The organism is Enterobacter chuandaensis (genome assembly GCF_003594915.1).
GTDB classification, from domain to species: domain Bacteria; phylum Pseudomonadota; class Gammaproteobacteria; order Enterobacterales; family Enterobacteriaceae; genus Enterobacter; species Enterobacter chuandaensis.
Genome location: NZ_QZCS01000008.1, coordinates 1 through 57,671 on the forward strand (window position 1 = coordinate 1; position 57,671 = coordinate 57,671).

36 protein-coding genes and 1 pseudogene (1 of these 37 running past the window's edge) are annotated in these 57,671 nt (G+C 56.6%); 25 read left to right on the forward strand and 12 right to left on the reverse strand.

The features are described 5' to 3' along the window. Window positions 1-110 precede the first annotated feature (110 nt). Both murB and birA read left to right on the forward strand, forming a co-directional pair. Window positions 111-1,139, forward strand: a complete 1,029-nt coding sequence (gene murB, locus D5066_RS13770; RefSeq protein ID WP_119916278.1) for a UDP-N-acetylmuramate dehydrogenase — start codon at window positions 111-113, stop codon at window positions 1,137-1,139. Further along, window positions 1,136-2,098: a bifunctional biotin--[acetyl-CoA-carboxylase] ligase/biotin operon repressor BirA gene (birA, locus tag D5066_RS13775; protein ID WP_080329122.1), complete on the forward strand. Its 963-nt coding sequence runs from the start codon at window positions 1,136-1,138 to the stop codon at window positions 2,096-2,098. The genes murB and birA overlap by 4 nt, the downstream gene beginning before the upstream one ends. A 114-nt stretch (window positions 2,099-2,212) precedes the next feature. On the opposite strand, the gene bcsG is transcribed toward birA, so the two are convergent. The 3 genes and pseudogenes from bcsG to bcsE all read right to left on the reverse strand — a co-directional run bounded on the left by bcsG (window position 2,213) and on the right by bcsE (window position 5,638). Next, window positions 2,213-3,892, reverse strand: a complete 1,680-nt coding sequence (gene bcsG / locus D5066_RS13780) for a cellulose biosynthesis protein BcsG (protein WP_080329121.1) — start codon at window positions 3,890-3,892, stop codon at window positions 2,213-2,215. Next, on the reverse strand, window positions 3,885-4,079 hold the full coding sequence (bcsF, locus tag D5066_RS13785) for a cellulose biosynthesis protein BcsF (RefSeq protein ID WP_080329120.1): 195 nt from the start codon (window positions 4,077-4,079) through the stop codon (window positions 3,885-3,887). The genes bcsG and bcsF overlap by 8 nt, the downstream gene beginning before the upstream one ends. Then, window positions 4,076-5,638: pseudogene (gene bcsE, locus D5066_RS13790) on the reverse strand (cellulose biosynthesis c-di-GMP-binding protein BcsE). Before bcsE ends, bcsF begins: the two are co-directional and overlap by 4 nt. A gap of 174 nt (window positions 5,639-5,812) precedes the next feature. Between bcsE and bcsR the strand changes: the two are divergent. The 10 genes from bcsR to D5066_RS13835 all read left to right on the forward strand — a co-directional run bounded on the left by bcsR (window position 5,813) and on the right by D5066_RS13835 (window position 21,678). Next, complete coding sequence (gene bcsR, locus D5066_RS13795; protein ID WP_008503237.1) at window positions 5,813-6,001, forward strand: cellulose biosynthesis protein BcsR; 189 nt, start codon at window positions 5,813-5,815, stop codon at window positions 5,999-6,001. 11 nt (window positions 6,002-6,012) lie between these two features. Beyond that, window positions 6,013-6,105 (forward strand): cellulose synthase operon protein YhjQ/BcsQ, encoded by a 93-nt coding sequence (locus D5066_RS23395; protein ID WP_503487654.1) that lies wholly within the window; start codon window positions 6,013-6,015, stop codon window positions 6,103-6,105. After that, the gene (gene bcsQ, locus D5066_RS13800) at window positions 6,062-6,766 is read left to right on the forward strand and encodes a cellulose biosynthesis protein BcsQ (protein WP_503487655.1); all 705 of its coding nucleotides are present in this window, start codon (window positions 6,062-6,064) and stop codon (window positions 6,764-6,766) included. The genes D5066_RS23395 and bcsQ overlap by 44 nt, the downstream gene beginning before the upstream one ends. Then, window positions 6,763-9,378, forward strand: coding sequence for a UDP-forming cellulose synthase catalytic subunit (bcsA, locus tag D5066_RS13805; RefSeq protein WP_080329117.1), 2,616 nt, complete (start codon window positions 6,763-6,765; stop codon window positions 9,376-9,378). Before bcsQ ends, bcsA begins: the two co-directional genes overlap by 4 nt. Window positions 9,379-9,388: 10 nt before the next feature. Further along, window positions 9,389-11,809, forward strand: coding sequence for a cellulose biosynthesis cyclic di-GMP-binding regulatory protein BcsB (gene bcsB, locus D5066_RS13810; RefSeq protein WP_119916279.1), 2,421 nt, complete (start codon window positions 9,389-9,391; stop codon window positions 11,807-11,809). 6 nt (window positions 11,810-11,815) lie between these two features. Continuing rightward, on the forward strand, window positions 11,816-12,922 hold the full coding sequence (gene bcsZ / locus D5066_RS13815) for a cellulose synthase complex periplasmic endoglucanase BcsZ (RefSeq protein WP_119916366.1): 1,107 nt from the start codon (window positions 11,816-11,818) through the stop codon (window positions 12,920-12,922). After that, complete coding sequence (gene bcsC, locus D5066_RS13820; protein ID WP_119916280.1) at window positions 12,904-16,386, forward strand: cellulose synthase complex outer membrane protein BcsC; 3,483 nt, start codon at window positions 12,904-12,906, stop codon at window positions 16,384-16,386. The genes bcsZ and bcsC overlap by 19 nt, the downstream gene beginning before the upstream one ends. 119 nt (window positions 16,387-16,505) lie before the next feature. Beyond that, complete coding sequence (gene hmsP, locus D5066_RS13825; protein WP_119916281.1) at window positions 16,506-18,512, forward strand: biofilm formation regulator HmsP; 2,007 nt, start codon at window positions 16,506-16,508, stop codon at window positions 18,510-18,512. A gap of 159 nt (window positions 18,513-18,671) precedes the next feature. After that, on the forward strand, window positions 18,672-19,958 hold the full coding sequence (locus D5066_RS13830; RefSeq protein ID WP_119916282.1) for a dicarboxylate/amino acid:cation symporter: 1,287 nt from the start codon (window positions 18,672-18,674) through the stop codon (window positions 19,956-19,958). Between the two features lie 226 nt (window positions 19,959-20,184). Beyond that, window positions 20,185-21,678 (forward strand): M16 family metallopeptidase, encoded by a 1,494-nt coding sequence (locus D5066_RS13835; RefSeq protein ID WP_119916283.1) that lies wholly within the window; start codon window positions 20,185-20,187, stop codon window positions 21,676-21,678. Window positions 21,679-21,741: 63 nt separating this feature from the next. Here the strand turns inward: D5066_RS13835 and kdgK are convergent, their stop codons facing one another. After that, entirely contained in the window at window positions 21,742-22,671 is a 930-nt protein-coding gene (gene kdgK / locus D5066_RS13840) for a 2-dehydro-3-deoxygluconokinase (protein WP_119916284.1), read from the reverse strand. A 229-nt stretch (window positions 22,672-22,900) separates the two neighbouring features. Between kdgK and pdeH the strand changes: the two genes are divergently transcribed. Beyond that, complete coding sequence (gene pdeH, locus D5066_RS13845; RefSeq protein WP_080329110.1) at window positions 22,901-23,674, forward strand: cyclic-guanylate-specific phosphodiesterase; 774 nt, start codon at window positions 22,901-22,903, stop codon at window positions 23,672-23,674. 65 nt (window positions 23,675-23,739) lie between these two features. Continuing rightward, the gene (locus tag D5066_RS13850; protein ID WP_119916285.1) at window positions 23,740-25,782 is read left to right on the forward strand and encodes an AsmA family protein; all 2,043 of its coding nucleotides are present in this window, start codon (window positions 23,740-23,742) and stop codon (window positions 25,780-25,782) included. Between the two features lie 60 nt (window positions 25,783-25,842). Here D5066_RS13850 and D5066_RS13855 read toward each other — a convergent pair whose 3' ends face one another. The 3 genes from D5066_RS13855 to D5066_RS13865 all read right to left on the reverse strand — a co-directional run bounded on the left by D5066_RS13855 (window position 25,843) and on the right by D5066_RS13865 (window position 29,402). Continuing rightward, window positions 25,843-27,165 (reverse strand): MFS transporter, encoded by a 1,323-nt coding sequence (locus D5066_RS13855; RefSeq protein WP_050861820.1) that lies wholly within the window; start codon window positions 27,163-27,165, stop codon window positions 25,843-25,845. Between the two features lie 261 nt (window positions 27,166-27,426). Next, window positions 27,427-28,452: an inner membrane protein YhjD gene (gene yhjD / locus D5066_RS13860; protein ID WP_119916286.1), complete on the reverse strand. Its 1,026-nt coding sequence runs from the start codon at window positions 28,450-28,452 to the stop codon at window positions 27,427-27,429. 50 nt (window positions 28,453-28,502) lie between these two features. After that, a complete protein-coding gene (locus D5066_RS13865) occupies window positions 28,503-29,402 on the reverse strand; it encodes a LysR family transcriptional regulator (protein ID WP_119916287.1) in 900 nt (299 codons plus the stop codon). A gap of 119 nt (window positions 29,403-29,521) precedes the next feature. On the opposite strand from D5066_RS13865, the gene D5066_RS13870 reads away from it, so the two are divergent. Continuing rightward, on the forward strand, window positions 29,522-30,280 hold the full coding sequence (locus D5066_RS13870; RefSeq protein ID WP_119916288.1) for an SDR family NAD(P)-dependent oxidoreductase: 759 nt from the start codon (window positions 29,522-29,524) through the stop codon (window positions 30,278-30,280). 173 nt (window positions 30,281-30,453) lie between these two features. Then, window positions 30,454-31,056, forward strand: coding sequence for a response regulator transcription factor (locus D5066_RS13875; protein WP_119916289.1), 603 nt, complete (start codon window positions 30,454-30,456; stop codon window positions 31,054-31,056). Here the strand turns inward: D5066_RS13875 and D5066_RS13880 are convergent. Both D5066_RS13880 and D5066_RS13885 read right to left on the reverse strand, forming a co-directional pair. Beyond that, window positions 31,035-31,373 (reverse strand): lysozyme, encoded by a 339-nt coding sequence (locus D5066_RS13880; RefSeq protein WP_080329104.1) that lies wholly within the window; start codon window positions 31,371-31,373, stop codon window positions 31,035-31,037. The two genes, D5066_RS13875 and D5066_RS13880, sit on opposite strands and share 22 nt — an antisense overlap. Before the next feature lie 71 nt (window positions 31,374-31,444). Further along, a complete protein-coding gene (locus D5066_RS13885; RefSeq protein WP_119916290.1) occupies window positions 31,445-31,984 on the reverse strand; it encodes a GNAT family N-acetyltransferase in 540 nt (179 codons plus the stop codon). A gap of 148 nt (window positions 31,985-32,132) precedes the next feature. On the opposite strand from D5066_RS13885, the gene D5066_RS13890 reads away from it, so the two are divergent. Beyond that, window positions 32,133-33,725, forward strand: coding sequence for an STY4199 family HEPN domain-containing protein (locus D5066_RS13890; protein ID WP_119916291.1), 1,593 nt, complete (start codon window positions 32,133-32,135; stop codon window positions 33,723-33,725). Window positions 33,726-33,798: 73 nt separating this feature from the next. Here D5066_RS13890 and D5066_RS13895 read toward each other — a convergent pair whose 3' ends face one another. Next, entirely contained in the window at window positions 33,799-35,448 is a 1,650-nt protein-coding gene (locus tag D5066_RS13895; RefSeq protein ID WP_080329101.1) for an alpha,alpha-trehalase, read from the reverse strand. 185 nt (window positions 35,449-35,633) lie between these two features. Further along, window positions 35,634-36,257 carry a response regulator transcription factor gene (locus D5066_RS13900; protein ID WP_119916292.1) on the reverse strand — a complete coding sequence of 208 codons (624 nt, stop codon included), beginning with the start codon at window positions 36,255-36,257 and terminating at the stop codon, window positions 35,634-35,636. A 276-nt stretch (window positions 36,258-36,533) separates the two neighbouring features. Here D5066_RS13900 and D5066_RS13905 point away from each other — a divergent pair, with 276 nt between their 5' ends. From D5066_RS13905 to D5066_RS13935, 7 genes are all read left to right on the forward strand, one after another. Further along, window positions 36,534-41,153 (forward strand): Ig-like domain-containing protein, encoded by a 4,620-nt coding sequence (locus D5066_RS13905; RefSeq protein ID WP_119916293.1) that lies wholly within the window; start codon window positions 36,534-36,536, stop codon window positions 41,151-41,153. 86 nt (window positions 41,154-41,239) lie between these two features. Beyond that, complete coding sequence (locus D5066_RS13910; protein ID WP_119916294.1) at window positions 41,240-46,546, forward strand: Ig-like domain-containing protein; 5,307 nt, start codon at window positions 41,240-41,242, stop codon at window positions 46,544-46,546. A 46-nt stretch (window positions 46,547-46,592) separates the two neighbouring features. Then, on the forward strand, window positions 46,593-47,501 hold the full coding sequence (locus D5066_RS13915; protein WP_119916295.1) for an OmpA family protein: 909 nt from the start codon (window positions 46,593-46,595) through the stop codon (window positions 47,499-47,501). 214 nt (window positions 47,502-47,715) lie between these two features. Beyond that, entirely contained in the window at window positions 47,716-49,962 is a 2,247-nt protein-coding gene (locus D5066_RS13920) for a type I secretion system permease/ATPase (protein ID WP_244288143.1), read from the forward strand. Beyond that, window positions 49,959-51,197 (forward strand): HlyD family type I secretion periplasmic adaptor subunit, encoded by a 1,239-nt coding sequence (locus D5066_RS13925; protein WP_119916297.1) that lies wholly within the window; start codon window positions 49,959-49,961, stop codon window positions 51,195-51,197. Before D5066_RS13920 ends, D5066_RS13925 begins: the two co-directional genes overlap by 4 nt. Before the next feature lies 1 nt (window position 51,198). Then, window positions 51,199-52,674: a TolC family protein gene (locus D5066_RS13930; RefSeq protein WP_119916298.1), complete on the forward strand. Its 1,476-nt coding sequence runs from the start codon at window positions 51,199-51,201 to the stop codon at window positions 52,672-52,674. Window positions 52,675-52,780: 106 nt separating this feature from the next. Then, on the forward strand, window positions 52,781-53,410 hold the full coding sequence (locus D5066_RS13935) for a response regulator transcription factor (protein WP_244288144.1): 630 nt from the start codon (window positions 52,781-52,783) through the stop codon (window positions 53,408-53,410). 20 nt (window positions 53,411-53,430) lie between these two features. Here D5066_RS13935 and D5066_RS13940 read toward each other — a convergent pair whose 3' ends face one another. Further along, window positions 53,431-56,301 carry a transporter substrate-binding domain-containing protein gene (locus D5066_RS13940; RefSeq protein WP_244288145.1) on the reverse strand — a complete coding sequence of 957 codons (2,871 nt, stop codon included), beginning with the start codon at window positions 56,299-56,301 and terminating at the stop codon, window positions 53,431-53,433. A gap of 402 nt (window positions 56,302-56,703) precedes the next feature. Here D5066_RS13940 and D5066_RS13945 point away from each other — a divergent pair, with 402 nt between their 5' ends. Further along, on the forward strand, window positions 56,704-57,671 hold the 5' portion of the coding sequence (locus D5066_RS13945) for a tetratricopeptide repeat protein (protein WP_419179117.1). It continues 304 nt past the right edge of the window; only the first 968 of its 1,272 coding nucleotides appear in the window; it begins with the start codon at window positions 56,704-56,706; the stop codon falls past the right edge of the window.

Consider the following 57,671-nt stretch of genomic DNA (forward strand, 5'->3'; position numbering starts at 1 on the left):
AAGGCCATCCGAAAGGATGGCCTTTTTGCGTTTCTGCGCTGCACAAACTAATCCCCCAACGCCCTGCTTATACGGTAAACTACCTGCGTTTTTGCATCAGGATAGCGTCTATGAACCACTCCCTTAAGCCCTGGAATACCTTTGGCATTCAACGTAATGCTAATCAAATTGTACGTGCCAATACCGCACAGCAACTGCTGGATGCATGGCAAAGCGCAACCGAAAATAACGAACCCGTACTGATTCTGGGCGAGGGAAGCAATGTCCTGTTTCTCGACGATTTTGCGGGAACAGTGATCGTTAACCGCATCATGGGCATTGATGTGGAAGAGCGTGCCGATAGCTGGCATTTGCACGTGGGGGCCGGAGAAAACTGGCATCAGCTGGTGCAATTTACCCTCGAAAAAGGGATGCCGGGTCTGGAAAACCTTGCGCTGATCCCAGGCTGCGCCGGATCGTCACCCATTCAAAACATCGGTGCCTACGGTATCGAACTGAAGCATGTCTGTGAATATGTCGACTGCATCGAACTGGCGACCGGAACGGCTAAGCGTTTAACGGCAGAACAGTGCCGATTTGGCTATCGTGACAGTATTTTCAAGCATGAATATCAGGATCGCTACGTGATTGTCGCCGTGGGCCTGCGTCTGTCGAAGAACTGGCAGCCGGTGCTGACCTATGGCGATTTAACGCGTCTCGATCCGGCAACCGTCACTCCCCGTGACGTGTTTGACTCAGTTTGCCATATGCGAATGACCAAACTTCCCGATCCGAAAGTTAACGGAAATGCAGGAAGCTTCTTCAAAAACCCGGTTATCAGCAGCGAAAATGCAAAAGCCTTCCTTGAAGGATGGCCCACTGCGCCGCATTATCCTCAGGCAGATGGCAGCGTGAAGCTGGCCGCAGGCTGGCTTATCGATCAATGCCAGCTAAAAGGCACGTCAGTGGGGGGGGCTGCCGTTCACCAGCAGCAGGCTCTGGTACTGATTAATCAATGTGACGCGACCAGCGATGATGTTGTACAGCTGGCTCATTATGTTCGTCAGCGTGTGGGCGAAAAGTTTAACGTCTGGCTGGAGCCAGAAGTCCGCTTTATGGGCCGCACAGGTGAAGTGAATGCCGTGGAGACCATCGCGTGAAGGACAATACCATCCCGTTAACCCTGATTAGCATCCTTGCTGACGGGGAGTTTCATTCTGGCGAGCAGCTGGGTGAACAGCTGGGCATGAGTCGTGCCGGCATTAACAAGCATATCCAGACGCTTCGCGACTGGGGCGTTGATGTGTTCACGGTGCCCGGAAAAGGCTACAGCCTGCCGGAGCCTATTCAATTACTGAATGAAGAGACGATCCGCAGCCAGATTGGATACGGCAATGTTGCGGTGCTGCCGGTGATTGATTCGACGAACCAGTATCTTATGGATCGGCTGAGCGAACTCTCCTCCGGTGATGCCTGTGTTGCCGAGTATCAGCAGGCTGGTCGCGGCCGTCGCGGTCGCAAATGGTTCTCGCCATTTGGCGCCAATCTCTATCTGTCCATGTACTGGCGCCTGGAGCAGGGCCCGGCCGCTGCCATCGGACTGAGTCTGGTCATTGGTATCGTCATGGCGGAAGTGCTGCACGATCTGGGTGCCGATCGAGTGCGCGTTAAGTGGCCAAACGATCTTTACCTTAACGATCGTAAACTTGCCGGTATTCTGGTTGAACTGACGGGAAAAACCGGTGATGCCGCGCAAATTGTCATTGGCGCGGGGCTCAATATGGTGATGCGCAATGTCCAAAATGACGTGGTCAATCAGGCCTGGACCAACCTCCAGGAGGCGGGGATCGTCATCGATCGTAACACCCTTGCCGTGCGTATGATTAAAGAGTTACGTAGCTCACTCACGCTTTTTGAACAGGAAGGTCTGGCACCGTTCCTGTCTCGTTGGGAAAAGCTGGATAACTTCATCAACCGACCGGTGAAGCTGCTGATTGGTGATAAAGAGATCTACGGGGTTTCCCGCGGTATTGACGCACAGGGCGCGCTGCTTCTGGAGCAGGACGGCGCGATCAAGCCCTGGGTGGGCGGTGAGATTTCCCTGCGAAGCGCCGAATAACCGGATGGAGTGAACGATGCGAAAATCCGTCTGCGCTACCTGCTGGTGCGGATTTCAGCGCAATAATAACGCACTGACTATCCCCTCTCCCCTGGGGGGAGAGGGTTAAATCAGTTACTGCGGATACGGTACCCAGTCCCCGCCGTTCAGACGAACGTACGGCTTGTTCTGATACTGAATCACCACCGCGTTGGCGTTCTCGGAAACTTCTGCCGTTTGCGGCAGATTACTGGTGAGCTGATCCCAGTTCACGCTATCTTCCACAAACAGCTTACCGTCAACGGCGCGGGCCACCAGTTCTGAGATCGCCAGATAGCTGCCTGGCTGGGTAATCTCAATTGGCGCGCCCTGGTGCGGAGCCTTCATGCCAAAGAATTTAATACCGGCTGGCACGTTGGTGATGGACGGGCTTGGGATATCGCGCAGGCCGGATACCTGCATTCGGTCGCCTTTCAGCGCGCCACCGTGTTCAGGCACCACAACCACCATTACTTTACGTCCGGATTTTTCCAGCTCCGTGAAGAACGCATCCAGCTCGTCGAAGAATTTCTGCGCCCGAACTTTGTAATCCGCCGTTTTGCTCACGCCCGGGAAGTGATTACCGTCGTGAAGCGGCAGGGTGTTATAGAACGTCGCACTGCGCGGATTGCTGTCTTTTTCGATGGTCTGCAGCCAGCGCTGCAGCACGGCGGTATCGTCATAAACCGGCGAGCCATCGAAGCCCAACAGCGTAACGGGAAGACCGGTTTGATCCATCAGCGGTGCCTGCATGCCACCCTGTTCACGTACCTCTTTCAGGAAGTTACCGAACTGGCCGTTATGCCCCAGCATCAGATGCTGCGTAAAGCCCAGCTTCGCGAGATTATCGAACAGATAACACTGGTTACCGGCGGGCTGATACAGGTTTTTATGCGACGTCTGGCCGCAGCTTGCTCGCAGCAGGCGGATTGCCGCCGGGCCGCTGTACGAGGTGGCAGAGTTAAAGTCTTTAAACTGGATGTCAAAGTGGGACCACAGCGGGTGAGACATTAACCCGGCGGCATCCACGTCGGCCCAGGAGAGGGAGCAGATGTTAATCACCAGCAACTCAAACGGCTGCGCATCGGCTGGCAGCGCATCCGGGAATTTCGTCTGTCGCTTATCTTCAGCGGTATAAAAGCTGGAGAGCCACGCATTGAGATTGGTAGAGGTTGGCGGCGCGGTCTGCGTTGGAATATCGCCCACCACCGGCGTATCGCCTGCCGTTGTCACGGTTGCCGCTGCGCTTCCACCCGTCGTTGTCACCGTTGTCGTCGGCTGGCCGGCAGGCCACAGGGAAAAGCCTGGCCCCGCCAGCGTCAGCACGTTAAGCCAGATCATAATGGCGACGACAAACACCGTGACGCGGATCCACTGGGACAGGAAAAGCCAGGCAACCAGCAGGATAAAGACGGCGCCAATCATCTGCCAGTTAATAAAGCGCTCAACCAGGTCAAGCACATAGTCTGCGCTGAAGCCCGCAACCTGCGATCCCTGGCTCATAATGCTTTCCGGGCCAGGCAGCCAGGTATCGTGCCAGAACAGCGCAAAGCCGATAGGGATAGCCACCCAGTGACGTAAACGATGCAGCCTGATATTCGGCAGCGGCATCAGCAGGAATGCCATAAACACCAGGTTAAGCAGAGGATGGAAATTCAGATAGCCTGCCCACAGCAGACCAAACTTCACCAGAAAGTAGAAGTTCCAGCCGGAAAGGCCACGCCAGTATTGCCAGAGCGGCGAGGGTGACGAAGCGGTATAGGTAGAATTAGTCATGTTTTCGGTCTGCCTTGACGTGTGATGCCCGTGTCAGTGTTCCGGCTGGTTTTACATAGCGAGGTTTTACAAACATCACTCTGGCCGTATCACGGATACGACGTATGGAATGGCGCGCATAGTAGCCAAGCGGGAAAAAGATCAGCGCACAGACTATAACCAGTTGCAGGATATCGCTGATATTCATGATGGTGCGTTCTCCGCATTGTCTGTTAATAAGCGAAGGGGCTCCGGAACCCGGCGCCAGACGTGTCCATCATGTCTGGCATTGAGGATCGGCTTCACATCGCTCGTGATCGCAAGGGGTTTAGCCCATTGTTCAGGCTGAAGCGCGCGCATCTGCACCAGCTCCGCGCTGATAGCATTATCTTCGAACCAAATCATACGGTTTGAGAAAATATCCCCGGTAGGCAGGGGGAAGATGTGGTTAAGCGCGGTATCGAGATCGTTCACCCGGCAGAAGGACAAAAACAGCACCAGGCGATTGTCGCCAATGGTCATGATGTCCCCTGTGCGGTTCGGGCGGCATAAGGTGAGCGCCTGCTCAACGCGAATGCCCGGTACAGGTCGCAGGGCAACCATAACCCCTTTACCGTCCGCAGGCAGCAACGTGTTGTTCATCATGTTGCCGACGGCATCGCAGAACGTGTCCCATTTCTGGTATCCGCGCAGCTTCATCGGCTGCGTCATGGAGAGCAGCGTGGAAATATCTTCCGGTACATGACGGCTGAACTGCTGGCCCTGAACGCTCTCAATAAGCGTCAGGCAGCGTGACAGTGGCGCATTCTAGGGGATAACCATATTGGCCCCGCAGCCAAGCAGCAAACGCTCATCGGTGGCGCGCAGGCTGGTATTGTTTTCGCGCACGATAATTTTTAACGCGCTTCCGCGCTGGCGGCGCAAGGTATGAATTTGTCTCGCCAGCGTCTCAATCTGGTTATTTTGCATCAACGAGAAAACGAGGGTAGCCGCCTGGGTGGTACGGGCTTCATGAAAAAGCGCTTCGTTAGATTCAAACAGCGACCAGTTTTCCGACAGTGCAGGCGCGCCTTCTAAAACGGCAATATGGCTCAGAATGCGCTTTTCATCGCTGCGCGGCTGCACTACCGTTTCTTCCTGCTGTGCCAGATGCCATTTCCTCTCGCGATGACTAAGGGTGAGCTGTTGCCTGGCGCTCACGCCTTTTTCGTTACACCAGAAGGCAATATCGTAGAGATAGCTGCCCGCCTGGTCACGCAGGCTTGCCAGTCCGAACAGGGAACGATATTCGCCCATTAAAAGTGAGAACAGCTTGTCATTATTACTGCCGGGGTTGACGACCAATAGCGTGCAATTTTGAAACTTTGCCCATTTATTGATTTTTTCCAGCCACGGCAGCAGTTTTTCAGCAGGAATATTTTGCAGTACGTTATTTGCACATTTCAGAATCACTAAATAGTGATCCGGATCAATAGAGCACTGAACGTCGCGGGACAAAAAGTATAGACTATCCGCTTCCGCTGACATGGAAAACAAACGTATTTTCTGGGGGCCGCTGTCACTTTCCAGCGTAATAATTTTCTTCGGCTCTTCGCCCATACTAATGACGGCCACGCGGGAATCCTTATCCTGAGCGGCAATTGTCTGGTTTACCAGACTGATAGCATCTTCATTACGATCCGTATTAATCCACCAGACTCCACCGACTGGCATGTGGCTCAATTCGTCCCATAATGACTGGATGCCAATAGAAAATATGGAGTCCACGGTGTCCCTCTTTTCGTCTAATTTATCTGTATCTCAGTTTACTAGCGAAAGCGTAGAAATAAACCTAACATTGAAATTAAAGAACATCAGATTTAGCATGTAAATGAAATTTGTCAGGGCAGGATGCCCCGCGACTTCTGAGCGTGCGATTTTCCTCAAAGGGATGGAAAAAGAATGGATAATAACGAACCCGGAACCCCAGTCGACTCGACCCTGGGTTACACTTTCCAGAACGATTTTCTGGCGCTGACGCAGGCCTTTTCATTACCCGAAATAGATTACACCGATATTTCCCAGCGGGAACAGTTGGCCGCGGCTATTAAACGCTGGCCGTTATTAGCTGAATTTGCCCATCAACAATAAGGGAGCCATTGATGGCCATACTCGGATTACAGGGCGTCCGTGGCGGTGTGGGTACCACATCTGTTACCGCGGCGCTGGCGTGGTCATTACAGCTTTTTAGGTGAATCGGTGCTGGTGATTGATGCCTGCGCCGATAATTTGCTGCGTATGTCGTTCAACGTCGATTTCACGCGCGAAGAGGGCTGGGCCCGCGCGCTGCTTGATGACAAAGACTGGCGGGACGCAGGTCTGCGTTACACCTCCCAGCTGGATTTGCTGCCTTTTGGTCAACTGACCACCACGGAGCGCGAAAATGAAGCCGCCTATCAGCGTCTGTTTTCGCAGTTCACGCTTGCGCTGCAGAGTCTGAAAGAGAAGGGAGATTACCAGTGGATCCTTCTGGATCTGCCGCACGGCGCCGGGACGCTGACCCGGCAGCTTATCGCCCAGTGCGACCATGTGCTTTCCATCGTGAACGTGGATGCGAACTGCCATATTCGCCTGCATCAGCAGGGACTGCCTCAGAATGCGCATCTCCTGATTAACGATTTACGCATTGGCAGCCAGATTCAGGACGATCTCTACCAGGTCTGGCTGCAAAGCCAGCGACGCCTGCTGCCCATTGTGATTCATCGGGATGAGGGGATGGCAGAATGCCTCGCCTCCAAGCAGCCGCTCGGTGAGTATCGCAGCGACTCGCTCGCAGCAGAAGAGATCCTGACGCTGGCTAACTGGTGTCTGCTGAACTTCGCCAGCAAGGCGGAGCCCGCAGGGAGTTCGGTATGAGTCGACTCGCCAGCTGGCTTCTTATCCCGCCGGTCAGTTCGCGTTTGAGCGACCATTACCGGCATTTTCGCCGGCATGGCGCCTCGGCATTCAGCGCCGCGCTCGGCTGTTTCTGGATGATCCTGGCCTGGACGTTCATTCCACTCGAACACCCGCGCTGGCAGCGCATACGTGCGCGCCACGCTGAATTATATCCCCACATTAATCCCGATCGGCCACGGCCTTTGGATCCGGCGCGCTACCTCATTCAGGCCATCTGGCTGGTGGCGACGTCTCCCCGGTCAGAAAATAAAGTTCCGCACTGGCGCAGCTACTCCCGCGTACAGCAGCTACGCGAACGCTATCACCAGTGGCTGGATAAACTGCCCGATAGCGTCAGCGATAAGACCAGCCATCTGGATAACCATAAAGAGCTCGGGCATCTCCACCCGGGCTTGCGGCGTTTTATCCTTGGCGTGATTGTCGTGTTCTCGCTCATTCTGGCGCTGGTCTGTATCACGCAACCCTTCAATCCCCTGGCGCAGTTCACCTTCCTGATCCTGCTGTGGGGCGTGGCGTTGCTGGTTCGCCGTATTCCGGGCCGCTTCTCGGCGCTGATGCTGATTGTGCTGTCGCTGACGGTTTCCTGTCGGTATATCTGGTGGCGTTACACCTCAACGCTGAACTGGGACGATCCGGTCAGCCTGGTGTGCGGTCTGGTGCTGCTGTTTGCTGAAACCTACGCGTGGATTGTGCTGGTGCTGGGCTATTTTCAGGTGATCTGGCCGCTCAACCGCCAGCCGGTTCCGCTGCCGAAAGACACCACGCAGTGGCCGACCGTCGATCTCTTCGTCCCGACCTACAACGAAGACCTGAGCGTGGTGAAAAACACCATCTATGCCGCGCTGGGCATCGACTGGCCGAAAGATAAGCTCAAAGTCTGGATCCTGGATGACGGCAACCGTCCGGCGTTTCGCCAGTTTGCCGAAGAGGTCGGCGTTGAGTATATCGCCCGTCCGACTCACGAACACGCGAAGGCCGGGAACATCAACAACGCCCTGAAGTATGCCACCGGGGAGTTCGTCTCGATCTTTGACTGTGACCACGTGCCGACGCGCTCGTTCCTGCAGATGACCATGGGCTGGTTCCTGAAAGAGAAAGAGCTGGCAATGATGCAGACGCCGCACCACTTCTTCTCGCCGGACCCGTTTGAACGTAACCTTGGCCGCTTCCGTAAAACCCCGAACGAAGGCACACTGTTCTATGGCCTCGTACAGGACGGGAACGACATGTGGGATGCCACCTTCTTCTGCGGCTCCTGTGCGGTTATCCGCCGTAAGCCGCTGGATGAAATTGGCGGTATTGCCGTTGAGACGGTGACCGAAGATGCGCACACCTCTCTGCGCCTGCACCGTCGGGGCTATACCTCTGCCTACATGCGTATTCCTCAGGCTGCCGGTCTGGCGACGGAATCACTCTCGGCGCACATTGGCCAGCGTATTCGCTGGGCGCGCGGCATGGTGCAGATTTTCCGCCTTGATAACCCGCTGATAGGTAAAGGGCTTAAGCTTGCGCAGCGTCTCTGCTACGTCAACGCCATGTTCCACTTCTTATCCGGTATACCGCGTCTGATCTTCCTGACCGCGCCCCTGGCGTTCCTGCTGCTTCACGCCTATATCATCTACGCCCCCGCGCTGATGATTGCGCTGTTCGTTTTGCCGCACATGATCCACGCGAGCCTGACGAACTCGAAGATTCAGGGTAAATACCGCCATTCGTTCTGGAGTGAAATCTACGAAACGGTGCTGGCGTGGTACATCGCGCCGCCGACGATGGTCGCGCTGATTAACCCGCACAAAGGGAAGTTTAACGTCACCGCGAAGGGCGGCCTGGTAGAAGAGGAGTACGTCGACTGGGTGATCTCCCGCCCGTATATCTTCCTCGTGCTGCTGAATATTGTCGGCGTGATCGCCGGTATCTGGCGCTACTTCTACGGCCCGGAAAACGAAATCCTCACCGTCTTTGTGAGTATGGCCTGGGTGTTCTACAACCTGATTATCCTCGGCGGCGCGGTGGCGGTGTCGGTGGAGAGTAAACAGGTTCGTCGCGCGCATCGCGTTGAAATCTGCATGCCTGCGGCGATTGCCCGTGAAGATGGTCACCTCTTCTCCTGTACGGTGCACGACTTCTCTGACGGTGGTCTGGGGATCAAAATCAACGGCCAGGCGAAAGTGCTGGAAGGGCAGAAAGTTAACCTGCTGCTTAAACGCGGCCAGCAGGAGTACGTCTTCCCGACGCAGGTTGTGCGTGTGGCAGGCAGTGAGGTGGGTCTGCAGCTGATGCCGCTGACCAAAAAGCAACACATTGATTTTGTGCAGTGTACGTTTGCCCGTGCGGATACATGGGCTCTCTGGCAGGACAGCTTCCCGGAAGATAAACCTCTGGAAAGCCTGCTGGATATTCTGAAGCTGGGGTTCCGTGGCTATCGTCACCTTGCAGAATTTGCCCCGTCGTCGGTGAAATTAATTTTCCGGTCACTTACTTCGCTGGTTTCCTGGGTCGTGTCGTTCATTCCTCGTCGTCCTGAGCGGGATGAGGCGAAGCAGGCGGACCCGGTTATGGCTCAACAATGATGATAACGCGATGAAAACAAAACTTTCCTGGTTATGTGCAGTGGCAATGGGAGTGAGTGCACTCCCCGCAACAATGGCTAACGCAGCACCTGGTAACGCAGCGGCTACGCCTGCGCCAACGGTGCCCGTGGTCGCGCAGGCAACCGATCCGGTTGTTACGGCGGCACCCGGTCAAACAGAAAACGTCATTCCGAACCAGCCAACGGAGGGGAACACCCTGCCGGCAGACAGCCAGGTCATCGGGCAGGTGATGCCGGGCGTGCGGGGAGCTAACGCGCCCGTCGTCGCGGATAATGTGCCGTCGCGGGACGTGAAGCTGACCTTCGCACAAATCGCGCCGCCGCCGGGCAGCATGGTGCTGCGCGGCGTCAACCCTAATGGCAGCATTGAATTCGGTATGCGCAGCGATGAGGTTGTCTCGAATGCGGTACTGAACCTTGAATACACGCCGTCGCCCTCCCTGCTGCCGACGCAGTCTCAGCTGAAGGTCTATCTCAACGATGAGCTGATGGACGTTCTGCCGGTGACCAAAGAGCAGCTGGGCAAGAAAACCCAGGCGCAGGTACCGATCAACCCGCTGTTCATTACCGACTTTAACCGTATCCGCCTGGAGTTTGTTGGTCACTACCGCGATGTCTGCGAAAACCCGGCCAGCAACACGCTGTGGCTGGACGTCGGGCGTAACTCCTCGCTGCAGATGACTTACCAGCCGCTGGCGCTGAAAAACGATCTGTCGGCGTTCCCGGTTCCGTTCTTCGACCCGCGTGATAACCGTCCGCTTACGCTGCCGATGGTGTTTGCCTCATCCCCTGACGTGACCGAGCAGCTGGCGGCGACCATTGTGGCCTCCTGGTTTGGTTCCCGCTCCGGCTGGCGCGGTCAGAACTTCCCGGTGATGTATGACAAAATGCCGGACAGAAACGCGATTGTCTTTGCAACCAACGCGAAGCGTCCGGGCTTCCTGCGCGACCACCCGGAAGTCAAAGCGCCAACCATTGAGATGGTAAGCCACCCGGATAACCCGTACGTGAAGCTGCTGGTGGTCTTTGGTCGTGATGATAAAGATCTGGTCCAGGCCGCGAAGGCGATTGCTCAGGGCAACGTTCTTTTCCGCGGCAACAGCGTGGTGGTGGACGACGTTAAGCCGCTGCTGGCGCGTAAACCTTATGACGCACCAAACTGGGTACGTACCGACCGCGCCGTAACGTTTGGCGAGCTGAAAACCTATGAAGAGCAGCTGCAGGCGTCCGGCCTGGAGCCATCGCCGATTAGCCTGTCGCTGAACCTGCCGCCGGATCTGTACCTGCTGCGCACCAACGGCATTGATATCAATCTCAACTACCGCTATACCGCGCCGGCAACGAAAGACAGTTCGCGCATGGATATCAGCCTGAACAACCAGTTCCTGCAATCGTTCAGCCTGCAAAGCACGCAGGACACTAACCGTCTGATGCTCCGTCTGCCGGTGTTGCAGGGGCTGCTGGACGGTAAAACGGACGTCTCTATTCCGGCACTGAAGCTTGGCGCGATCAACCAGCTGCGTTTTGATTTCCAGTACATGAACCCGATGCCTGGCGGCTCGGTGGATAACTGTATCACCTTCCAGCCGGTGCAGAACCACGTGGTGATTGGCGATGAGTCGACCATCGACTTCTCGAAGTACTATCACTTCCTGGCGATGCCGGATCTGCGTGCCTTTGCGAACGCGGGCTTCCCGTTCAGCCGCATGGCCGATCTCTCAGAATCCATTGTGGTGATGCCAAAAGCGCCAAACGAAGGCCAGGTGACGACCCTGCTCGACACCATGGCGACCGTTGGGGCGCAGACGGGATTACCGGCGATTAACGTCACGTTGACGGACGATGGCAGCCAGATCCAGAACAAAGATGCGGACATTATGGTGATCGGCACCATTCCGGATAAGCTGAAGGATGAAAAACGTATCGATCTGCTGGTGAAAGCCACCGAGTCGTGGGTTAACACGCCGCTGCGCCAGACCGAGTTCCCGAGCATTATGCCGGACGTGAACGACCGCAAGGCCAGCGCGCAGACGGCCGTAACCTCTCAGGGGGCGATGGCTGCGGTGGTGGGCTTCCAGTCCCCTTATAACGACCAGCGTAGCGTGATAGCCCTGCTGGCGGATAGCCCGCGTGGCTATGAGCTGCTGAATACCGCGATGAACGACAGCGGTAAACGTGCCGCAATGTTTGGCTCGGTGTCGGTGATCCGCGAGTCCGGCGTCAACAGCCTGCGCGTGGGTGATGTGTACTACGTCGGCCATCTGCCGTGGTTCGAACGCCTGTGGTATGCGCTGTCGAACCATCCGGTTCTGCTCGCCATCCTGGCTGCGGTCAGCGTGGTCTTGCTGGCATGGGTGCTGTGGCGTCTGCTGCGTATCATCAGCCGTCGTCGCCTTAACCCGGATGAGTAAGTGGTGATGAAAGCCTTTCGCTGGTGTGTAGTGGCAGCGTTGATGCTGGCGGTGATCCCTCTTCGCGCCGCCTGTACCTGGCCTGCCTGGGAACAGTTTAAAAAGGGTTACATCAGCGAGGGCGGTCGCGTCATTGATCCCAGCGACACGCGCAAAATTACGACGTCGGAGGGGCAAAGCTACGCGCTGTTCTTTGCCCTGGTTGCCAACGATCGTAACGCGTTTGACCAGCTGCTGGCATGGACGCGCGATAACCTTGCCAGCGGCAATCTCAACGATCGTCTGCCCGCCTGGCTCTGGGGGCAGAAAGACAAAGAAAACTGGGGGGTGATTGATACCAACTCCGCCTCAGATGCCGATGTCTGGATTGCCTGGTCGCTGCTCGAAGCGGGGCGGCTATGGAAAAACCCGGACTATACCCGCACGGGTAAAGCGCTGCTAAAACGCATTGCCAGCGAGGAAGTGGTGAAAGTGCCGGGGCTCGGCTCAATGCTGCTTCCCGGTAAAGTCGGCTTTGCCGAAGAAAACGCCTGGCGCTTTAACCCCAGCTACCTTCCTCCACAGTTAGCGAGCTATTTCACCCGCTATGGTGCCCCGTGGACCACGCTGCGTGAAACCAATCTGCGGCTGTTGCTGGAAAGCGCGCCGAAGGGATTCTCGCCAAACTGGGTGCAGTATCAGAAAAACAGAGGCTGGCAGTTACAGCAGGATAAGACGCTGGAAGGGGGCTATGACGCCATCCGTGTCTATCTTTGGGTGGGCATGATGAGCGATAACGATCCTCAAAAAGCCCGGCTGCTGACGCGCTTCCAGCCGATGGCGGTAAAGACAATCAAACAGGGCGTGCCGCCGGAGAAAGTGGATGTGGCGACGGGTAAACACACCGGCAATGGCCCGGTCGGGTTCTCTGCCGCGATGCTGCCGTTTTTACAGCAGCGCGATGCCCAGGCGGTTCAGCGCCAGCGCGTGGCAGACCATTTTCCCGATAACAATGCCTACTACAGCTATGTATTGACTCTTTTTGGTCAGGGATGGGATCAGCATCGTTTTCGCTTCACCGCTAAGGGTGAATTAATACCGGATTGGGGCCAGGAATGCGCAAGTTCACAGTAAATCTACTCACTCTATCGCTTGGGCTGGCACTGATGCCGCTGGCGCAGGCCGTCAACTCTCCGCAACAGAAACAGCTGCTGGAGCAGGTTCGGCTGGGCGAATCGACCCATCGTGAGGATTTGGTTCGCCAGTCGCTCTACCGTCTTGAGCTGATCGATCCGAATAACCCTGACGTCATTGCCGCCCGCTTTCGCTACCTGCTGCGCCAGGGCGATAACGCCGGTGCGCAAAAAGAGCTGGATCGCCTGAAGGGGATGGCCCCGGACTCCAGCGCTTACCAGTCCTCACGTAACACGATGCTGCTTTCCACCCCGGATGGCCGCCAGCAGCTTCAGCAGGCGCGATTACTCGCCACGACAGGGCACACGCAGGAGGCGATTGCCGCCTATGACAAGCTCTTTGACGGTAACCCGCCGGGCGGTGACGTAGCGACGGAATACTGGAATGTGGTGGCGAAAGATCCTGCCCGTCGCAATGCGGCCATTAGCCAGCTGAAAAAAATAAACAGCAGCAGCCCCGGGAATACGCAGCTCCAGACGACGCTGGCCCAGCTTCTGTTCCAGAGCGGACGCCGTGATGAAGGCTTTGCGGTGCTGCAGGAGATGGCTAAATCCACCGGCGGCCGCAGCCAGGCGTCTGATATGTGGTATGAGCAGATCAAAGACCAGCCTGCCAGCAGCGCCAGCGTTAGCGCGCTGCAAAAATACCTGACCGTCTTCAGCGACGGCGATAGCGTTGCGGCGGCGCGCGCCCAGCTTGAGGCGCAGCAAAAGCAGCTCGCCGACCCGGCGTTCCGCGCAAAAGCGGAAGGGCTCGCGGCAGTGGATGCCGGGCAGGGGAGTAAGGCGGTGGCGGAGTTGCAAAAAGCCGTCAGCGCCAACCATGCCGACAGTGAAGCGGTGGGGGCTCTGGGGCAGGCCTATTCCCAGAAAGGCGACCGCGCCCGCGCGGTGGCACAGTTTGAAAAGGCGATTGCCCTCGATCCGCAGAGCGATAACCGCGGGAAATGGGACAGCTTGCTGAAGGTTAATCGCTACTGGCTACTGCTCCAGCAGGGTGATGCGTCGCTGAAGGCGAATAACCCGGCGCAGGCGGAGCGTTACTATCAGCAGGCGCGCAACGTCGACAATACCGACAGCTACGCGGTGCTGGGGCTGGGCGATGCCGCCGCGGCGCGTAAAGATAACGACGCGGCGGAGCGTTATTACCGCCAGGCGCTGCGGATGGACAGCAGCAACAGCAATGCGGTTCGCGGCCTGGCCAATATTTACCGCGCGCAGTCCCCGGAGAAGGCCTCGCAGTTTATCCAGTCTCTCTCCGCCAGCCAGCGCCGGAGCATTGATGATATTGAGCGTAGCCTGACTAACGAGCAGCTCTCTGCCCAGGCAGAACAGCTGGAGAATCAGGAGAAATTCGCACAGGCGGCAGAAATTCAGCGTCGCCGTCTGGCGCTCTCGCCCGGTGACGTGTGGATAACCTATCGTCTCTCGCGCGATCTCTACAGCGCGGGTCAGCGCAGCCAGGCGGATACCCTGATGCGCCAGCTCGCCAGCCAGAAACCGTCTGACCCGGATCAGGTCTACGCTAACGGGCTCTATCTCTCAGGGAACGATCAGGACCGGGCCGCGCTGGCGCATCTGGATACCCTGCCGCGCAGCCAGTGGAACGGCAATATTCAGGAACTTGCCGACCGCCTGCAAAGTAACCAGGTACTCGAGACCGCCAACCTTCTGCGCGACAGCGGCAAAGAGCAGGAGGCGGAAAACCTTCTGCGTCAGCAGCCAGCCTCCACCCGTATCGACCTGACCCTGGCAGACTGGGCGCAGCAGCGTGGCGATCTGAACGCGGCAAAAACGACGTACAACGCCGTCCTGCAGCGTGAGCCGCAGAACGAAGACGCGATCCTTGGTCTGACCGAAATTTACAGCGCGGAAGGTAACAACGATGCCGCGCGTGCGGAGCTGGCGAAACTGCCCGCCGCACAAAACGGCGAGCCGCTGTCGCTCAATATGCAGCGCCGGATCGCGATGGCGCAGGCAGGCCTGGGCGATTCTGCTGCTGCAGAACAGACCTTCAGCAAAATCATTCCGCAGGCCAAATCGCAACCCGCCTCCATGGAAAGCGCGCTGGTGCTGCGTGATGCTGCCCGCTTCCAGACGCAAAACGGCCAGCCGCAGCAGGCGCTGGAGACGTATAAAGATGCGATGGTGTCGTCCGGCATCACCACGACGCGCCCGGTGGATAACGACAGCTTCACCCGTCTGACGCGTAACGATGAAAAAGATGACTGGCTGAAGCGCGGCGTGCGCAGTGATGCCGGTGATTTGTACCGTCAACAGGATGTTAACGTCACGCTCCAGCACGACTACTGGGGCTCCAGCGGCACGGGCGGCTATTCCGACCTGAAAGCGCATACCACCATGCTCCAGGTAGATGCCCCTCTCTCTGACGGGCGCATGTTCTTCCGAAGCGATCTGGTCAACATGGACGCCGGCACCTTTGATAACAATAACGGGACTTACGATCCTAAATGGGGGACCTGCTACGATACGCCGTGTAGCGGCAACACCAGCCAGAGCGACAGCGGCGCCAGCGTCGCCGTCGGCTGGCAGAATAAAACCTGGGCGATGGATATTGGTACCACGCCAATGGGCTTCGACGTCGTCGACGTGGTGGGCGGTATCAGCTACAGCAGCGATTTAGGCCCCATCGGCTATACCGTCAACGCCCATCGTCGGCCTATCTCCAGCTCTCTGCTGGCGTTCGCCGGGCAAAAAGATACCAATACTGGCACCACCTGGGGCGGCGTGCGCGCGACGGGCGGTGGGGTAAGCATCAGCTATGACAAAGGCGAGGCGAACGGCGTCTGGTCAAGCCTGAACGCGGAAACGCTGACGGGTAAAAATGTGGAAGATAACTGGCGTGTCCGCTGGATGACGGGTTACTACTACAAGCTCATTAATAAAAACAACGAGCGTCTGTCGGTTGGTGTCTCCAATATGCTCTGGCACTACGACAAGGATCTGAGCGGCTATTCGCTCGGTCAGGGGGGCTACTACAGCCCGCAGGAGTATGTCTCGTTCGCGCTGCCGGTGACCTGGCGTAAGCGCACGGAAAACTGGTCCTGGGAGCTGGGTGGCTCGGTGTCCTGGTCCCACTCTAAAACCAAAGACGAGCTGCGTTACCCGATCCAGAGCCTGATCCCGACCGATGAGCCAGGCCGCTATACCGATCGTGGTGCGATGGAAACCGGCAGCTCCTCCTCCGGGACGGGTTATACCGCACGGGCAATTATCGAACGCCGGGTCACCTCCAACTGGTTTGTGGGCATGGGCGTGGACATTCAGGAAGCGAAAGACTATACCCCAAGCCATGCGCTGATTTATGTGCGCTATTCTGCTGCAGGATGGCAGGGCGATATGGACTTACCGCCGCAGCCGCTTATTCCTTACGCGGACTGGTAATCGGATTTTCCTTAATCCATTTGTAAGTCTCTCTTAATAGCGCGGCAATCAGGTATACTCAGGCGCGCCAGGTTTACACCCTGGCGCGCCCTGCGCTTCGAGTTTTGTGGAGAGTCATTTTGCGTGTCAGCCGTTCCTTAACGATCAAACAGATGGCGATGGTCTCTGCCGTCACTATGCTGTTTGTACTGCTCTTCTGCGTAATTCTGCTGTTTCATTCCGTACAGCAGAATCGCTACAACACGGCTTCGCAGTTAGAAAGTATTGCCCGCTCGGTGCGCGCTCCGCTCTCCGCCTCGATCCTGAAAGGGGACATTCCCGAAGCGGAAACTATCTTAAAACGCATTCAGCCTGCTGGCGTCGTTAGCCGCGCCGATGTCGTCTTGCCCAACCAGTTTCAGGCGCTGCGGATGAGCTTTATCCCGGAGCGTCCTGTCCCGATGATGGTGATGCGCCTGTTCGAGCTGCCGGTGCAAATCTCTCTGCCTCTCTATTCGCTGGAGCGTCCTGCTAATCCGCAGCCGCTGGCTTACCTGGTTCTGCAGGCGGACTCGTACCGGATGTATAAATTCGTCATGAGTTGGGTGGTTACGTTAGTGACCACTTGCTTACTTATGACCCTGATCCTTAGCGTGGCGCTGACGTGGTGTATAAACCGCCTCATTGTCCACCCGCTGCGCCGTATTGCCCGCGAGCTAAACGGGCTCACGCCGCAGGATCAGCTGGGGCACCAGCTTGAACTGCCGCGCCTTCATCACGACGACGAAATCGGTATGCTGGTGCGCAGCTACAACCTCAACCAGCAGCGCATCCAGCGTCAGCAGGATGAGTTAAACAACAGCGCCACGCGCTTCCCGGTGTCTGAGCTTCCCAATAAGGCGTTTCTGATGGCGATGCTGGAGCAGACCGTTGCGCGACAGCAAACCACGGCGCTGATGGTTATCGCCTGTGAAACCCTGCAGGACACGGCGGGCGTGCTTAAAGAGAGCCAGCGCGAAATGCTGCTGCTGACGCTGGTGGAAAAGGTGAAGTCTGTCCTTGCCCCGCGCATGGTGCTGACGCAGGTCAGCGGTTACGACCTGGTGGTGATTGCCAACGGCGTGAAAGAGCCGTGGCACGCCATCACATTAGGTCAGCAAGTACTCACTGTCATAAATGAGCGGCTGCCGGTACAGGGTATCCAGCTTCGTCCGAGCGCCAGTATCGGCATCGCCATGTACTATGGTGATTTAACGGCGGAACAGCTGTACCGCCGCGCGTTCTCGGCGGCGTTTACCGCCCGGCGCAAAGGGAAAAACCAGATCCAGTTCTTCGACCCGGAGCAGATGGAAAAGGCGCAGCAGCGCCTGACGGAAGAGAGCGACATCCTGACCGCCCTGGACAACCGTCAGTTTGCCCTCTGGCTACAGCCGCAGGTGAATTTACAGACGGGTGAAGTAAAAAGCGCTGAGGCGCTGCTTCGCGTGCAGCAGCCGGATGGCTCATGGGAACTGCCGGAGGGGCTGATTGAGCGCATCGAATCCTGTGGGCTGATGGTCACCGTCGGCTACTGGGTGCTGGAGGAGTCCTGCCGTCAGCTTGCTGCCTGGCAGGAGCGCGGCGTAATGCTGCCGCTGTCGGTCAATTTGTCAGCGCTGCAGCTCATGCATCCGACGATGGTCTCCGAGATGCTGGAGCTGATCCACCGCTACCGGATCGCGCCTGATACGCTGACGCTGGAAGTGACGGAGAGCCGACGCATTGACGATCCTAACGACGCCGTCGCTATTCTGAAGCCGCTGCGCAATGCCGGCATTCGCATTGCGCTGGACGATTTTGGTATGGGATACGCCGGGCTGCGTCAGCTTCAGCACATGAAAACCCTGCCGGTGGATGTGCTAAAAATCGATAAAGCCTTCGTTGACGGGCTGCCGGAAGACAGCAGCATGGTGCAGGCCATTATCCAGATGGCGCGCAGCCTCAACCTGCATCTTATTGCCGAGGGGATTGAAACCGAAGCGCAACGCGCCTGGCTGGCCGGGGCGGGCGTGGAGAGCGGCCAGGGCTACCTTTTTGCCCGCGCAGTGCCGCCGGATGTCTTTGAACAGCGATACCTTTCTGGTGCTGCCAATAACGCAAAAGTGTAATTTTGTTGCTGGCTTGTGCGAGCCAGCTCAAAGTTTTTAACATTTGTGTTTCAAATTTGAACCGGGTTTATTTCTGTCCTGTTATACGGGTGTTATTTTAGAGCCGCAGGTTAACCATAACCTTACAAAGCCTGTGGTTTTTCTTCCCAAGGACACCCTATGAAAACCTCACTCTTCAAAAGTCTTTATTTCCAGGTCCTGACAGCCATCGCCATCGGTATTCTGCTGGGTCATTATTACCCGGAGCTGGGCGCGCAAATGAAACCGCTTGGCGACGCGTTCGTTAAGCTCATTAAAATGGTCATCGCCCCGGTAATCTTCTGTACGGTGGTGACGGGCATCGCTGGCATGGAAAGCATGAAGGCGGTAGGCCGTACCGGTGCAGTGGCGCTTCTCTATTTTGAAGTGGTCAGTACCCTTGCGCTGATTATTGGTCTGATCATCGTCAACGTGGTACAGCCTGGCGCGGGTATGAACGTTGACCCGTCAACGCTGGACGCCAAAGCGGTCGCGGTCTATGCCGAGCAGGCGAAGGATCAGGGCGTGGTCGCCTTCCTGCTGGACGTCATCCCTGGCAGCGTCATCGGCGCCTTCGCCAGCGGAAACATTCTGCAGGTGCTGCTGTTTGCCGTGATGTTTGGCTTCGCCTTACACCGTCTGGGCAGCAAAGGCCAGCTTATCTTCAACGTGATTGAAAGCTTCTCGCAGGTCATCTTCGGCATCATCAATATGATCATGCGCCTGGCACCGATCGGTGCTTTCGGTGCGATGGCCTTCACCATTGGTAAATATGGCGTCGGCACGCTGATCCAGCTGGGGCAGCTGATCGTCTGCTTCTACATCACCTGTATTCTTTTCGTGGTGGTGGTGCTGGGCTCCATCGCCCGTGCGACAGGCTTCAGCATTTTCAAATTCATCCGCTACATCCGTGAAGAGCTGCTGATTGTTCTGGGAACCTCCTCTTCTGAATCGGCGCTGCCGCGTATGCTCGACAAGATGGAAAAGCTGGGGTGCCGTAAATCGGTCGTCGGCCTGGTGATCCCGACGGGCTACTCCTTTAACCTGGACGGTACCTCGATTTACCTGACGATGGCGGCGGTGTTTATCGCTCAGGCGACCAACAGCCATATGGATATTTTCCATCAGATCACCCTGCTGGTGGTGCTCCTGCTCTCATCTAAAGGGGCTGCGGGCGTAACGGGTAGTGGCTTTATCGTGCTGGCGGCCACCATCTCTGCGGTGGGGCATCTGCCGGTGGCCGGTCTGGCGCTGATTCTCGGTATTGACCGCTTTATGTCTGAAGCACGTGCGTTAACCAACCTGGTGGGTAACGGCGTGGCAACGGTCGTGGTCGCGAAATGGGTGAAAGAGCTGGATCACAAAAAACTCGACGATACGCTGAATAATCGCGCGTCTGATAGCAAAACGCCTGGTTTAACCTCCTAATCTTGTCACAAATGCCCGCATTCCCTTGTCGGGATGCGGGCTCCTGCGCATAATAACTGTTCATACCTGTCATAATTCGACAAGATTTTTTTTGGGTATATTTCACTTCGGACCGTGACGTTTTGCCGAACGCGCGGTCTAATCGACGTGTTTTCATCGTCATCTTTTAGAGTGAAGCGCGTCGCGAGACACTCTTTTTAACCAGGAATGTTGATCAGGGGTTCACATGCAGGGCACAAAAATTCGACTCTTAACCGGCGGTTTGCTGATGATGGCAGCAGCCAGTTATGTGCAGGCAGATGCGCTCCAGCCAGACCCGGCCTGGCAACAAGGTACGTTAGCGAATGGTTTTCAGTGGCAGGTTTTGTCCACACCGCAACGTCCCAGCGATCGTATTGAAATCCGTCTGTCCGTTAATACCGGCTCCCTTACGGAAAGCACTCAGCAAACCGGTTTTAGCCACTTTATTCCCCGTCTGGCGCTCACGCAGAGCGGCAGCTTGCAGGCAGTTCAGGTGCGTTCGCTGTGGCAACAGGCCATCGACCCGAAACGCCCGCTTCCTCCGGCTGTAGTCTCCTATGACTACACCATGTTTAACCTGAGCCTGCCAAATAACCGTAACGACCTGCTTAAAGAAGCGCTTACGTATCTCTCTGATGCCTCTGGCAACCTGGCGATTACGCCGGAAACCGTGAACTATGCGTTGAGCAACAGCGACATGGTGGCGACCTGGCCTGTGGATACCAAAGAGGGCTGGTGGCGTTACCGCCTGAAAGGCTCAACGTTGCTGGGTCACGATCCGGCCGAGCCGCTGAAGCAGCCGGTGGACGTCGAACAGGTAAAATCGTTCTACCAGAAATGGTACACCCCGGACGCGATGACGCTGATCGTCGTCGGCAATGTGGATAGCCGCGCGGTGGTTGAGCAGATCAACAAAGCGTTTGGCGATCTGAAGGGCAAGCGCGAAACGCCAGCCCCTGTTCCGACACTCTCTCCGCTGCGCGCCGAGCCTGTCAGCATCATGACGGACACCGTGCGTCAGGACCGGCTTTCCGTGATGTGGGATAACGCCTGGCAGCCTATCCGCGAGTCCGCGGCGCTGCTGCGTTACTGGCGTGCCGATCTGGCGCGTGAAGCGCTGTTCTGGCACGTCCAGCAGACGCTCAGTAAAAACAACGTGAAGAATATTGGCCTTGGCTTTGACTGCCGCGTGCTGTTCCAGCGTGCGCAGTGCGCCATTAACGTTGAATCGCCGGGCGATAAACTGAATGCGAATCTCGGTGTGGTGGCGAAAGAGCTGGCAAAAGTGCGGAAGGAGGGGCTTTCCGAAGAGGAGTTCAACGCGTTGCAGGCCCAGAAAAAACTGGAGCTGCAGAAGCTGTTTGCCACCTACGCTCGTGCCGATACCGATATTCTGATCAGCCAGCGGATTCGCTCCCTGCAGAACCAGGTTGTCGACATTGCGCCTGAGCAATACCAGAAGCTGCGTCAGGATTTCCTCAATGGTCTGACCGTTGATATGCTCAATCAGGACTTACGTCAGCAGCTGTCGCAGGATATGGCGTTGATCCTTCTGCAGCCGAAAGGCGAGCCGGAGTATGACATGAAGGAACTTCAGAAGACCTGGGATTCCATTATGGTCACCGCGTCGCAGCCGGCGCAGGCGGCCTCGGCGGATGATCTACACCAGGACGCGTCGGATATTCCGCAGGGGCAGTAATGCTTAAACATTCCCTCTCCCCGTGGGAGAGGGTTAGGGTGAGGGCATCAGCCCGCACCTTACTTAAACAGGCATCGCCTCGCGCGGAATAATCGCCCCGCGATACTGAATCACGGTGCTGGCCGTTAGGTGACCGCGCTGTGCCGCTGCTTCCGGCGTTCCTCCCGTCAGACGTACCGCCAGGTAGCCCGCGCTGAAGGAATCCCCCGCCGCGGTGGTATCAATCACTTTCTCTTTGGCCAGCTTCACAGCAGGAAGCTCGACCACCGCTTCACCCGCAATCGCGACCAGGCACGACTCCGCGCCGCGCTTAATCACCACTTCGCTCACGCCGGCCGCCTGTGTGCGGGCAATCACGTCCTCAACCGGCTTTTCACCCCACAGGGCGTCTTCATCGTCGAGCGTCAGGAAGGCGATGTCCGTGCACTGCAGCATCTGCTGATAAACCTGCTGCGTCTCTTCGCGGCTGGCCCACAGGCGTGGGCGGTAGTTGTTATCAAAAATCACCTTCCCGCCGTTGGCGCGGCATTCGCGCAGCAGCGAGAGCAGCTTTTCGCGGCTGGTCGGGCTTAAAATTGCCAGGCTAATGCCGCTCAGATAGAGGTAATCAAACGTCGCCAGCTCTTCGCATATGGCCGCAGCGGCGTCGCTCTCCAGCCAGAATTTGGCCGCCGCTTCGTTACGCCAGTAATAAAACGTGCGTTCACCGGTGCTGTCGGTTTCGATGTAGTAAAGCCCAGGCAGGCGGTTTTCCATCCGCTGGATCAGCGAGGTTTCAACATGTTCACTCTGCCAGGCTTCCAGCATCTGCTGGCTGAAGCTGTCCGTACCCAGGGCGGTAACGTAGTTCACGGTGAGTGCCTCAGGCGCAACCTGACGGGCAATGTAAACCGAGGTGTTTAACGTATCGCCACCAAATCCGCGGCTGACTTCCGCGCCTTTTTGTGACAGCTCAATCATGCATTCGCCAATCACGGCAATTTTTTTGGACATAGTCGTGAACCTGAACAGAAGAATTTTCAGCAGTGTGCGCTGAGTGAATTAGATGGTCAACTATATTAAAACGACGTTCCATTATTTTATTTGAGCCAGCGCGTGTTCCGGCAAATTTCTGTCATCTTAATTTCATTTTCGCGGTGAATTGAACATAAAGTTCTCAATTGTCGGGCCGATAACCCATTGACGAGTCCAGAAAGGCCATCCCAACAACAGGACATCTGAAATGAAGTCAGAGCAGGTTATCCAGCGGCTGAGCACTACGCCTGAGGCAAGTATTGAGAACTTGCAGGAGCATCGCTACTGGCTGCAATGTGAGCGCGCGTATACCTGGCAGCCGATCTACCGAACGGATGGTCGACTGATGGCAATTGAAATTTTGACAGTCGTCACGCACCCGTCAAATCCTTCCCAGCGTATCGCGCCGGATCGCTATTTTGCCGAAGTTGCTGTTCGCCAGCGTCTGGACGTGCTGGAAGAGCAGATCCGTATGCTGGCGACGAAACAGGCTTTTTTCGAGCAGCATACTCTCCTCGCCTCGGTTAACGTTGATGGCCCGACTCTGCTGGCGCTGCGTCAGAACGCGAAGCTGCAGGAGCTGATCGCCACCCTGCCGTGGCTGCGCTTTGAACTGGTGGAACATGTCCGCCTGCCGCAGGACTCCTCCTTTGCGTCGATGTGTGAATTTGGCCCGCTGTGGCTGGATGACTTTGGCACCGGTATGGCGAACTTCTCGGCCCTCAGCGAAGTGCGTTATGACTACATCAAGGTAGCCCGCGATCTGTTCATCATGCTGCGCCAGACCCCGGAAGGGCGGAATCTGTTTACGCTGTTATTACAGCTGATGAACCGCTATTGCCAGGGCGTGATTGTTGAAGGCGTGGAAACGCTGGAAGAGTGGCGTGATGTGCAAAACTCTCCCGCAGCGGCGGCGCAAGGCTATTTCCTCTCTCGCCCCGTGCCGATGGATCTCCTCGAAAGCGTCAGAACGACCCTCTGATAACCCCGTTTCCCTTTGTCTGGACTATAGTTTTACAGGACAGGTCATCAGGAAAGGGGATAACAATGACAAAAACAACCAGGGTAATTTCCTGGACTACAGGGATTTTCTTGTTGTTGATCGCGATCGTCGTTGTCATTATTGCGACGTTTGACTGGAACCGCCTTAAGCCGACCATCAACCAGAAAGTCTCCACTGAGCTAAACCGTCCCTTCGCCATTCGCGGCGATCTGGGTGTGGTATGGGAGCGTCAGAAAGAGGAGACCGGCTGGCGAAGCTGGATCCCCTGGCCCCACGTCCACGCCGACGACATTATTCTCGGCAACCCGCCGGATATCCCCGAAGTGACCATGGTGCATTTGCCGCGCGTGGAAGCCACGCTGGCGCCGTTAGCGCTCCTGACCAAAACCGTCTATTTGCCGTGGATCAAACTTCAGCAACCCGATGCGCGCCTGATCCGACTCTCTGAAAAAAACAATAACTGGACGTTTAACCTTGCCAGCGACGGCGAAAAAGATCCTAATGCCCAGCCTTCTTCCTGGTCATTCCGACTCGACAATATTCTTTTCGATCGCGGGCGGATCGTCATCGACGATAAGGTCAGCAAGGCGGACGTGGAGATCCAGGTCGATCCGCTGGGCAAACCGCTGCCGTTTAGCGAAGTCACGGGCAACAAGGAGAAAGGCGATAACACCAAAGCGGGTGATTATGTCTTCGGCCTGACGGCAAAAGGGCGCTACAACGGTCAGCCGCTGACCGGGAAAGGGAAAATCGGCGGCATGCTGGCGCTCCGGAGCGAAGGCACGCCGTTCCCGGTTCAGGCGGATTTCCGCTCGGGGAATACGCGCGTGGCGTTTGTGGGGACGGTTAACGACCCGATGAACATGGGGGGCGTCGACCTCCAGCTCAAGTTCGCCGGTGACTCGCTGGGTGAGCTGTATGAACTGACCGGCGTACTGCTGCCGGATACCCCGCCGTTCGAAACGGACGGACATCTGGTGGCCAAAATCGATACCGAAAAATCGTCCGTTTTTGACTACCGGGATTTCAATGGCCGCATCGGCGACAGTGACATCCACGGCACACTGACCTACACCACCGGCAAACCACGGCCAAAACTTGAAGGGGATGTCGAATCTCGCCAGCTGCGTCTGGCCGATCTGGGCCCGCTGATTGGCGTGGATTCCGGCAAAGGCACTAAATCAAAAGAGGTGAAAAAAGACGTTCAGCCTGCGGGAAAAGTACTGCCTTACGATCGCTTTGAAACCGATAAGTGGGACGTGATGGATGCAGATGTGCGCTTCAAAGGACGCAAGATTGAGCATGGCAGCACGCTGCCGCTGAGCGATCTCTCGACGCATATCATCCTGAAAAATGCCGACCTGCGCCTGCAGCCGCTGAAGTTTGGCATGGCGGGTGGGACGATTTCCTCCAACATCCACCTGGAAGGCGATAAGAAGCCGATGCAGGGACGGGCGGAGATTCAGGCCCGTCGATTAAAGCTCAAAGAGCTAATGCCGAACGTGGAGCTGATGCAGAAAACCCTCGGTGAAATGAACGGCGACGCGGATATTCGCGGGGTGGGGAATTCCGTGGCAGCATTGCTGGGCAGCGGCAACGGTAACCTGAAACTGCTGATGAACGACGGTCTGGTCAGCCGCAACCTGATGGAGATCCTGGGGCTGAACGTCGGTAACTTTATCATCGGGCAAATCTTTGGTGATGACGAGGTGCGGGTGAACTGCGCAGCGGCGAACCTGGATCTGGTGAACGGCGTGGCGCGTCCGCAGATATTTGCCTTCGACACGGAAAACGCGGTGATTAACGTGACCGGTACCGCCAGCATGGCCTCGGAGCAGCTGGATTTGACCATCGATCCGGAAAGTAAGGGGATTCGTATTATCACCCTGCGCTCGCCGCTTTACGTGCGCGGGACCTTTAAAAATCCGCAGGCGGGCGTCAAGCCAGGGCCGCTGATTGCGCGCGGTGCAGTAGCGGCAGCGCTTGCCACACTGGTGACGCCCGCTGCGGCGCTGCTGGCGCTGATTTCGCCGTCAGAAGGCGAGGCGAATCAGTGCCGGAATATTTTGTCGCAGATGAAGAAGTAGCTCACTTTTTCCCTCTCCCACCGGGAGAGGGTCGGGGTGAGGGCATCAGGCCGCAATAAATTACAGCGCCTGATGCTTAGTCTCATGGGTCAGCAGCAGCGCAATCAGCGTCAGCGCCGCCATGGCCGCCAGGTAAACGCCCACGTAGAACAGACCATAATTTGCCTGCAGCCAGGTGGCGATATACGGTGCCACGGACGCACCCAGAATAGACGAGACGTTATAGGAGAACGACGCGCCGGTATAACGCACTTCCGTCGGGAACAACTCCGGCAGCAGCGCGCCCATCGGGCCGAAGGTCAGCCCCATCAGGCTCAGACCAATCAGCAGGTACGCCATCACCAGCGCCGGACTACCTGAACCCAGCAGCGGCGGGAAGACGAACAGCGCGAACAGAATAATCAGCGTGGTGATCGTAATCATGCTCGCGCGACGGCCAAACTTATCTGCCAGCAGGCCGGCAATCGGTACCATCACGCCAAACCCAATCACCGCCATCATCAGCATCCACAGCACTTCGTTACGCGGCAGACCCAGCCCAACCGGCGCGGCGGCGGTACTGTAGGTCATGGAGTAGACCGTCATGATGTAGAACAGCGTGTAGGTCGCCAGCATGATAAACGTGCCCAGCACGGTCACGCGCACGTGTTTGGTCAGCAGGGTGCCCAGCGGCACTTTTACCTGTTTTTTCGCCGCGGCCACTTTTGCGAACACCGGCGTCTCATGCAGGGAAACACGCACATACAGGCCAATCAGCACCAGCACCGCTGAGAATACAAACGGAATGCGCCAGCCCCAGCTCATGAACTGCTCGTCGGTCAGCAGCCAGGAGAGCAACAGGAAGGTCCCGTTGGCAAAGAAGAAGCCAATCGGCGCGCCAAGCTGCGGGAATGAACCGTACAGCGCGCGTTTACGCGGCGGCGCGTTCTCGGTCGCCAGCAGCGCTGCGCCACCCCATTCACCGCCCAGCCCCAGACCCTGACCAAAACGCGCCAGCGCCAGCAGGACCGGCGCCAGAATGCCGATGGTTTCATAGGTCGGCAGCAGGCCGATCGCCACGGTGGAGATCCCCATCGTCAGCAGCGAGGCCACCAGAGTGACCTTACGACCAATACGATCGCCAAAGTGCCCAAACAGCGCAGATCCAATCGGACGCGCCACAAACGCGATAGCAAAGGTCGCCAGAGACTGTAGCGTCGCCGCCGTCGGGTCACCCTGCGGGAAGAATATATGCGGGAAAACGATGACCGCTGCGGTGGCGTAAATGTAAAAGTCGAAGAACTCAATGGCGGTGCCAATCAGCGATGCGACGACAACTTTATTGCGCGAGTTGACCGGGACGTTTTCCGCACCAGAGTCGAGTGTTGTGGCTGTTGCTTGCATAATATTTTCTTATTTTTTGCCGAACGAAAGGCCATATTACGCACAGCAAAAGCGACATTTCAATCTGTAACAAGGCCGCGTTCTGGTGATAAAAGCAACAAAAAGCGAATAATGTTCAGACCAGCCGAAATGCTTCCATGAAATGCTTCACAGTTTTTAAATATTGGTTGATTAAACTGGTTTTCGGTTAAATAAAAGTTACGGACTGGATTTATATGCTGAAATGATGAGTCGGGCTGAAATATCAGCCCGAGAGCGGAGTTAGCGGTGTGTTTTACCGGGCATTCGCGTATCGCCTTTGTACTCGGCGGTGGCAATCCACGCCGCGCAGAACAGGGTCAGGCGGGCGAAGAAGTAGAAGAAGGCCATCAGCCCCAGCACCGAGCCAAACGCCGCGCCGGACGGGGATTTCACCAGCGACGGCAGCGTGTAGGTCATCACGATTTTAATCACTTCAAAGCCTATCGCCGCAATCAGCGTGCCGCGAAGCAGCGCTTTCTTGCGCGGACGATGGCGGGGCAGACGCCAGAAAATCCAGAAGAACAGCAGGTAGTTGGCGAAGATAGAGATCGCCAGCCCAATGCCGCGCCAGGCGGGCTTCAGCCATTCGATGTAATCAAGATAGAGCGCCGAGATAATCATCTGCTGTGCGGAACCGGCAACAGAGGTGATGGAGAGCGTCACGACCAGCGCGACGAGCAGACCAATCAGCGAAATAAAATCACGGAAATACTTAACCCAAATCTTCTCCTGATCCTGAGGCGTGCGCTCCCACACGTCGCGCGACTGGGCGCGAATGGCCTCGCGCAGGTTGCCCATCCAGTTAACGCCGGAGTAAAGGGCGATCAGCAAACCGACGATCCCGACCGTGGTACGCTGCTGAACGGCGGTATTAATCGTGCTTTTAAGCGTGCTGGCGAGGGTCGGATCACTGACGTTATTCAGGATCTTATTGAAGATATCCTGCAGCAGCGTCGGGTGCGACGCGAGTACAAAACCGGCCGCCGCAAACGACACCATCAGAATGGGGATCATCGACAGGAAGGAAAAATAGGTGATAGCGGCACCAAACTGGTTCCCCATGCGGTCATTAAAGCGCTCGGTCGCGCGTATCAGATGCGCCACCATGGGAAACTGCTGAATTCTTTCTGCCAGGCTGGTGACGGTACCCAGCGCCTTGCTGGCGGTACCGGGGGCTTTAGCCTCTTCTGGCTCGGTTTCCATCTTCTTGATGGGGTCATACTCTAAATGTTGGGTGGGTCGTTGCGGGTTATTTTCCGGCGTCACGCGTCTTTTCCTTTTCGTTTGGCTGGATGTTACTGAATTATAGCTTGCGACTAGTCCACGTAAGCTTTTGTGAGTTCGGTTAGCCACTCCATAAACAGATGTACCCGGCGGGAGAGGTTGCGCCGATGGGGGTAAATCAGGGAGACAGGCATCGGTTCCGCGCGATACTGCGGGAGGATCTCAACCAGCTTCTTTGCGCGCAGTAAATCACGCACCCCAACGCGCGGCGCCTGAATGATGCCCAGCCCGGCGAGGCAGGCGGCCTGGTAAGTTTCGGTGCTGTTGACGGTTAACACGCCGCCCGTTTTTATCCACTGCGTTGCACTGCCGTTATAAAACTCAAAACCCTGAGGGCGGCTTCCCAACATCGCGGCGTAATGAATCACGGCGTGCGAGCCTAAATCGTCCAGCGTGTCGGGGTAGCCAAAGCGCGCCAGGTAGTCCGGGCTGGCACAGTTAATCACGGACAGCTTGCCCAGCGGACGGGCAATCAGCCCCGAGTCCTTCAGGGAACCCACGCGGACGACGCAATCAAACCCTTCGCGGATCACATCCACCAGGCGATCGCTGCTGCTGAGCTCCAGCTCGATACCCGGATACTGCTGTAAAAACGCAGGTAGTTTGGGGATGACGACATTTCGCGCAACGCCAACGGGCATATCCACGCGCAGCCGTCCGCTGATGCTGGAGGGATCGTGCTGAAACATACCGTCCAGCTCATCCAGGTTCGCCAGCAGATCTTTTGCCCGCTCGTAATAGACCATGCCGTCCTGCGTCAGGCTGACGCGGCGCGTGGTGCGGTGCAGTAGCTGTGTGCCAAGCCGGTTTTCCAGAGCCTGGATTTGCCGCGAAACGCTGCCTTTTGGCAGCGTTAATGTCTCTGCCGCGCGGGAAAAACTTTCCAGTTCCGCGACGCGAACGAACAGCTGCATTGCGTGAATTTTATCCATAGAGAAAGCTCATTGTTGTTTGCACTGAAACAGTGAAGCGTTTTAACCCGCCTTTATTGATTTTCTATCACCTAATAAGCTCTTTCTCAATCTCCATAACAGCCAAAACGAGGTTTAAGATGACTGAACGTATCGCTTTAGTAACGGGTGGTAGCCGTGGTTTGGGTAAAAACGCTGCGTTAAAGCTGGCGGCAGACGGGACGGGAATTATCCTCACCTACAACCGCAGTCAGCAGGACGCGCTGGACGTAGTACGCGAAATTCAGGGAAAAGGCGTCAAGGCGGCGGCATTACCGCTCAACGTCGGGGATATTACCAGTTTCGAACATTTTGCCCGACAGCTTCAGGAAATCCTTATGAGCGTCTGGCAACGTGAAACCTTTGATTATTTATTGAACAATGCCGGAACGGGTTTATACGCGCCCTATACCGAAACAACGGAAGCCCAGTTTGATGAGGCGCTGAACATTCACTTCAAAGGACCGTTTTTCCTGACGCAGCGCCTGCTGCCGCTGCTTAACGACGGCGGTCGGATCCTCAACGTCTCCAGCGGACTGGCCCGCTTCACCCAGCCTGGCTCGGGGACCTACGCCGCCATGAAAGGGGCGATGGAAGTGCTGACCCGCTATCAGGCGAAAGAGCTTGGCGCGCGCGGGATCGCCGTTAACATCATCGCGCCAGGGGCGATAGAAACCGACTTTGGCGGTGGACGCGTGCGCGACAACGCCGAGCTTAATCACATGCTGGCGTCGCAAACGGCGCTGGGGCGGGTGGGGCTACCGGACGATATCGGCGATGCCATCGCGGCACTGCTCAGCGATAAGCTCGGCTGGATGAATGCGCAACGTATTGAAGTGTCTGGCGGAATGTTCCTCTGATGTTTTCGCTTAAGGGGAGGGAATCCCTTAAGGAAATCCTTAATGCGAATGTGTCAAAATGCGGGTAAATATAAAAACCACTGGCGGATTTGTAACGTCTCCATTCATTGAGTTTTTTCTTAAAAAATGCCTCTGTAGAATCCCCCTTCGCTATTCTCAGAGGGAGAAATACGATGCGAGTAATCATGTTTGACAGGCAGTCGATATTTATTCATGGAGCGATACACGGTCTGCAAAAGTTGATTCCTGAAATAAATATAACGGGGGCTTGTCAGGCAGACGATTTATGGGCGCAAATATCTGCTTCACCGTCTGCTATCGTCATGATTGATGGCAGTTTAATTCAGGAAGAGGGGCGTTCTTTCCTGGAGGAAATCATGCATCGCTTCCCGGCGATACGGGTGATCATGGTGTTGGCAAAAAAAGAGGCCAGATGGGTGGAGCAACTGATGCAGCGAAACGTAATGGCCATTATCCCCCGTAATGCCAACCCCGAGCGGTTTTCCGCCGTGCTGGATTCCGTGTCCCGAGGGATGGTCTGCTTCCCCGGGGAGTGGGTCAACCAACAATCGTCTGCGCAGGCGTTGTTATCCCTGAGCGAACGTCAGCGTGAGGTCCTGAAACTGCTGGCTGCGGGGGAATCAAATAAAGAGATTGGCCGCAATCTCAATATCAGTGCGGCCACGGTGAAAGCACACCTGGAAGCGCTTTTCCGCCGGCTGGAGGTGAAAAACAGAACCCAGGCCGCCATGTATTACACCCGGGCGACGGCCTGAAGCACCGCTTTCGGCAGTGAGGACGTCACGCCGAAACTTAATATCATCAGGACCAGCGCGTCATGCTGCTGCTGGGTTAATGGACGTACACACATTTCCCGCAGCAGCGTTTCACACAGCTGAATATCTTCCTGAAGCAAATATTCCGCCTGAAGAGGCGTTATAAGGCCGTGAAATTTTTCCCGCTCGCGGATCACATGTCCGTACCCGATAACCCATAAACCGTTTTCGTCACGATATTTCTCCAGTGAAAGCCCTTGATGGGTCTTAATTAACGCAATGGCGGCAGAAGAGATATTCAGCGCATGACCTTTCATATTCGTTTCCTCTTAATGGCGATACTGTAGAGGAATCGGGCCAGGAGAAATATCCGCCAAATGGCTATTGTTCAGAAATTATTATGCAGGTATTCCTGCCGTAATAAGCCAAATAACCAGTCATTCTGCCAGCGCCCGGAAAGGTAATAGCTCTCGCGTAGCTCCCCTTCCAGGCGAAAATGGGCTTTTTCCAGCAGGCGTCTGGAGGCGACATTTCCCGCGGTGACGGTGGCGGTGAGCCGGCGTATACCGCCCTGATGAAAGGCGTAATCACAAAGCGCTTTAAGGGATTCAAAACCGTAACCTTTTCCCTGCGCCTCAGGTGCAAAAAGAAAGCCTACTTCGGCGCAATCTTCTTCCCGATGAATATACCCGGTTAAGCCCAGCGGGGTCTGTGAGGCGGCATCACGCACGACCAGACAAAGCCAGTGCGTGCTGCCCGGCGACCAGGGCGTCAGGCGTGAATCAAACGCCTCGCGGATCGCCGCGACGGGGCGGTCTTCCGCCACATATCGCATGACCTCGGGATGCTGCTGCAGTGCCAGAAAAAAGGGCCAGTCTTGCTCCTGCAGGGGTGAGCAGCTCAGGCGTGAGGTCATTAAAACCGGCATTTAAGATTCTCCTGAAACATTTTAAATGATTTTAGGGTTGTCACTTTATTTCAACGGAAAGTCAGGTATGGTTAAGCGCGTATAAATAAAAAGAAAAACGGCCATTAGTGCCCATTCCGGATGTCTTCGTTGTCGCTTAAGGAAAACAATGACTCTCAGCACATCACATCATATTCGCGAACAGTTCGAACACTGTCTGGCGGTCATTCGCCAGGCGTCGGTAGAAATTTTACTTCTTCTGAATGTACATGTTTCTGAGGGAAAAGATCCACGCTGGTTTCTGGAACAGCTGGACAGTGCGCGTTCAGGCCTGGGAGGATGGGGCTCCGTTGCGAAGAAGCTTAACCTGAATGATGCCGAAATGTCGGAATTTACGCTGCAGTTGCGTCTGCTGCAGCAGCGCGTACCGCAATATGAGAGCGGACAGGATGTCAGTGAAAATCAGCTGATTGCGGCAATGCGGTTTGTAACCGCGCTGGAGCATCTTCGTCTGCAGCAGCCACTGCTGACCTACAGCACCGAGCTGGCCCCGGGAAGCGAACTCCAGCAACAGCAGGCGCACAAGCAGGTACGCGCTATCGAGCTGATGATTAAAGGGCTCATCCAGCAGGCCTGGCCCGATCAGGTGCGGCTCAATAATCATCTTAAAACCTTATTTAACGCTGACCGCGTACGACGCTGGCTGAAGCTTGGCGAAATCAACGATGTTCTGAGCGGCATGATGTTCAGCGAGCTGGCGCAAATGCTGGTGGATAAAAAAGAGTTCAGCCGCTATTACGCCTCGTTGTTTAACGATCCTTCCATGTTGACGCTTCTGGTAGAGCCGCGCAAAACCCTGCAAACCTTCCTCGACGACATTCGACAAATCCGCAACAGCATCACGGTGCAGAAAACGCTAAGTTCTGCGCAAATTCAGCTGCTGGACAACTACTACACGCAAATCTCCCGACCGGTCCAACGCGCGTTCGAAGAGGGGAGAACGCGCGTCAACCCGGCTGGACTCATGGCGGTGGACGCCAGCGAGCTGCACGCGTTCTGGGAAAAGGCGCAGAAAATGGATCGGGTCACCGGTGGGGATCTGTTTGAAGTTCGCGACACGATTGAAAAGCCGACCCAGCGCGCGCCGCGCACGCCGGAGCAGCGTGAGCAACTTATTTCCGGTGTGTTATGGGGGGCGGTAGGCGTGATGGTGATTGCCATTGTGGCGGGGGGCTTCTGGCTGGTGACCAGCAGCAAACCGCAGCCTGTAGCGGTGGCGGCTACGGTGCAGGCGGCCCCGCCGCAGGAGATGCGCGAGACGCCGTCCTCGCGTGAGACGCTGACGCGCATGGGGGTTACCTGGGACGAGAGTAATTTCCGTTCGGCGATTAACCGCAACGACACCCGCGTGGCGCTGCTCTTTTTGCAGGGCGGGATGGACTGGAAGCTGTCATGGACCGAAGAGGCGATGTCGGCAGACTATGACGACGTGCTGGAACTGATGCTGCGCTACCGGCAGAACATGGTGGAAGAGAAGCCGTGCCGCCGTTTCATCAATACGCTCAGCCACGCCATGTCCAACGGCGAGTCGTTGACGTCAATACGTAAAGAGTATCTGAAAGCGTTCTGCACCGTGCCGGCCGTGGTCAAGCGCCAGAAGCACGATCTTGAGATGGCAACGCGCCGAGCGCAGTCTCAGCCGGATGCCACCACGAAAAAATGGCAGTCTATTCAGACCGCCATTTATGAGGTGATTCGCTAAAATTTTTCACCCCTCACCCCGGCCCTCTCCCCAAAGGGGTTAGGGTGAGGGGCCAGACCGCGCCCTAACCCCCTCAAGGCTCCCCATACAACCCAATCAACCGTCGCACCACGCCGTTGGTCCAGCCGAAGCCATCCTGCAGCGGATACTCCCCGCCGCCCCCTTCGCGTGGCGTGCTGCTGGCGATGTGGTACTTCTCAATCAGCTTATGGTGCGTCTTGTAGAAGTGGTTCACCGTATGCAGCCAGCTCCAGGCGATTTCATCCCCCAGCGAGTCATTGCCGTACTGCTTGAACCCCTGAATCGCCATCCACTGCAGCGGCGCCCAGCCGTTGGGTTTATCCCACTGCTCGCCGGTTTCGTACTCGGTTGCCAGAATCCCTCCCGGCGTCAGCAGACGCGCTTTTACCGCGTCAGATAAACGTTCTGCCTGCTCATGCGTCGCCATTCCAACATACAGCGGCACAATGCTGGCGGCAGAAAACAGCGCCAACTCCTCGCGCCGCCAGTCGTAATCGCGGTAACAGCCGCTCTCCTCGTCCCACAGGTAGCGGTTCACCGCCGCGCGGCGATCGGTGGCTTTCTGGCGGAACAGCTCAGCCGTCTCTTTATCCCCTTTCGACGCCGAGATATTGGCAATCGCGCTCTCCAGCTTAAACAGAAAGGCGTTCAAATCGATGGGGATAAACTGCGTTGTGCGAATGCTGGCGAGCCGCGCCGGATCGCGCAGCCAGCGGGACGAGTAATCCCAGCCAGACGCTGCACCCGCACGCAGGTCGCGATAGACCTCATTCGGCGGACGGCCTGAGTGGCGGGCGGTTTCCACGTCCTCAATCCATGATTCGTCGCGCGGAGTATCGCGGTCGTCCCAGTAGCGGTTCAGCAGCGAGCCGTCCGGCATGCGCACCGCGCTGCGGTAGGCCTGATTAAGCAGCAGAGACTCCGCGCCGTCCATCCAGAAGGCATGCTCCATTTTAAGGTGATCGAGGTAGCGCTTCGCGCCGCGCACCCCGTCCTCTTCAAACAGCTCCACCATCAGGGCAAAAACCGGTGGCTGCGAGCGGCTGAGGTAGTAGGTGCGGTTGCCGTTAGGGATATGGCCGTAGCGCTCGATCAGCCAGGCGAAGTTATCCGCCATGCACTTTAGCAGGTCATTACGGCCGCTCTCCGCCAGCCCCAGCATGGAGAAGTACGAGTCCCAGTAGTAGGTCTCACTGAATCGTCCGCCGGGCACGATATAGGCCTGCGGCAGCGCCAGCAGGGACGACCAGGGGATGTGGTCCTGCGGCTCACGCGTCAGCACGGGCCACAGGCTATCAATGTGCTCTTTCAGCGACAGGCCAGGGTCAGAAACATATTCCGTGCTGTAGGTTTCAGGCAGCCAGAAGTGGTTCTCCACGAACTGGCGTAGGTCGAAATCCCGGTGTCGTCTGACCTTGCGGTAGCGGATCAGGATATCCAGCGGGTCCATCTTCGGCGCGCAGTCGGGGAAGGTTTTGCTGTCTGCAAACAGCCTCGTCGATTGTACGTGCTCGAACAGTTCAAGGTAGCGATCGGCGGGCGTCAGGGCATCGGAGGCGGGTAGCCCCTCGATCATTTCGGGTTCCGGCTCCGCCTCAATCATCTCATCCAGTTTTAACTCGCAGGGATCGGTCTCGTAGCGCAGCTCTTCTGCAATCTCGAATTCGACGTTCTCGGTAGCCTGTAGTTTCTGGTTGAACATGGTGATAAGGACCTCCGGTTGTGTGTTCTGAAGACAGGTTTTTCCGGGCGTCCTATAAGCGTAGACATTCGCTTCGGTGGATGTGGAGGGATATGTGCGGTAGATCACTCTTTTCGGAGCATTCGTTTTGCAACGATTTATGTCATCAAGCCCGAACGAACCGTCGTCCGGGCTGCTTCCGGCGCTCAGTACAGATAATTCCGTTTTGCCAGATCGACCAGGTCCGCCAGTCGGGTGATGTTAAACTTTGCCATGATACGCTGCTTATAGGCGCTGACCTTTTTATTATTTATGTCCAGCATCGAGGCGATAATCTGGTTGCTATAGCCAGCGGAAATATAACGCAAAATACAGATATCAATATGGGACAGGGATAATAATAACGAGGCATCCTGCGGATATCTGGCGTGATGATGCCAAAGCTCAGAGCCGTAGCAATACTTACCGGAAAGGACGTTATTGACGGTTGTGGTTATTTTTTCTAACGAGCTATTTTTATTGATGTAACCTGCTGCGCCAGCCCGCCTGCTTAGCTGGATGTGAAAATCACTGAATGATGAGGACAAAATGAGAACACAAATCTCAGGGTGTGTTTTCCTTATTTTCGCCAGGTAAGAAAATACCTCGGCGCTTTGTTGCAGATGTTCCATGATAATCAGGTCAGCATGTAACGCAGGTAATGCACTGTGCAATTCCTCGATGGCGGGGAATTGTGCCACAACCTCATAATCTTGTTCTGTTAATAAGCCCTTGATACCTGCACGCAGCAGTGGGCTGGAATCCATGAGAATGACTTTTTTACCTGACATTCCTGACTGTCCTGAGTGGGTAACAAAAACATTATTTTCTATCCATCGCTAAAAAAGTGAACCAAGACTTGTCTTTATCTTCGCCATTATTTTCCTCACGCCATCCTGACTGTTCCTGCCCCTTAAATGACTTATAAGACGGGTTTGCGACAGGTCTTATTAAGCCAAAACTTGCCCGCCGGGAAGATAGCGTCAGCCAGGGAGTGTATCCCGTATGGAAGTGCGTCTGGCGCGTTGCGCGGACACAGATCGATTATTTACACGAGAATTTAGAAAATGAATCTCAAGCCAGTAAATATTGCAGTCGTTGATAAAGAGACGATTGTCAAAGCTGACGTTCTGCGCAGTGAAAAGGTTGGCAGTGCTGTCAAAATTAAAGCCATCCCGAATGCAAAATACATTCTTGCGGAAGGGGAAAATGGCGTCGCGCCAGAAAACATTACGCTGAAACGCGTCGGGAAAGACCTGTTCGTTCTGCTGGAAGGCACTGACGAAGATCAGCCACAGCTGATCATTGAAGGCTATTTCGATAATCCGGGTGAGCTGGTCGGTAAAGGCGAAGACGGTCAATGGCACGAGTACATTGCCACTGACGGCGATGACGACCACAAAGCCGCTTTCCTGCTGGATGGTGAATCTTCCGCCCAGGCGCTGGGTGCGGGCGCTATTGCGGCTCTCGACGGTTTAGCCGTTGCGGGTACCGCGTTCTCGCCTGCCTTACTGGCGCTGGGCGCGTTAGCCGGTATTGGCGCGCTGGTGGGCCTGGGCGCCATTATTCGTCATAACCGTGACGATGGCGGTAATAACAATGGCGGTGATAACGGCGGTGCCGTTGCGCCTGTGCAGACACCGGTGCTGACCGACGTTCACGACGATGTCGGCACGAAAACCGGCGCGATCCCTCAAAACGGCGTCACCGATGACGCCACCCCAACCTTCAGCGGTACCGGTACGCCGGGTGACATCGTTGAATTCTGGGAAAACAACCAAAAACTCGGCGAAACCCGCGTCAATCCTGACGGTTCATGGAGCTGGACGCCGGAAACCCCGCTGGCGCAAGGCGACCACAGTATTGTGCTGATTGGTAAAGGCCCGGACGGCCGCACCAGCGCGCCGAGCGATTCTTTTGATTTCACCGTGGATCTGGACGCACCAGCTAAACCGATTATTGGCGAAGTGGAAGACGACGTCGGTGCGGCGACGGGCCCCATTCAGAACGGCGGCGCGACCGATGATACCCAGCCGACATTCCGCGGCGAAGGTGCGACCCCTGGCGACACCGTCAGGCTGATCGTTGACGACGAAGTGGTCGGCACAGCAATCGTCGGTGAAGACGGTAAATGGGAAGTTACGCCTGAACAACCGCTGCCGGAAGGCAGCCACACCGGGACCGTGATCATCACCGATCCGGCGGGTAACGACAGCGAACCGTCTGATGACTTTGAATTTATTGTCGACCTTGAGGCGCCAGCCAAACCGGTTATTGGTGACGTTGAAGATGACGTCGGTCCGGTTGTGGGCCCGATCCACGATGGGGATACCACCGATGATACCCAGCCGGTATTCAGCGGCGACGGCGGCACGCCTGGCGACACCGTTCGCCTGATTATCGACGACGAAGTCGTGGGTACCGCAATCGTGGGCGACGACGGCAAATGGGAAGTGACCCCGGAAAATCCGCTGCCGGAAGGCGAGCACGAAGCGGTTGTGGTCATCGTTGATCCGGTGGGCAACGCCAGCGAACCGTCCGATCCGATCAGTTTTATTGTCGATACCACACCACCGGAAAGGCCGACGATTGAGACCGTATTTGATGACGCGGGTCTGAAAACGGGCAACCTGGCGAACGGTGATATTACTGATGACAGCACCCCTGACTTTACCGGCACAGCCGAAGAAAACAGCATTGTGCACATCATCGTCAATGGCCGTGAAGTGGATTCCGTTACCGCTGATGCTACAGGCAAATGGACCTGGACGCCGTCTCCGGCGCTGGCCAATGGTCACTATGACGTTGAAGTCGTGGCCGAAGACGCGGCTGGCCTGCGTTCCGAGCCGTCTGAGTCATTTTCCTTTGATCTGGTAGCGGGCGGCATTCCTACCGCTCCGGCCATCACGGATGTCATCGATGATGTGGATGCGCATCTGGGGACCGTGCAGCAGGGCGGTATTACCAACGACGATCGTCCCACCATTACGGGAACCGGCCAGAACGGTACGACCGTTTACCTGTATGACGGCACCAACCCGGATCCGATCGGCAGCGCTGTGGTCACGGGGGGAACCTGGACCATTAATTTCGATACGGCACTGGCGCAGGGCGAACACCGCTTCCGTGCGGTGGCTGAAAACGCGGCGGGTAACCGCAGCCCGGAAACCGGTGAATGGGTAATTATTATTGATTCCGTGCCACCAGGCGCCGCGACGGACGTTGAGCTGTGGGACGACTTCGGCACGCCGGGCGTTATTGCAGATAACGACACGACGGATGACAACACGCCGACCTACCGCGGCAAAGGTGAACCTGGCGGTACCGCGATCGTCGATCTGGGTGACGGCACTACCGTGCGCATTCCGATCGATAACAACGGTGACTGGAGTTACACCCCGGCCCCGGCGCTGGCGGATGGCGACTACGCCTGGAAAGTCTCCATCGAAGACAAAGCGGGTAACGTGGGGCCAGCGACGGACCCTATCCACTTTACCGTGGATACCAGCCGTAACGGCATCTCCATCAGCCACGTAGAAGATGATGAAGGGGCGCTGCAGGGCAATCTGGCCAGCGGTAGCCACACCGATGACACGACGCCAACCGTTGTGGGCCGCGCGACGCCGGGTGCAGAAGTGAAAGTGTATCTGGACGGCAGGCTTGTCGACAGCGTGATTGCCGATGCGCGCACCGGTGAGTGGCGTTACACCTTTAACCCGGCGCTGACCGCAGACGGCACATACCAGATCACGGCCAGTGAAAACACCGGCACGGGTGATAGCGCTCAGACTGAGCCGTTTGAGCTGACGCTGGACACACGCGTACCGGCTGGCTCGTTCGATAGCGTATCAGATGACGTGGGCCTGGTGCAGGGCGACCTCGCGAACCCGGCAGTGACCGATGACACCACGCCAACCCTGCACGGGACAGGCGTGGCGGGTGATGTGGTCTTCATTTATGACGGCACCACGCTGATTGACTCCGTGACCGTTGGGCCAGGCAACACCTGGAACTACACCCTGCCTGCGCAGAACAACGGTACTGAGTTGGTACTGACGACAGTCTTCCAGAGCCCGACTGGCGTAAGAAGCGCGCCGTCTGCGGAGTGGAAAATCATCATTGATACCGAGGCGCCAACGGGCAGCGCGGTGGTCGATGACATGACCCAGGACTCCGGTTTCAGCGGCAGCGACTTCCTTACCAACAGCGGTAAAGCGGGCAGCCTGGTGAGCGGCCATCTCTCTGCACCGCTGGAAGCGGGCGATCGCGTGATGGTTTCCACCGACGGTGGGAAGACCTGGACAGAAGCCATGGTTGACGGTGACAAGTGGGCGTTTGTTGATGCGACAGGCCATAGCGCGGACTGGACTATCCAGACTCGCGTCGTCGATGCCGCCGGAAACTACACCGAATCCTCGCAGAAGGTGGTGCTCGATCAGGTTGCGCCAGACGCGCCAACCGACGTGGTGCGCAGCGGTAATGACGTGACCGTCACGCTGCCGGGCAGCGGCGTTGTCGAGGGTGACACCGTGGTGCTGAAGAGCGGTGACATCACCGTCACGCACACCCTGACGGCGGCGGATATCGCTAACGGCAATGTCACCCTGACCATGCCAGCGGGTGGCTACACCGATATTCCGGTGGGCGCGGCGATAGTTGACGCGGCGGGCAACAGCTCCAGCTACCGCACCAGCGCGTTTACCAGTACCAACAACTTCGAGTCACCTGCGGAGTTCAGCGCGATTGATGCCGGTGAGTGGGTGCACGGGATGCGTTTCTCCCACACCACGAATACCGCTACGGAAGAGTATGCGTTCAATAATGAGATCGTGGGTCCGGCTGGAAGCACCGGCATTCTGTATTTGTACAGTAATTCGCCCGTCAACGGGATGGAAGGCAGCATATTTGTCGACTTCCAGTACGGTGCTCGCACCGTCAATTTTGATTTCAACCCGAGAGTTGCTGGCCCAACGACGGTCGTCACCTTCTACGACATCAACGGCAATGAGATTGGCTCTCAGACGGTGAATGCCTTTAACAACGGTCGTAACGTCCCCGTGTCGTTTACCAGCCCGGATGATACGTCGGTTTACCGGATGGAGATCCACCATCAAGAGCAGGCTGGCAGCTCCGGGTTCGGTTTCAGTATCGACAACCTGGTAGTAAGCGGGCCAGCGACAACCGTTACCCCTGGCGAATTCCTGGCGGATAACCAGGGCGATATCTGGTACGGCGATGCGGCGGACAACCTGTATCAGGTGGCTGACGTGGCAAACCTGTCCGATGCGGTAATTCAGGGCGGAGAAGGCACGGACACGCTGAAGCTGCTGGGGGCGGATCAGCACCTCGACCTGAGCGTGTTGACCAACAAAGTCCAGTCAATGGAAGTGTTCGACATTACCGGAACAGGCAACAACACCCTGACGCTGAGCGCGGGGGATGTGCTGGAAAACGCCACGCAGAACCTGTTCCACGACAACGACTTTAACCAAATGATGGTGAAAGGCGATGCGGGCGACACGGTCAACCTGAGCGATCTGCTGCCGAACGGCATGGACCCGGGTAACTGGACCGATGGCGGTACGGTGAATGTTGGAGGAGTGGAGTATCAGTCTTACCAGATGGACAGCCTGAATACCGAGATCCTCGTTCAGATGGGAGTCACGGTCACGCTGCAGAACCATTAATTGATGCCAGGAAAGGGAGGTTCCCTCATTGGGACCTCCGGAACGTTTTTGACCAGAACATAAACAGAATTTATTTGGAAAATAGTATGAAAAAGACCATCTCTTCTAACAACAATACCGAACCAAATATCGGCGCTATGGCAATGCTGCCGCCACTGCCTACAGATATTTTATTATGGAACGATTTTCAGTTCCCACGTGAAATTCATAACGGGGACCTGAGCGAAGATAATACCCCCACTCTCAGCGGTAAGGGTGAGCCGGGCATGACTGCGGTGATCGACCTCGGTGGCGGTCAGAGCGTTCGCGTACCGGTTGATTCAACCGGTAGCTGGAGCTGGACGCCTGCGCCTGCGCTGGCGGACGGAACCTACACCTGGTCTGTCGCGCTGGAAGATGCGGCGGGCAACCGCGGGGAATCCACTACGCCAATCACCTTCATCGTTGATACGTTAGGGAATGCGGTGTCCATCAGCCACGCCGAAGATAATACCGGCACGCTGACCAACCCGCTGGCAAGCGGTAGCAGCACCGATGATGTGAACCCGGTTATCGTGGGTACGGCGACGCCGGGCTCTCTGGTGACGCTGTATGTGAATGGCGAGGCCGTGGGCTCGAAGATTGCCGACCCGGTAACGGGTGAATGGGACATCGAGATCAACCCGGCGCTGGAATCCGGTAAAACCTACGAAATCACCGCGGGTGAGTACAGCGGTCCTGGAGAAATCCCGCCGCCGACACGTCCGTTCCTGCTGACCATTGATACCGTTGTCCCGACGGGAACGTTCGATCGCGTGTCGGATGATGTTGGCCGCTATCAGGGCGATCTGCCTAACCCGGCGGTCACAGATGACACCACGCCAACCCTGCACGGTACCGGCCGTTCCGGGGATATCGTGTTCATTCGCAACGGGAATGACATCATCGATTCGACCACCGTACGTGCTGACGGCAGCTGGGAATATACCCTGCCTGAGCAGACAAACGGCACCGCGCTGGACGTCAGCGTCGTATTCCGCGGCCCGACCGGTGTGGAAAGCGCACCGACCGCGCCGTGGAAGCTGGTGATTGATACCGAAGCACCGAACAAACCGATCATTGGTGACGTTGAAGACGACCAGGGTCCGGTTGTCGGGCCTATCCACAACGGTGATGTCACTGACGATACGCAGCCGGTATTCAGCGGCGAAGGCGCTGTGCCTGGCGAAACGGTTGAACTGATTATCGACGACGAAGTCGTGGGCACCGCGATTGTGGGCGACGACGGCAAATGGGAAGTCACCCCGGAAAACCCGCTGCCGGAAGGCGAGCATGAAGCCGTGGTGGTGATTGTCGATCCTGCGGGTAACGCCAGCGAGCCGTCCGATCCTATCGGCTTTATCGTGGATACCCAGCCGCCGGCAAAACCGACGATCGATACCGTGTTCGATGACGCAGGTCAGCAGACCGGCAATATCGCTAACGGCGGCATTACGGATGACAGCACCCCGGACTTCACCGGTACCGCCGAGAAGAACAGCCTGGTGTTTATCATCGTGAATGGCCGTACGGTTGACTCGGTGACGGCTGACAGCACCGGCACCTGGACCTGGACACCGCCGCTGGGCCTGGCAAACGGTCATTACGACGTGTCCGTCGTGGCGCAGGATAAAGCGGGTCTGCGTTCTGAACCGTCTGACACCTTCTCGTTCGATCTGCTGGCGGGCGGCATTCCGACGGCACCGGCTATCACCGACGTAATCGACGACGTTGAGTCGCATGTCGGGACGGTACAAAACGGCGGCATCACCAACGACGATCGCCCGACCATTACCGGGACCGCGCAGGATGGTACGACCGTCTATCTGTACGATGGCACCAACCCGAACCCGATCGGCAGCGCCATGGTAACGGGCGGCCGCTGGACGATTAATTTTGACACCGCGCTGTCGCAGGGCGAGCACCGTTTCCGCGCCGTCGCGGAAGATGTCACGGGTAACCGCAGCCCGGAAACCGGCGAATGGGTCATTATTGTGGACTCCGTAGATCCGCTGGCCGCGACCGACATTGAGCTGTGGGACGACTTCGGCACGCCAGGCCTCATCGCCAACGACGACACCACCGATGACAACACCCCAACCTACCGCGGTAAGGGTGAGCCTGGTGGTACCGCGATTATCGATCTGGGTAACGGCACCACCGTGCGCGTACCGGTAGACGATAAAGGTAACTGGAGCTACACCCCGGCCCCGGCGCTGGCGGATGGTGACTACACCTGGAAAGTCTCTATCGAGGATAAAGCGGGTAACGTCGGTCCGGCTTCAGATCCGATCCACTTTATCGTGGACACCAGCCGTAATGGCGTCTCCATCAGCCACGTTGTGGACGATCAGGGCGACATCGTGGGTAACCTGGGCAACGGTAGCCACACCGACGACACGACCCCAACGGTTGTGGGCCGCGCAACGGCCGGCGCGCTGGTGAAGGTGTATGTTGACGGCAAATACATGGATAGCGTGCGTGCAGACGCCGTGACCGGCGAATGGCAGTACACCATCAGCCCGGCGCTGTCTGTGGATGCCACCTATAAGATCACCGCGAGTGAAGACGCCGGTGCGGGTGAGAGTGCGCAAACCGCGCCGTTCGAACTGACGCTGGATACTCGCGTACCAACCGGTTCCCTGGACCGCGTGGCGGATGACGTGGGCCTGGTTCAGGGTGACCTGGCGAACCCGGCTGTGACCGATGACACCACGCCGACGCTGCACGGTACCGGTGTGGCGGGCGACGTCGTGTTCATTTACGACGGTACCCGACTGATCGACTCCGTCACCGTTGGACCAGCGAATACCTGGAACTTTACGTTGCCACAGCAGAACAACGGAACCGAGCTGTCTCTGACGGCGGTATTCCAGAGCCCAACCGGCGTGAAGAGTGCGCCAACGGCCCCGTGGAATATCTCCATTGATACTCAGGCGCCGGATGCACCGACCATCAAGGGCATGTATGACGACGCGGGCAACCTGATCGCCGACGGCAGCCGTTCACGCGATGCAACGCCTGAACTGCGTGGTACCGCTGAGAAAAATAGCCTGGTGAAAATCTACGTTCCGGGCAGCAACGTGCCGATTGATTCCGTATATGCCGATGAGAATGGTAACTGGAAATGGACCTCTCCAGCCCTGTCCGATGCGCAGCATGACTTCTATGTGAGGGCGCAGGACAAGGCGGGTAACGTGTCGGGTGAATCCAACCATTATGGTCTGGAAGTCGATACCAAAGCGACCACGCCGGTGATTCTGGGCGCGTACGATGACGTGGAAGGCGGCATCTATAAAGCCCTGGTGCCGAACGGTGGGCTGACCAACGATGCGAATATGGAACTGCGCGGGACGGCAGAAGCGAACAGCATCGTGTACATCTACAACGCGTATAACAACGCGGTGATTGATACGGTGAAAGCCGATGGAAACGGCAACTGGAGCTGGGAGCGTGCTGTCGCAAACACGGCTGCAGGCCGTCCGCACATGTTCTACACCATCGCGAAGGATGACCTGGGCAACGTGTCCGAAAAATCGGCGACCTACTCACTCAACGTAGACACGGTCAACGCTGCGCCGGTGATCACCGGTGCCTATGACAATGTTCAGGGCGGGGTATACAACGGTCTGGTTGGTAACGGCGGTGTCACCAACGATCGCACGCCGGAGCTGAAAGGTACAGCAGAGCCTGGTAGTGTGGTTTACATTGTGGTGGATAACTACGGTACGGTTGCGGGCTCCGTTACTACGGGCGCAGATGGCCAATGGTCATTCCCGATTACCACGAACTACAACCAGACGTACAACTTCCATGCATATTCTGTTGACGCAGCAGGGAACCGTTCCGCGAACTCGTCGGGCTTTGCGCTGACGGTCGACACCGTCAATAACGCACCGACAATCACCGGTTCGTTCGACGATGTCCAGGGTGGCGTTTATAACGGCCTGGTAGGTAACGGCGGCGTCACAAACGACCGTACGCTGGATCTGCGCGGCACGGCGGAAGCGGGCAGCGTGGTGTATATCATCAACCCGGCAAACGGTGCTGTGCATGGTTCGACCACGGCGGGTGCGAATGGGCAATGGTCCTTCCCACTCACCACGAACTACAACATGACGTATAACTTCCAGGCTTATTCTATCGATCCGGCTGGCAACCGTTCGGCGAATTCAACAAACTTCGCGATTACGGTGGATACGGTTAACGCCGCGCCAGCGATCACCAGCGTGATAGATAACGCAGGGGCAGAAACAGGCAATGTTGCCAACCTGGGGCGGACGGATGACAGTACGCCAACGTTGAATGGTACGGCAGAGGCAGGTAGCACGGTTTATATCGCGGTGAATGGAACCACGTATAGCACTGTTGCCACCAACGGTAACTGGAGTTTTACGCCGCCAGCGCTGCCACTGGGCAACCATACCTTCAGCGTATTCTCTGTTGACCAGGCGGGTAACAGGAGTGCGGGTGTTTCGCGAAGCCTGACAATCGTTTCGCCTGTCACCAGTGGTAAAGAAGACTTCAACGCGCTGGCGAATATGTCCCTTACGATTGGTAAACCGACCGATTCAGGCTTTACGTTATTGTCAGGAGATGCCCGCGTATCGACCACGGCAAACGGTGGTTATTACAGTAACCCGTTCCTGTATATCGCTCAGGGAAGCGCAGGAACAACCTTTACCGTGGGTGAAACAGATCGCATTAACTTCCAGTTAATGGGATGGGGTGGATACGGGAGCGGCACAACAACCTCAGCAGCTTACGTGAAGTTTTATAATGCTGCGGGAAAAGAGATTGGCTCACTGAGCGGGCGTGGAACGAGTGGTACGGACTACGTGAACTTTAATTTCCAGGCACCAGCCGGTGAAACGATCGCTAAAATTCACATTTACAGCAATGACCAGAGTGGTCTGGGGCTGGACAATATTTCATGGGGAACACAGGCTGCCAGCCGTTCCGCAGGCCGCTCTATGTCCATGATGATGAATGCTGAAGAGCAGCATGACGATAACGCCAGTGTTGTCAGCACGCTGAACGATCGTGAGATTAACCTGGATAACCTCCAGCACAAGACCATTGATCTGACCAACAGCAAGCAGGACAAGCTGAATATCAGCCTGAACGATGTGCTGACCCACGCAGAGAAGGATATGTTTATCGCCGATGGCAATAAACAGCTGATGGTTCAGGGGAACAAAGGTGATGTGGTGAACCTGAGCGACCTGCTGCCTGATAACAGCGATCCGGGTAACTGGACCAATGCCGGTAACGTCAAGGTGTCTGGTGTCGAGTACCAGATATACCAGGTCGAAAACCTGGATGTGGAACTGCTGGTGCAAACCGGTGTGACCGTCAACGTGAATAATCACTAACTTAAACTTTTCCAGGCCTCCTTTCGGGGAGGCCTCTGGAGGATTTATGACTTTTTTCAAGACCTCTTTATTCGCGGCGCTGTTTACCTCATCCGCATTTATTCTTCATCCGGCGCTGGCGGCGGAGAATTTTGGCAAGACCTATCAGCCCGTTGCGCCCGTCAGCCAGACGCAAACGCAGGTGGTTTACTACCGTGACGCCAGCAATACGGCGGGCGGTGCGGCGCATATTTATGTCGACAATGAATTCCATGACGCGCTGTTACCTGGCGGCTTTACGACATTCTGTCTGGCTCCGGGTAAGCATAATCTGGGTGCGTATCAGAATGATGCGCCGCAGTACCATGGCAAAGAGCAGGGCTATAACGTTGAGATGAGCGGAGGGCAAACCTACTTTGTGCGCGTCAGCTCCACGATGAATGCGGTGCCGGAAGCCCGTACGCGCGAGCAGGCGGAGAAGGATCTCGCGGGTCTGCGCGAGCAGATCCACGTGCTGTCCCGCGCGTCCAGCGTCGAGGCCTGTAACTATCTGCCTGCACCCCGGTACAAAGATTACACCCTCTCTGGTGACGTGATGTTCCGTTTTGGTCAGGGCAGCGCGAAAGGCGTTTCTGCTCAGGGTCATCAGGCCGTTAAGGATCTGGTGGCGACGATCAAACGTGAAAACGTTGAGCTGAAGCAGATCCAGGTGATCGGCCACACGGACGCCATCGGCAGCGATCGCGGCAACTACGCCCTTGGCCTGAAGCGCGCGCAGACCGTGCGTACTATGCTGGCGGAGAACGGCCTTCCGGCTCGCCTGATGAGTGCGACCAGCGTGGGCAGCAAGGAGCCTGTCGTGAACAACTGCGCGGCATCCGATAAAAAAACGCTGATCGCCTGTAATGCCCCTAACCGTCGTGTTGTGGTGCGCGTGAGCGGCGATCGCGACATGAGTGCTTCTGCACAAAAATAATGTATCAACGCTGCCTTCCCGCCACGGGAAGGCCCTTTTCCCCCGCTCAGAACCTCTTTCGTGCCAAAAAATAAGCACTTCCATTGAGACAGGTCTCATTAAGGCAAGACCATTCCGCGTGACAGAATATTCCTAATTCACTCAGAAAGTTAACTTATCTTTTTGATTTATTTGATTTTTTATAACCTGGAATACACGAAATATGGAATCCTCAATGGCTAACACCCAGGAGGAACAGCTGCATGCCATCGCCCGCGATACCCGACTTAATGATGACTCCCTGCTACGAAGTATTGCCTGGCTGTCGGAGCATTATGGTCTGGGTAAGAGCGACGATGTCCTGCTGGCTGGTCTGCCTGTTGAACAAACGCTCACACCCTCTTTAGCGCTTGATGCGCTCAAAAACGCCGGTATCACCGGGGGGCTCATCAAGCGTAACAGCGCTGAACTGCCCGAGCAGGTTTTCCCCATGATTCTGCTGCGCAAAGGTGCGGGCGGCATGGTTCTGCTCGCGCGCGAGCGTCGTAAAAATGCCGATGATAAATGGGACCTGTTTTATACCCTGATCATGCCGGAAGTGGGTGATGAGCCGGTTGAGCTGAACCATGCGGCGCTCAGCGAGCTGTATGTCGGCTATGCCATTGCGGCGAAGCCGGCGGCGCGCATTGACAGCCGGATGAGCGATATTGCCCCGCCGCAGCCGAAAGGCCACTGGCTGTTCAGCACCCTGTGGCGCTATCGCAGTTACTACCGCAGCGCCGCGCTGGCCTCGGTGCTGGTAAACGTTCTGGCGCTGGCGTCCGTCTTCTTTACCATGAACGTCTATGACCGGGTGATCCCCAACCAGGCGTTTACTACCCTGTGGTCGCTGGCGATTGGCGTACTGGTGGCGATGGTCTTTGAGGCCGTCACCCGTACGGTACGTGCGCACCTGCTCGATACCGCCGGGAAAAAAGCGGACTTGATCGTCGGCAGTATTCTGTTCCGTCAGTCGCTGGCGGTCAAAATGGAACATAAGCCGGCCTCTTCCGGCTCGTTTGCCAACCAGCTGCGCGAATTTGAATCCGTCCGTGACTTTGTTTCTTCCGCCACGCTGGCGGCGATTGCCGACTTACCTTTTGTGCTGCTGTTTATCGGCATTATTTTTGCCATTGGCGGATCGCTGGCATTCATCCCGATGCTGATGCTGCCGATGATCCTGCTGGTGAGCCTGCTTATCCAGTGGCCGCTGGCGAAAGTGATGAAAGCCAGCCTGCAGGAAGCCTCGTTAAAGCAGGGCGTGCTGATTGAATCCATCGAAGGGATGGAGACCCTGAAGTCGGTCGGCGGGGAGTCCTGGATGCAGAGCCGCTGGCAGAAGTTCAGCGCCATGCAGTCCTCCAGCGCGGCGGCGTCGAAGCACTACTCGACGCTGGCGATGAACTCGGTGAGCTTCCTGCAGCAGCTGCAGACGGTGATGCTGATTGTCACCGGGGTATATCTCATTGATGCCGGGAACCTGACCCAGGGTGCGCTGATCGGTACCGTGATGCTGGCCGGGCGCGTGACGGCACCCTTAAGCCAGGTGATTGGTCTGGCCGTGCGTTATCAGCAGGCCAAAGCCGCGCTGACCTCGCTGAACAGGCTGATGGAACATCCGACCGATCGCAGCAGCGAGATTGATTACATCAAACAGCCTGAACTGAACGGCGATATTGAACTGAAAGGCGTGACCTTCTCCTACCCGGCACCGCCGATGCAGCCTAACCCGGAGATCCTGAAAGGCGTCAACGTGACGATCAAACCGGGCGAGCGCGTGGCGATTGTGGGCAAAATTGGCAGCGGTAAATCGACCCTGCTGCGCATCATTGCGCGTCTCTATACCCCGGTGAAAGGGCAAATGTTCAGCAGTGGGCTGGATGTGAACCAGATTGAACCGTCGGACTGGCGTAACAACGTGGGCTTTGTCGGCCAGGAAGCGCGTCTGTTTTACGGCACTCTGCGTGAAAACATCATGATTGGCCGCCAGAACGCCTCCTCCGATGAATTCCTGCACGTGCTACGGCTGACGGGGCTGGATCAGGTTGCCGCGCGTCATCCACGCGGTATCCACATGCCGGTGGGCGAGCAGGGGAATAGCCTCTCCGGCGGTCAGCGTCAGCTGGTATCCCTGGCCCGAACGCTGCTGGCGAGACCGAACCTGCTGCTGCTGGATGAACCCACCAGCGCGATGGATTCCCAGACGGAAGCCCTGTTCTTACAGCATCTGAAAATGGCGACCGCTGGGCACACGCTGGTGGTGGTCACCCATCGCCCGTCGCTGCTGGCGCTGGTGGACCGCATGATTGTTATAGATGACGGCAAAATTGTGGCGGATGGCCCTAAACAGCAGGTTCTGGCCGCACTGAACGGCGCACCCGCCAATGACAGCCATCCAGCGAAAGCCGCTACCGGAAAACAGCCCGTGGAGGCAAGCGCATGACCTTCTTCAAACGCAACCGTAAACAGAAAAACCTGTCGGCGCGCGACGCCGCCTGGATGAGCGACATCCAGGAGGCCCTGTTCTCGCAGACGACGCCGAAATCCCGTCTGGTTCTCTGGCTGATTCTGGCGGTCTTTGCCGGTTTCTTAACGTGGGCGCATTTTGCCAAAGTGGAAGAGATCACCAAAGGCGACGCCAAAATTGTCTCTAAAAGCCGTGAGCAGGTGATTCAAAGCCTCGAAGGCGGGATCCTTGAAGAGATGAACGTGCGTGAAGGCGACATCGTCGAGCCGGGTCAGGTGCTGCTCAAGATTGACCCCACCCGCGCCCAGTCCAGCTATCAGGAGACGCTGCGTAAAGTGGTGGCCCTTGAAGCAACCGTTAACCGCCTGCGTGCGGAAGCCTACGGTCTGCCGCTGACCTTTAGCGATCGCGTGAAGCAGTACCCTTCCGAAGTGGACCTGGAAACGCGCGCCTACAACAGCCGCAAACAGGCGCTGGAAGAGGGGGTGGCCTCATTAGAGAAAAGCTACCGCCTGGCGCAGAACGAAATTGCTATGTCAGAGCCGCTGGCAGCACGCGGCCTGCTTTCGGAAGTCGAACTGCTGCGCATGCGTCGTCAGGCGAACGATCTGCAGTCGCAAATCGTCGAGCGTCGTAACCGCTACCAGGCAGATGCTAACGCCGAGCTGATTCGTCAGGAACTGGATCTGGTGCAGGCCGAAGAGAACCTGACGGGACGCGCCGACGTGGTAAGCCGTACCGCCATCACCGCGCTGGTGAAAGGCACGGTGAAAAACGTGCGCGTCACCACCATCGGCGGCGTAATCCAGCCCGGTGAACACATTATGGAAATCGTACCGCTGGAAGACCAACTGCTGGTGGAAGGGAAGATCAAACCCTCTGACGTGGCCTTTCTGCATGCCGGGTTACCGGCGATGGTGAAGATCACCGCGTATGATTTTGGTATTTACGGTGGCCTCAAAGGGCACGTTTCTCTCGTCAGCCCGGACACGCTGAAGGATGACGCCAAAGCCGCCGCAGGCCGCCCTGACGATACCTATTATCGGGTGATGGTGCTAACCGACAGCAGCACGCTGAGCGCCGGTGGCAAGTCACTGCCGATCATCCCGGGCATGATTGCCACGGTAGAAATCCGCACCGGTGAAAAAACCATTCTTGATTACCTGTTGAAACCTATCTTCAAAGCGAAGGAAGCGTTCCGCGAGCGTTAATATGAAAAGTGATTCAATGTTTGTGCAGCGCCGTCTGGCGGCGCTGCTGACGGCCGCGGCGTGCCTGGCATCGGCTAAAGGTGCAGCCAATAGTGATGGTTTATTAGCCTTTGAGCCTGCAGCCCCTGTGGTAAAATCTCGCATGGTGATGGCCTCCACACCGCCTGCGCCAGCCGCGCCGTTAGTGGAGTCGTCATCCGTGAAAAGAGCGGCTGCGACGCCGAAGCGTGAAAGCCTTGCCCAGGCTGCAACGGCCCGGGCACCCAGCGAAGGTGAGATTCGCGCCCTGTTTAATGATGCGGTAAATACCGCGCTGAGCATCAGCCCCGAAGTGCGTGGCGCGCATTACAACACTGAAGCGGCGGAAGCCAACGTGGACGAAGCCAAAGGTCAGCGCTGGCCGCAGATTGATGTTGGTACCCGTTCCAAAAGTTACCAGTTTGGCGGCGGTGAACGCCGCTACAGCGACAGCCGACCAGCAGTGACCGTCAATATGGCGACCACACTGCTCGATTTTGGCCGCACCAGTAACACCATTAAAAGCCGAGAGGCACTGCATGACGCGGCGAAAAACAACGTCGATGCTCAGGCGGAAGATATCGCCTGGCAGGTCAGCAGCTCGCTGGTTGAGCTGAGCAAACAGCGCCAGATCATCAGCCTGAGCCAAAAGTACGTGGCCCGCATGAACGAGCTGGTCAACATGCTGGACGGGATTGTGAAGGTCGATCAGGGGCGTCGCAGCGAGCTGACTCAGGCGCGCGGGCGCTTGCTTCAGGCGCAATCATCGCTGGATACGGCGGTTTCACGGGCTCGCGATATTGAAATCACCCTTAACCGTCTGCTGGGGGATAAAAAAGTGCCCCTGCCCGCGGCAACCGTCTGGAACCTGAAGCCGGGAGAGTTGACGACGCAGCTGACGGCCCTCAATAGCCATCCGACGATTCGTCAGGCAAAGGCGGAAACCGCATCGGCGCTGGCTGACGCGGACGCCGCGCGCTCTGCATCGTTTCCGACGGTCACCTGGAACGTTGGCAAAAGCACCGGGCGTGACGAGCTGGGGCGTGAACAATCCTGGGAGACGGGCGTAAACGTGAGCTGGCCTATTTTCCGCGGCGGTTCTCAACGCGCCGCTGAACTCTCTGCTGCGCGTCGGGCTGATGCCAGCAGAGAGGCGATTGAAAAACAATTACGCGATTTGGATAACCGCGTGCGCGCGGCGGATCAGGATGCCCGCAGCATGCTGGAACGCGCCGAGTTGTACCATGACTTAGCCTTTGAATCCGATCGTATTCGCCATGATTTCTTCGATCAATGGTACCACCTTGGCAGACGAACCCTGCTGGATGTGCTGAGTGCAGAAAGTGATTATTACGGTAACCAGGTTGCAGAAGCCACCAACCGCTTTGACGCTTACGCTGCAATATTTCGTAGTTATGCCAGTGCGGGAACATTATTGCAGTGGCTGAGAAAGCAGTAACCAGCCGTTTAAATAATGAACCACACAGCAGGCACAGAAAGAGAGTGCAGATGAATCAGTTTTCAGGAAAAAAATCTATATTGCCTTACTCGACGATCATCCTATTGTGCGCAAAGGGCTGGAAATTATTTTCAGCCAGGAGCCGGATTTCGAACTGAAAGGCAGCTTTGCCAGCCGTATCGATTTGATTAACTTTTTACGTACCAATCGTATCGATGTGCTGATCCTGGACTATTTACTCGGCGATGAAGATATCGACGGATTACCGATGATCAAGCAGCTGATGAGTAATTTTCCGTGGCTGAAAATATTAATCTCATCGACGCTGGAAAATACCGCCATTGTCCGTATGGCGCTTAAGGCGGGCGTGCGCGGACATATTGGTAAAAGCCGTGACGCCTCGGAAGTGGTGGATGCCGTGCGCCGCGTGGCGGCGGGTCATATCTGCCTCTCTGAAAGCATGGAGAAGGAGTTTTATCTTATCTCCGAGCCGACGACGTCCGGCAACGCTGAAGATGAACAGCAGGTCATCGACGGTATTGGCCGCCTGGACCAGCTCTCTGCGCGGGAGCTGGAAGTGCTGCGCCTCTTCCTCTCTGGTATGTCCGTGCTGCAAATCTCCGAGAAGTTCAGCCGCAGCCGCAAAACCGTTAGCGGCCAGAAGAAAGCCGCGATGAAAAAGCTGGGTGTGAAGACCGATCCTGAGCTGTTCCTCTGGCACGACCAGTTGTTGTGATGATCAACCCCGGGTCGTTTTTATAACCGGGTGGCGCTGCGCTTGCCCGGTCTACCGTTCCTCGCAGGCCCGTGCAAGCGAAGTGCTGCCGCAAGATCGCTGATAGAGCACGGCTTAAAGAGACAATCATTCATCCCCGCCTGTAAACACCGTTCCTTAATCTCATGCATCGCATTCGCCGTAAACCCGATAATCCATGCGGGTGCCCGGCCCTGTTCACGTTCTGCGTTACGCAACATCCCCGTTAGCTGATAGCCGTTGATGCCGGGCATGTTGCAGTCGGTGATAATGACATCGAACGCCGTGTCGGCCCAAATTTTTAGCGCCTCATCGCCGCCGGAAGCCAGGTGCGCATGCTGTCCCAGCCACGCCAGCTGTTTGGCTAGCAGGATACGGTTTGCGGGATTGTCATCAACCACCAGTACGTTAAGCGCCGGTAACGTTTCCTCTTCCGTATGAGGCTGGGCACGAGTCGTCACGGCACGGGTGACTTTAGGCAGAGAAAAGGTCGCCCTGACCGTGGTGCCAACGTGCTTTTCGCTGGCAAGCGTGAGCGTACCGTTCATGCTTTCACAAATCGTCCGGCTGATATATAACCCCAGCCCGGTTCCCGCCCGGCGATTATCCGCCTGACTGAAAGGCCTGAACAACGCAGCCTGCTGGCTGGCATCAATGCCGACCCCGCTGTCCTGCACCTCTATCACGAACTGTATGTTGTCGGCGTCGGCCTCTTCCCGCTGCGACAGGGTCAGCGTCACGCTGCCGCGATCGGTGAACTTAATCGCGTTGCTCAGCACGTTGGAGATCACCTGCTTAATGCGCAGCGGGTCGGCGTAGACCTCATACAGCGCTTCGGTCGGAAAGACTTTATTCAGCTGGATATTCTTCTCCGTCGCCACTCCCTGAAATACCCGCATCATGTTGTCGATGAGTTTGCCAAACTGGACGGGTTCCGGGTTGAAATCGAGATGCCCGCCCTCGATCCGCGAGATATCCAGAATATCGCCAATCAACCCCACCAGACCCTCTGCCGAGTCGTAAGCGACCTCCAGGGCCTGAAGATCGTGTTCGCCCCGACGTCCTTTTTTCAGCACGATGTCGAGCATGCCAATGATCGCGTTCATCGGCGTGCGGATCTCATGGCTCATGGTTGACAGAAAAACGGATTTTGCCCGGTTGGAGTCTTCCGCCCGCTCTTTCGCCTCGCTCAGCTCCGCCAGCAGCGACTCGCGTTCGGTGAGCATTTCGCGCAGCTGGGTGAGCTGCTCGTTCAGTTGCCTGCGCAGCGCCGCCTTACGTACAATCTGCCGACGTAAATAGAGCGCCCATCCCAGGGCTAATAACACCAGCACGGCACTGAAGACGCCCGTAGCAATCAACACCTCGCGGTAGCGATACCAGAAGCTGTCGACCACCACCAGCTCGTTGGGTCTCCAGCGGTTAGCCAGATTTTCCATCTCAATGGGAGAGATACTCAGCAGGACTTTATCCAGAATGCGCTGCAGTTCCGGGTTTGCCAGCCCCACGCCAAAGGAGATCCAGGCGGGTGATTCTCCGACAATTGAGACCACCTTCAGCTTGTCCTGAAAATTGGTGTAAATCTGGTAATCCGTCATCACCAGAATGCCTATCGCAGCATCAGCATCACCGCGGGTGATGCTGGAGAGCAGCTGCGATTCATTGCCAACATGCACAATCTTAATTTCCGGGTAACGTTCGCGTATCCGTTGCTCCACGCCAATATTTTTCACCAGCGCCAGACGTTTGCCGCGCAGGTCGGCCAGCGTCGTGATGTCGTTGCGTGAGGTTGATGTGGTGAGGGCAAACGCGCTGCGTAAGTAGGGCCGCGTGAAGAGGATCCGATCCTTGCGCGCGTCGCTCGGTGTCAGTGAGGCGAGCATGTCGGCCTGCCCATGGTTGACCTGGTCGATTAGGTCATCGGTGGTATTGCCGGTCTCGAAGCTAAAGCGCAATCCGGTGCGCAGCGACACCACGGAAAAGAGATCTGCCACGACGCCGCGCAGCACGCCTTTGTTATCAATGAAGGAGACCGGCGCGGCATTGTCCTGGCTGTAGATCAGCACGTTCACCACAGGATGACGAGCGATCCACGCTTTTTCCCGATCGGTAAAGTCCAGTGACTTGGTTCCCTGGGCAATATCGACGCGATCGGGCTGCCAGCGCCGATATAGATCCAGCTTTTCCTCTTCGGGCACAGCACGAATCGTTGCGTTGATGAGCTGGTTGAGCTGCGGATGACTCTGGCTCAGGGCGAACCCCACCTCACGGTTGGGGAGTCGGGAGAAGCGCTCGATGTGAATGTTGTTTAAATAGTTTCGGCTCAGCGAATAACTATTCCCCAGATAGGCGCGGGACTGACCAAATGCCACAGCGCTCAGCGCCTCCTGGTAACTGTCAAACAGGCGAAAATGCGCTTTAGGATAGGCCGCTTTTACCTGCGCGAGGGGCAGATAGTCCCTGACCATCGCGACATCGGTGTCGGCAAGATCGTCGGCGAGGGGCTGGGTGTCGCGGTCGTTAATACCTAATACCGGTTTATCGCTGGCATAGGGCGTTGAGAAAACAAAGGTGTCATTCGCCTCGAAGGCGGCGACAGAGGGAATAATGTCGATTTCACCGCGGGCAAGCGCCTGCCACAACTCGTCCGGCGAGTCGTACATGTTGACCTTAACGGGCAGATTCAGCTGCCAGGAGACCAGGCCGATGAAGTCGGCGCTCAGTCCTTCATATTCATGGCGCATATTGCGCATCCCGAAAGGGGGCGCGTCATCGCGGGTGATGCCTACCGTCAGATTTTGCATCTGCTTCAGCAGCGTGGCCTGCTCCCCGGTAAGCGGAAGGCGGTTCATGCCTTCAATGGGGGTGCGCATCAGAATTTTATATTCTTCACTGTGTGCCGAAGACGTACCAGGTAAAAATAAAACCAGAAGCAAAAAAAGACGAAGGTAGTGGCGCATATTTTTTTATAACGCTCCAGAGGATGGGGTTCTGATAGTTTCATTCTGATGAAACGAGAAACGCATTGTTATAAGACCAGGCTTGTTTATTATTCTGGCAATCATCAATAACGAAAAGCGCAATGTCTGGGCAGGAACGTTATTAATTCTGCGCTATCAACGCAATGATAATAAAAGCTTACATCCTCATCGGCTTTTTAACGTATAAATTTTTATTTCCGGCTTAACGGCAACATCAAGACGGGTCTTGTCGCTTACCTTACTCGCGGAGGGGAAAATAATACTCACGTTTATTTCATTTACTGAGCCCGGACGATGCGCCCATCTTTTCTTCCTCATTCTTCTGCGACGAAACAAAAAGCACTGCGCCAGAAATTTTCTGCGCTGGCGGAGCAGTATCGTCACGCCATGGCCGTTGCGGATTACGCGACGGCTTCCCGCTGCTGCGAAAAGGCGCTGGCTGTTCTGCCGAACAATATGTCGGTACAAAGCGATTACGCCCTGAGTCTGATGCGTGAGGGAAAGCATGACCGGGCTTATAAGGTTTATCGCAAGATTTATCAGTCGCTCCGCCGTCACGAAGCGTCAGAAACCTGGCTTGATGGCCTGACGGAACTGTGCGGACATATGGGCAAAACGGCTGAAATGCGTGCCTACGGTCTGGAGTCATTGACCCTTTCTGACCAGCGCTTTCGTCAGGGAACCGTCTGGCCGCTGCCCCAGACGCCACCGCCGACTTTTCAGGCGGATTGCCGCGAAAAGAACATCATCGCGTTTAGTCTGTACGGCGACCAGCCGCGCTACTGCGAAACCTTAATTAAAAATATCGATGCCGCCGCCGGGCTGTTTCCTGCGTGGCGCTGCCGCGTCTATCTCGACGACTCCGTGCCGCAGCACGTCTGGCAGCGGCTGGAGCAGGCGGGCGCGGCGCTGGTGGATATGAGCCATGAAAAGGGGATCTACCCGACGATGTGGCGTTTTCTGGTGATGGATGACCCGCAGGTCGACCGCTTTTTGGTGCGAGACGCCGACTCCTTGCTGTCCGAGCGGGAACAGGTCTGCGTGGAAGCCTGGCTGCGTTCGCCGTTTTATTTCCACCATATGCGCGACTACTTTACCCATACCGAACTGCTGCTGGCCGGGATGTGGGGCGGCTGCGGCGGGCTGGTCCAAAATGTGGAAGGGATGATGCGTCAGTTTGTGGCGGGCTATCAGGGCAGCGCGCGTTTCACCGATCAGTATTTCCTGAAGGTGGCGTTGTGGCCCACCGTTCGGCAGAGCAT

What these genes read in the sequence shown, in the direction of transcription:
- murB (WP_119916278.1), top strand. Translation starts at nt 111, where the DNA reads ATGAACCACTCCCTTAAGCCCTGGAATACCTTTGGCATTCAACGTAAT.
- bcsG (WP_080329121.1), bottom strand. Translation starts at nt 3,892, where the DNA reads ATGACTAATTCTACCTATACCGCTTCGTCACCCTCGCCGCTCTGGCAA.
- bcsF (WP_080329120.1), bottom strand. Translation starts at nt 4,079, where the DNA reads ATGAATATCAGCGATATCCTGCAACTGGTTATAGTCTGTGCGCTGATC.
- bcsR (WP_008503237.1), top strand. Translation starts at nt 5,813, where the DNA reads ATGGATAATAACGAACCCGGAACCCCAGTCGACTCGACCCTGGGTTAC.
- D5066_RS23395 (WP_503487654.1), top strand. Translation starts at nt 6,013, where the DNA reads ATGGCCATACTCGGATTACAGGGCGTCCGTGGCGGTGTGGGTACCACA.
- bcsA (WP_080329117.1), top strand. Translation starts at nt 6,763, where the DNA reads ATGAGTCGACTCGCCAGCTGGCTTCTTATCCCGCCGGTCAGTTCGCGT.
- bcsB (WP_119916279.1), top strand. Translation starts at nt 9,389, where the DNA reads ATGAAAACAAAACTTTCCTGGTTATGTGCAGTGGCAATGGGAGTGAGT.
- bcsZ (WP_119916366.1), top strand. Translation starts at nt 11,816, where the DNA reads ATGAAAGCCTTTCGCTGGTGTGTAGTGGCAGCGTTGATGCTGGCGGTG.
- bcsC (WP_119916280.1), top strand. Translation starts at nt 12,904, where the DNA reads ATGCGCAAGTTCACAGTAAATCTACTCACTCTATCGCTTGGGCTGGCA.
- D5066_RS13830 (WP_119916282.1), top strand. Translation starts at nt 18,672, where the DNA reads ATGAAAACCTCACTCTTCAAAAGTCTTTATTTCCAGGTCCTGACAGCC.
- D5066_RS13835 (WP_119916283.1), top strand. Translation starts at nt 20,185, where the DNA reads ATGCAGGGCACAAAAATTCGACTCTTAACCGGCGGTTTGCTGATGATG.
- kdgK (WP_119916284.1), bottom strand. Translation starts at nt 22,671, where the DNA reads ATGTCCAAAAAAATTGCCGTGATTGGCGAATGCATGATTGAGCTGTCA.
- pdeH (WP_080329110.1), top strand. Translation starts at nt 22,901, where the DNA reads ATGAAGTCAGAGCAGGTTATCCAGCGGCTGAGCACTACGCCTGAGGCA.
- D5066_RS13850 (WP_119916285.1), top strand. Translation starts at nt 23,740, where the DNA reads ATGACAAAAACAACCAGGGTAATTTCCTGGACTACAGGGATTTTCTTG.
- D5066_RS13855 (WP_050861820.1), bottom strand. Translation starts at nt 27,165, where the DNA reads ATGCAAGCAACAGCCACAACACTCGACTCTGGTGCGGAAAACGTCCCG.
- D5066_RS13865 (WP_119916287.1), bottom strand. Translation starts at nt 29,402, where the DNA reads ATGGATAAAATTCACGCAATGCAGCTGTTCGTTCGCGTCGCGGAACTG.
- D5066_RS13870 (WP_119916288.1), top strand. Translation starts at nt 29,522, where the DNA reads ATGACTGAACGTATCGCTTTAGTAACGGGTGGTAGCCGTGGTTTGGGT.
- D5066_RS13875 (WP_119916289.1), top strand. Translation starts at nt 30,454, where the DNA reads ATGCGAGTAATCATGTTTGACAGGCAGTCGATATTTATTCATGGAGCG.
- D5066_RS13880 (WP_080329104.1), bottom strand. Translation starts at nt 31,373, where the DNA reads ATGAAAGGTCATGCGCTGAATATCTCTTCTGCCGCCATTGCGTTAATT.
- D5066_RS13885 (WP_119916290.1), bottom strand. Translation starts at nt 31,984, where the DNA reads ATGCCGGTTTTAATGACCTCACGCCTGAGCTGCTCACCCCTGCAGGAG.
- D5066_RS13890 (WP_119916291.1), top strand. Translation starts at nt 32,133, where the DNA reads ATGACTCTCAGCACATCACATCATATTCGCGAACAGTTCGAACACTGT.
- D5066_RS13895 (WP_080329101.1), bottom strand. Translation starts at nt 35,448, where the DNA reads ATGTTCAACCAGAAACTACAGGCTACCGAGAACGTCGAATTCGAGATT.
- D5066_RS13900 (WP_119916292.1), bottom strand. Translation starts at nt 36,257, where the DNA reads ATGTCAGGTAAAAAAGTCATTCTCATGGATTCCAGCCCACTGCTGCGT.
- D5066_RS13905 (WP_119916293.1), top strand. Translation starts at nt 36,534, where the DNA reads ATGAATCTCAAGCCAGTAAATATTGCAGTCGTTGATAAAGAGACGATT.
- D5066_RS13910 (WP_119916294.1), top strand. Translation starts at nt 41,240, where the DNA reads ATGAAAAAGACCATCTCTTCTAACAACAATACCGAACCAAATATCGGC.
- D5066_RS13915 (WP_119916295.1), top strand. Translation starts at nt 46,593, where the DNA reads ATGACTTTTTTCAAGACCTCTTTATTCGCGGCGCTGTTTACCTCATCC.
- D5066_RS13920 (WP_244288143.1), top strand. Translation starts at nt 47,716, where the DNA reads ATGGCTAACACCCAGGAGGAACAGCTGCATGCCATCGCCCGCGATACC.
- D5066_RS13925 (WP_119916297.1), top strand. Translation starts at nt 49,959, where the DNA reads ATGACCTTCTTCAAACGCAACCGTAAACAGAAAAACCTGTCGGCGCGC.
- D5066_RS13930 (WP_119916298.1), top strand. Translation starts at nt 51,199, where the DNA reads ATGAAAAGTGATTCAATGTTTGTGCAGCGCCGTCTGGCGGCGCTGCTG.
- D5066_RS13940 (WP_244288145.1), bottom strand. Translation starts at nt 56,301, where the DNA reads ATGCGCACCCCCATTGAAGGCATGAACCGCCTTCCGCTTACCGGGGAG.